Origin of the sequence: Rhizobium deserti, assembly GCF_004358025.1 — a bacterium.
Lineage (GTDB): Bacteria > Pseudomonadota > Alphaproteobacteria > Rhizobiales > Rhizobiaceae > Neorhizobium > Neorhizobium deserti.
In genome coordinates this window covers 337,815-395,485 of the sequence record NZ_SMTL01000001.1, presented here as the reverse complement: position 1 = coordinate 395,485, position 57,671 = coordinate 337,815, and the positions used below count along the sequence as shown (strand labels likewise).

The 57,671-nt window shown below is 59.6% G+C and carries 46 protein-coding genes (2 of these 46 cut by a window edge); 21 read left to right on the top strand and 25 right to left on the bottom strand.

From position 1 onward, the window contains the following. The 7 genes from E2F50_RS01960 to E2F50_RS01930 form a co-directional block, all read right to left on the bottom strand. A protein-coding gene (locus E2F50_RS01960; RefSeq protein ID WP_133314380.1) for a TRAP transporter large permease crosses the window boundary here: on the bottom strand, nt 1–703 show its 5' portion. The gene continues 578 nt to the left of window position 1, outside the view; only the first 703 of its 1,281 coding nucleotides appear in the window; its start codon is at nt 701–703; its stop codon lies beyond the left edge, outside the window. Next, nucleotides 703–1,224 (bottom strand): TRAP transporter small permease, encoded by a 522-nt coding sequence (locus E2F50_RS01955; RefSeq protein ID WP_133314379.1) that lies wholly within the window; start codon nt 1,222–1,224, stop codon nt 703–705. The genes E2F50_RS01960 and E2F50_RS01955 overlap by 1 nt, the downstream gene beginning before the upstream one ends. An 89-nt stretch (nt 1,225–1,313) precedes the next feature. Then, nucleotides 1,314–2,288: a TRAP transporter substrate-binding protein gene (locus E2F50_RS01950; protein WP_133314378.1), complete on the bottom strand. Its 975-nt coding sequence runs from the start codon at nt 2,286–2,288 to the stop codon at nt 1,314–1,316. A gap of 52 nt (nt 2,289–2,340) precedes the next feature. Continuing rightward, entirely contained in the window at nt 2,341–3,222 is an 882-nt protein-coding gene (locus E2F50_RS01945; RefSeq protein WP_133314377.1) for an amidohydrolase family protein, read from the bottom strand. Beyond that, nucleotides 3,222–4,358, bottom strand: a complete 1,137-nt coding sequence (locus E2F50_RS01940; RefSeq protein WP_133314376.1) for a mandelate racemase/muconate lactonizing enzyme family protein — start codon at nt 4,356–4,358, stop codon at nt 3,222–3,224. The genes E2F50_RS01945 and E2F50_RS01940 overlap by 1 nt, the downstream gene beginning before the upstream one ends. Before the next feature lie 5 nt (nt 4,359–4,363). Continuing rightward, entirely contained in the window at nt 4,364–5,269 is a 906-nt protein-coding gene (gene kdgD / locus E2F50_RS01935; protein ID WP_133314375.1) for a 5-dehydro-4-deoxyglucarate dehydratase, read from the bottom strand. A 78-nt stretch (nt 5,270–5,347) separates the two neighbouring features. Continuing rightward, nucleotides 5,348–6,094 carry a FadR/GntR family transcriptional regulator gene (locus E2F50_RS01930; RefSeq protein ID WP_133314374.1) on the bottom strand — a complete coding sequence of 249 codons (747 nt, stop codon included), beginning with the start codon at nt 6,092–6,094 and terminating at the stop codon, nt 5,348–5,350. A 269-nt stretch (nt 6,095–6,363) separates the two neighbouring features. Here E2F50_RS01930 and E2F50_RS01925 point away from each other — a divergent pair, with 269 nt between their 5' ends. The 3 genes from E2F50_RS01925 (at nt 6,364) to E2F50_RS01915 (ending at nt 9,793) form a co-directional block, all read left to right on the top strand. Further along, nucleotides 6,364–6,969, top strand: coding sequence for a DUF922 domain-containing Zn-dependent protease (locus E2F50_RS01925; protein ID WP_161973950.1), 606 nt, complete (start codon nt 6,364–6,366; stop codon nt 6,967–6,969). 60 nt (nt 6,970–7,029) lie between these two features. Next, nucleotides 7,030–8,178 (top strand): M20 family metallopeptidase, encoded by a 1,149-nt coding sequence (locus E2F50_RS01920; protein ID WP_133314373.1) that lies wholly within the window; start codon nt 7,030–7,032, stop codon nt 8,176–8,178. 64 nt (nt 8,179–8,242) lie between these two features. Further along, nucleotides 8,243–9,793 (top strand): VOC family protein, encoded by a 1,551-nt coding sequence (locus tag E2F50_RS01915; protein ID WP_133314372.1) that lies wholly within the window; start codon nt 8,243–8,245, stop codon nt 9,791–9,793. Between the two features lie 4 nt (nt 9,794–9,797). On the opposite strand, the gene E2F50_RS01910 is transcribed toward E2F50_RS01915, so the two are convergent. Then, nucleotides 9,798–11,408 (bottom strand): ABC transporter substrate-binding protein, encoded by a 1,611-nt coding sequence (locus tag E2F50_RS01910; protein WP_425375344.1) that lies wholly within the window; start codon nt 11,406–11,408, stop codon nt 9,798–9,800. Between the two features lie 882 nt (nt 11,409–12,290). On the opposite strand from E2F50_RS01910, the gene E2F50_RS01905 reads away from it, so the two are divergent. Further along, nucleotides 12,291–13,196 (top strand): ROK family protein, encoded by a 906-nt coding sequence (locus E2F50_RS01905; protein WP_245515261.1) that lies wholly within the window; start codon nt 12,291–12,293, stop codon nt 13,194–13,196. A gap of 2 nt (nt 13,197–13,198) precedes the next feature. After that, entirely contained in the window at nt 13,199–13,933 is a 735-nt protein-coding gene (locus tag E2F50_RS01900) for a copper homeostasis protein CutC (protein WP_133314369.1), read from the top strand. Nucleotides 13,934–13,945: 12 nt separating this feature from the next. Here the strand turns inward: E2F50_RS01900 and E2F50_RS01895 are convergent, their stop codons facing one another. The 4 genes from E2F50_RS01895 to E2F50_RS01880 all read right to left on the bottom strand — a co-directional run bounded on the left by E2F50_RS01895 (nt 13,946) and on the right by E2F50_RS01880 (nt 17,247). Then, the gene (locus tag E2F50_RS01895) at nt 13,946–14,590 is read right to left on the bottom strand and encodes a helix-turn-helix domain-containing protein (protein ID WP_133314368.1); all 645 of its coding nucleotides are present in this window, start codon (nt 14,588–14,590) and stop codon (nt 13,946–13,948) included. Nucleotides 14,591–14,675: 85 nt separating this feature from the next. After that, a complete protein-coding gene (locus E2F50_RS01890) occupies nt 14,676–15,017 on the bottom strand; it encodes a transcriptional regulator (RefSeq protein ID WP_133314367.1) in 342 nt (113 codons plus the stop codon). A gap of 108 nt (nt 15,018–15,125) precedes the next feature. Further along, nucleotides 15,126–15,743, bottom strand: coding sequence for a response regulator FixJ (gene fixJ, locus E2F50_RS01885; protein WP_133314366.1), 618 nt, complete (start codon nt 15,741–15,743; stop codon nt 15,126–15,128). Beyond that, the gene (locus E2F50_RS01880) at nt 15,730–17,247 is read right to left on the bottom strand and encodes a PAS domain-containing sensor histidine kinase (protein ID WP_133314365.1); all 1,518 of its coding nucleotides are present in this window, start codon (nt 17,245–17,247) and stop codon (nt 15,730–15,732) included. Before E2F50_RS01880 ends, fixJ begins: the two co-directional genes overlap by 14 nt. Nucleotides 17,248–17,476: 229 nt before the next feature. On the opposite strand from E2F50_RS01880, the gene E2F50_RS01875 reads away from it, so the two are divergent. Next, nucleotides 17,477–19,669 (top strand): putative bifunctional diguanylate cyclase/phosphodiesterase, encoded by a 2,193-nt coding sequence (locus tag E2F50_RS01875; RefSeq protein WP_133314364.1) that lies wholly within the window; start codon nt 17,477–17,479, stop codon nt 19,667–19,669. Nucleotides 19,670–19,807: 138 nt separating this feature from the next. Beyond that, a complete protein-coding gene (locus E2F50_RS01870) occupies nt 19,808–22,723 on the top strand; it encodes a hybrid sensor histidine kinase/response regulator (protein WP_133314363.1) in 2,916 nt (971 codons plus the stop codon). A 105-nt stretch (nt 22,724–22,828) separates the two neighbouring features. On the opposite strand, the gene E2F50_RS01865 is transcribed toward E2F50_RS01870, so the two are convergent. Next, a complete protein-coding gene (locus E2F50_RS01865) occupies nt 22,829–24,085 on the bottom strand; it encodes an AGE family epimerase/isomerase (RefSeq protein WP_133314362.1) in 1,257 nt (418 codons plus the stop codon). Between the two features lie 160 nt (nt 24,086–24,245). Here E2F50_RS01865 and metH point away from each other — a divergent pair, with 160 nt between their 5' ends. Continuing rightward, nucleotides 24,246–28,016 carry a methionine synthase gene (gene metH / locus E2F50_RS01860; protein ID WP_133314361.1) on the top strand — a complete coding sequence of 1,257 codons (3,771 nt, stop codon included), beginning with the start codon at nt 24,246–24,248 and terminating at the stop codon, nt 28,014–28,016. A gap of 87 nt (nt 28,017–28,103) precedes the next feature. On the opposite strand, the gene E2F50_RS01855 is transcribed toward metH, so the two are convergent. The 6 genes from E2F50_RS01855 to E2F50_RS01830 all read right to left on the bottom strand — a co-directional run bounded on the left by E2F50_RS01855 (nt 28,104) and on the right by E2F50_RS01830 (nt 34,525). Then, a complete protein-coding gene (locus E2F50_RS01855) occupies nt 28,104–29,441 on the bottom strand; it encodes an MFS transporter (RefSeq protein WP_133314360.1) in 1,338 nt (445 codons plus the stop codon). A 145-nt stretch (nt 29,442–29,586) separates the two neighbouring features. Further along, nucleotides 29,587–30,648 carry an ABC transporter ATP-binding protein gene (locus E2F50_RS01850; protein ID WP_133314359.1) on the bottom strand — a complete coding sequence of 354 codons (1,062 nt, stop codon included), beginning with the start codon at nt 30,646–30,648 and terminating at the stop codon, nt 29,587–29,589. A gap of 11 nt (nt 30,649–30,659) precedes the next feature. Beyond that, nucleotides 30,660–31,448, bottom strand: a complete 789-nt coding sequence (locus E2F50_RS01845) for an ABC transporter permease (RefSeq protein WP_133314358.1) — start codon at nt 31,446–31,448, stop codon at nt 30,660–30,662. A gap of 10 nt (nt 31,449–31,458) precedes the next feature. After that, on the bottom strand, nt 31,459–32,334 hold the full coding sequence (locus E2F50_RS01840; protein ID WP_133314357.1) for an ABC transporter permease: 876 nt from the start codon (nt 32,332–32,334) through the stop codon (nt 31,459–31,461). Between the two features lie 69 nt (nt 32,335–32,403). Then, nucleotides 32,404–33,507, bottom strand: coding sequence for an ABC transporter substrate-binding protein (locus tag E2F50_RS01835; protein WP_133314356.1), 1,104 nt, complete (start codon nt 33,505–33,507; stop codon nt 32,404–32,406). 136 nt (nt 33,508–33,643) lie between these two features. Next, nucleotides 33,644–34,525 carry a MurR/RpiR family transcriptional regulator gene (locus E2F50_RS01830; RefSeq protein WP_133314355.1) on the bottom strand — a complete coding sequence of 294 codons (882 nt, stop codon included), beginning with the start codon at nt 34,523–34,525 and terminating at the stop codon, nt 33,644–33,646. A 165-nt stretch (nt 34,526–34,690) separates the two neighbouring features. On the opposite strand from E2F50_RS01830, the gene E2F50_RS01825 reads away from it, so the two are divergent. From E2F50_RS01825 to E2F50_RS01800, 6 genes are all read left to right on the top strand, one after another. After that, entirely contained in the window at nt 34,691–35,467 is a 777-nt protein-coding gene (locus tag E2F50_RS01825; RefSeq protein WP_133314354.1) for an N-formylglutamate amidohydrolase, read from the top strand. Nucleotides 35,468–35,602: 135 nt separating this feature from the next. Then, nucleotides 35,603–37,102 (top strand): amino acid permease, encoded by a 1,500-nt coding sequence (locus E2F50_RS01820; protein ID WP_133314353.1) that lies wholly within the window; start codon nt 35,603–35,605, stop codon nt 37,100–37,102. Nucleotides 37,103–37,170: 68 nt separating this feature from the next. Further along, nucleotides 37,171–38,541 carry a glutamine synthetase family protein gene (locus tag E2F50_RS01815; protein WP_133314352.1) on the top strand — a complete coding sequence of 457 codons (1,371 nt, stop codon included), beginning with the start codon at nt 37,171–37,173 and terminating at the stop codon, nt 38,539–38,541. Nucleotides 38,542–38,578: 37 nt separating this feature from the next. Further along, on the top strand, nt 38,579–39,964 hold the full coding sequence (locus E2F50_RS01810; protein WP_133314351.1) for an aldehyde dehydrogenase family protein: 1,386 nt from the start codon (nt 38,579–38,581) through the stop codon (nt 39,962–39,964). Continuing rightward, nucleotides 39,961–41,106 carry an iron-containing alcohol dehydrogenase gene (locus E2F50_RS01805; protein WP_133314350.1) on the top strand — a complete coding sequence of 382 codons (1,146 nt, stop codon included), beginning with the start codon at nt 39,961–39,963 and terminating at the stop codon, nt 41,104–41,106. Before E2F50_RS01810 ends, E2F50_RS01805 begins: the two co-directional genes overlap by 4 nt. Before the next feature lie 204 nt (nt 41,107–41,310). Beyond that, complete coding sequence (locus E2F50_RS01800) at nt 41,311–42,027, top strand: ParA family protein (RefSeq protein ID WP_133314349.1); 717 nt, start codon at nt 41,311–41,313, stop codon at nt 42,025–42,027. A 61-nt stretch (nt 42,028–42,088) separates the two neighbouring features. On the opposite strand, the gene E2F50_RS01795 is transcribed toward E2F50_RS01800, so the two are convergent. Next, the gene (locus tag E2F50_RS01795) at nt 42,089–43,534 is read right to left on the bottom strand and encodes a L,D-transpeptidase (protein ID WP_133314348.1); all 1,446 of its coding nucleotides are present in this window, start codon (nt 43,532–43,534) and stop codon (nt 42,089–42,091) included. A 192-nt stretch (nt 43,535–43,726) separates the two neighbouring features. Here E2F50_RS01795 and E2F50_RS01790 point away from each other — a divergent pair, with 192 nt between their 5' ends. The 3 genes from E2F50_RS01790 to E2F50_RS01780 all read left to right on the top strand — a co-directional run bounded on the left by E2F50_RS01790 (nt 43,727) and on the right by E2F50_RS01780 (nt 45,383). Then, nucleotides 43,727–44,566, top strand: coding sequence for a DUF4432 family protein (locus E2F50_RS01790; protein WP_133314347.1), 840 nt, complete (start codon nt 43,727–43,729; stop codon nt 44,564–44,566). 77 nt (nt 44,567–44,643) lie between these two features. Then, complete coding sequence (locus E2F50_RS01785) at nt 44,644–44,982, top strand: protein tyrosine phosphatase family protein (protein WP_133314346.1); 339 nt, start codon at nt 44,644–44,646, stop codon at nt 44,980–44,982. 56 nt (nt 44,983–45,038) lie between these two features. After that, nucleotides 45,039–45,383 carry a RidA family protein gene (locus tag E2F50_RS01780; protein ID WP_133314345.1) on the top strand — a complete coding sequence of 115 codons (345 nt, stop codon included), beginning with the start codon at nt 45,039–45,041 and terminating at the stop codon, nt 45,381–45,383. A 48-nt stretch (nt 45,384–45,431) separates the two neighbouring features. Here E2F50_RS01780 and E2F50_RS23505 read toward each other — a convergent pair whose 3' ends face one another. The 5 genes from E2F50_RS23505 to E2F50_RS01760 are packed head-to-tail and all read right to left on the bottom strand — an operon-like array spanning nt 45,432 to nt 50,410. Then, nucleotides 45,432–45,554, bottom strand: coding sequence for a hypothetical protein (locus E2F50_RS23505; protein ID WP_281029170.1), 123 nt, complete (start codon nt 45,552–45,554; stop codon nt 45,432–45,434). Nucleotides 45,555–45,600: 46 nt separating this feature from the next. Beyond that, the gene (locus E2F50_RS01775; RefSeq protein WP_133314344.1) at nt 45,601–47,250 is read right to left on the bottom strand and encodes a thiamine pyrophosphate-binding protein; all 1,650 of its coding nucleotides are present in this window, start codon (nt 47,248–47,250) and stop codon (nt 45,601–45,603) included. After that, nucleotides 47,247–48,443, bottom strand: coding sequence for a succinate--glutarate CoA-transferase (caiB, locus tag E2F50_RS01770; protein ID WP_133314343.1), 1,197 nt, complete (start codon nt 48,441–48,443; stop codon nt 47,247–47,249). The genes E2F50_RS01775 and caiB overlap by 4 nt, the downstream gene beginning before the upstream one ends. Before the next feature lie 2 nt (nt 48,444–48,445). After that, nucleotides 48,446–49,411, bottom strand: coding sequence for a DMT family transporter (locus tag E2F50_RS01765; protein ID WP_133314342.1), 966 nt, complete (start codon nt 49,409–49,411; stop codon nt 48,446–48,448). A 54-nt stretch (nt 49,412–49,465) separates the two neighbouring features. Then, entirely contained in the window at nt 49,466–50,410 is a 945-nt protein-coding gene (locus E2F50_RS01760; protein ID WP_133314341.1) for an alpha/beta fold hydrolase, read from the bottom strand. Nucleotides 50,411–50,544: 134 nt separating this feature from the next. Here E2F50_RS01760 and E2F50_RS01755 point away from each other — a divergent pair, with 134 nt between their 5' ends. The 4 genes from E2F50_RS01755 to E2F50_RS01740 all read left to right on the top strand — a co-directional run. Continuing rightward, entirely contained in the window at nt 50,545–52,341 is a 1,797-nt protein-coding gene (locus tag E2F50_RS01755) for a hypothetical protein (RefSeq protein WP_133314340.1), read from the top strand. 119 nt (nt 52,342–52,460) lie between these two features. Then, nucleotides 52,461–54,110 carry an energy-dependent translational throttle protein EttA gene (gene ettA, locus E2F50_RS01750; RefSeq protein WP_133314339.1) on the top strand — a complete coding sequence of 550 codons (1,650 nt, stop codon included), beginning with the start codon at nt 52,461–52,463 and terminating at the stop codon, nt 54,108–54,110. A gap of 223 nt (nt 54,111–54,333) precedes the next feature. After that, entirely contained in the window at nt 54,334–56,706 is a 2,373-nt protein-coding gene (locus tag E2F50_RS01745; protein ID WP_133314338.1) for a methyl-accepting chemotaxis protein, read from the top strand. A gap of 123 nt (nt 56,707–56,829) precedes the next feature. Beyond that, nucleotides 56,830–57,671 carry the 5' portion of an ArsR/SmtB family transcription factor gene (locus tag E2F50_RS01740; protein ID WP_133314337.1) on the top strand. Its footprint extends 154 nt past the window's final position, so the window shows 842 of its 996 coding nt (coding positions 1–842); its start codon is at nt 56,830–56,832; the stop codon falls past the right edge of the window.

Below are 57,671 nucleotides of genomic sequence, written 5' to 3'. Positions count from 1 at the left end.
TGCCGGAGCGAACACCACCGAATATGATGCCGATCAGCAGGATGCCGGGCAGCGAGGCGAGAAAGTAATATCCGACGCGGGCCAGGCCCGGAAAGGCATCCGCCGGATAGCCGCGTTTCACGGCGACCCACCAGGCGGTGAACATCAGCGCGCCGGCCAGCAGCAGGCCGGGAATGATGCCGGCCGTGAAAAGGTCGGCGACGGAAACATTGCCGCCGGCTGCGATCGAGTAAAGGATCATGTTGTGCGAGGGAGGGATCATCAGGGCGATGATCGCCGCGTTGGCGGTGACGTTGACGGCATAATCCCTATCATAGCCGCGCGCCGCCATTTGCGGGATCATCAATCCACCAACGGCCGATGCGTCTGCGACGGCCGAGCCAGAAATTCCACCGAACAGGGTTGAGGCGACGACGTTGACCTGGCCAAGGCCACCGCGCATATGACCAACAAGGCCGGCTGCGAAGCGGATAAGCCGGGTGGCGATGCCGCCGCGCACCATCAAGTCGCCGGCGAAGATGAAGAAGGGGATCGCCATCATGGCGAAGACGTTCATGCCGGAGTTCAACTGCTGGAAGACGACGATCGGCGGAAGGCCGATATAGAGTACGGTTGCAAAGGACGATATGCCGAGGCAGAAGGCGATCGGCATGCCGATGATCATCAGCGTCGTGAATGAACCGAAAAGAATAGCGTAAGCCATTACGCAGCCTCCTGCACGAGCACGTCAGCAGCCACTTCAACGCCAATTATGACGTCAACAAAGCGCTCCAAGGCAAAAATCGAAATCATGGCGCCGCCAAAGATCATCGGGAAGAAGTCAGTGCCGCCCGGCCAACCAAGAACCGGTATTGTCGCCGACCAGGTGCCCATTGCGAGCAGCGTCGAATAATAGGCCATGCCGATGCCGAAGAGGATGATCAGGCCGAGACTGATGAGATCCATTGCCTTCTGAACGGCCGGCGGCATGACATAGCGGACGATGTCGAGTCCTAGATGCACGCTTTCGCGCACGCCGACAGCTGCGCCAAGCATAATGAACCAGGACATGAGATAAAGCGACAAAGGCTCTGACCAACTTGGCGAGTCGTTCAATACATAGCGGCCGAAGACCTGCCAGCCGACAATCAGCGTCATGGCGATGATGCCGATCCCCGCGATGTAAAGCATGAGGCGGCTGAGTCCGCCCAGAAAAGGCCTGATGGCCAGCATAAAATTTCTCAAGAATCTGTCCTCCGAGATCCGTAACGGGTCTCCCGCACCGGAAATGAAAACCGGCCCCCGATTGGGAGGGGCCGGATACTATGCCGGATCTACTTAGCGGCTTGGATCTGCTCCAGCAGAGCCTTCTGTTTCGGGTCGGTGACGAACTTGTCGTAGACCGGCTTCATCGCTGCGGCGAATTCATCTTTATTAACTTCGATGACTTTGGCACCGCTTGCGCGAACCTTCTCTTCGGAGCTTTTCTCACGAGCGGTCCACAGTTCGCGCATCTTCTTGACGGACTCCTTGGCTGTTTCGCGAACTGCCTTTTGGTCTTCCGGCGTCAGCTTGTCCCAGGAGATCTTGGACATGACCAGGATTTCTGGGTTCAGAGAGTGCTGAGTCAGGGTGTAGTTCTTCGCCACCTCATAGTGGCGAGCCGACTCGTATGATGGCCAGTTGTTTTCGGCACCGTCGACGACGCCGGTCTCAAGCGAAGAATAGACTTCGCCCATCGGCATGGGCGTCGGATTGGCGCCGAAGGCCTGCATCATGGCGATCCACAGGTCGGACTGCTGAACGCGGATTTTCATGCCCTTGAGGTCGGTGAGCTTGGTGATCGGCTTCTTGGTCGTATAGAAGGAGCGTGCACCGGAATCGTAATAGGCGAGGCCAACAAGGCCATGCGGCTCGAAGGCTTTGAGGATCTCGTCGCCGATCGGCCCGTCAACGACATTATGCATATGCTCCGTCGAGCGGAACAGGAAGGGAAGGCCGAGCACCGTCGTCTGAGGCACGAGATTGTTAAACGGTGCTGCGTTGACGCGGTTCATGTCGATGACGCCGAAGCGGGTCTGCTCGATCGTATCTTTTTCCTGGCCGAGCATGGAATTGTTCATGACCTGGATCTTGATCCGGCCATTGGTCCGCTGGGACAGCAATTCGCTCATGTATTTGACCGCTTCCACCGTCGGATAACCGTCCGGATGAATGTCCGCGGAGCGCAGGGTGATTTCCTGCGCATGTAGGGCTGTCGCGCTCAGTGCGAGGCCGAATGCGAGGCCGAGCATTTTGGTGATTTTCATGTTTTCCTCCTCATTGTATCCGCCGGAGCCTCCACGCCCCGGACAGACGGATTTAGTTGCTACCCGCCTTCCAGGCGGGTAGTCGATAAAGTTCTTCAGGATTTTTCACCAGAGCCAGATGGCGAGCCTGATCGTCCGGGAGCCATCCCAGCACCGTGTCGGTCAAGGCTGCGTCATCGGGATAATCGGCTTGCTCACGGGCAAGATTGTGCGGCCAGTTCGTGCCCCAGACGATACGTTCAGGCGCATAAACGGCAATGTCGCGGGCAACGGCTGCGACATCGGCATAATCCGGTCCGCCGGCTTTCGACGACTCGTAGACGCCGGCAAACTTGAACCAGCATTTTCCGCTGTCGATCAGCCGCTTGACGGCGTCGATTTGCGGACTGTCCGGCGTCACGCCGGCAAAGAATTTGCCGTGATGGTCGAAGACCCAGCGGGACTTCAGGTTCTTCAGGCGCTCTTCGTGGTCTAGTATGTTGCTGCCGTCGAACTGTACGGCCAGCATCCAGCCGAGCGAAGCTGCCTTGACATCCACCGCTTCAAGCTCGCTCAAGCCAACGGCGCCGCCAGGCAGATCCATGATGCGTGTGCCGACATTGCCGGCTGCAGCCAACTGTTCAAGTTCCGCATCCGTCGTCGCGCTGTCGATGACGCAGACGCCGCGGGCAAGGTCGCCCATTTCGGCCAGGCAGGCATTGAGATTGGAATTGTCGCGCTGGTGCGCATTGCCCTGGGTGATGATCACCCGGTCAATGCCGATCCACTTCATGAACTGCCGGTATTGGGCCGGATCAGGCAGGGAACCGACCGGCAGTCCGGGGCCGCCGGGCAGGGAAGGATAGCCTGGTAGATACATGTGCATCTGAGCATCGACCGCGCCCTCGGGCAGCTTGGTCTTCGGAGCGGTGCCGGAAAGGGTACGGGTCAGCATCAGATGTCTCCCATGCGGAATTCTTTGAGCGCGTCGCGGTTGATGTCGATTCCAAGGCCCGGGCCGTTGGGGATCTGTACCACGCCGCGCTCGTGTTCGATCGGCGTTTTGATCACCGCCTGACGGAAGGGGTTATGGGTGCGGTCGAATTCCAGAATGGGTTCGATCGGGTTGACCCGGACCGGGCTCGGGATCATCGCTGCCATGAATTGCAAGGCGGCTGCGATATGAACGGCGGTACCCCAGACATGCGGGACAACGCGCACACCGTGCAAGGCCGCCAGATCGGCGACCCGCTTGGCTTCGGTAAAACCGCCGACACCGGCAAGGTCGGGCTGGATGATATCTACGGCGCGGGTTTCAATCGGCTCGCGCATGCCCCAGCGGCTGTGCCAAGTTTCGCCACCGGCAACCGGGATGGGCTGGCGCGCCCGGACTTCGCGATAAGCTGACAGCTGTTCCGGAACGACCGGCTCTTCAAACCAGTCGATGTCGAAATCTGCGGCGGCCTTGCCGAGCTTGATCGCTTCCACGGCATCATAGCCGTGATTGGCATCGATCATCAGGCGCATGTCCGCACCCGCAGCTTCGCGCACGGCTTTTATGACTCGAAGGTCTTCCTCGATGCCGAAGCCGATCTTGATCTTGGTGGCGTGAAAGCCCTCGATGCGATAGCGGGCGATATCCGTAGCGTTGTCTTCAACCCGGTCGACGCCGTCGCGCTTGAAGCTGCCGGTGGCATAGGCTTTGACGCTTTCGCGAAAACGGCCTCCGAGCAGGATGGAGACGGGAACGCCGAAATGCTTGCCCTTGATGTCCCAGAGCGCGATGTCGATGCCGGAAAGGGCAGTCACCGCCAGACCGCGCTGGCCCTGGTCGCGCAGGGCATTATAGAGGCGCGCCCAGATCTTTTCGGTTTCAAGCGGATTTTCGCCGATCAGCCAGTTGGCATAGGTCGCGACAATGGCAGCGTTCGGGCGGGCCGGGCCAAGGCACTCGCCCCAGCCGATGGTTCCGTCCTCGCACTCGATCTCGACGAGCACATGCGCGCGCCGATCAAAGCGCATGGAAGCGCTTTCGAAGGCAACGTCGAGCCTGTGCTCCAGGAGATGGGTGCGGACGGAAGCAATCTTCATCGTGGTTACCGCTTATGGGAGCCAATCAGTTTCAGGAGCATTTCTTCTTCCTCCGCCGTCAGGTCGTCGAGCGGCGGGCGAACCTTGCCGGCATCGAAGCCCTGCAGGCGTACCCCAGCCTTGATGGCGGAAACGGCGTAGCCCTTGCGGCGGTTTCGGATCGCCATGAAGGGATAGAAGAAGTCCCGCAGGATCTCCTCGCAGCGGGCGCGGTTGCCGGCGCGGAGTGCTTTGTAGAATTCGACTGCCAGGCCAGGAACGAAATTGAACACCGCCGAGGAATAGGTGGTAAAGCCGGCACCGAGATAAGCTTCGGCAAACAGTTCGGCCGTCGGCATGCCGCCGAGATACATCAGGCGGTCGCCTATGCTGGCAGTTACCTGTCTGACAAGTCCAATTTCACCCGTACCGTCCTTGAAGCCGATCAGGTTCGGGCATTCGTCGCATAGCCGCTTGAGCGTATCGACAGAAAGAACTGAATTGTCACGGTTGTAGACCATGACACCAATGCCGACCGACTGGCAGATCTTCTTGACGTGCTGATATAGACCTTCCTGGGGCGCGTCGATCAGGTAATGCGGCAGCAGCAGGATGCCATCGGCGCCAGCCTTTTCGACCGATTTCGCGAGCTCGACGCCGACATGCGTGCCAAAGCCGCAACCGGATACGATTGCCGTCTTGCCGGAAGCTTCCTTTGCAGCCGAAACGATGCCGGGGATTTCATCGGGAGACAGCGAGAAGAATTCGCCTGTGCCGCCTGCAGCAAAGAGTACCGGAGCCTCGAAGCCCGACAGCCACTCGATGTGGCGGCGATAGCTTTCCGCCTGGAACTGGCCCTCGGCGTCAAAGTGGGTCACGGGAAAGGACAGCAGGCCCGCGCCAAGCGCAGACTTGATCTCTTCTGGCGTCATAATCGAAATTCCTCTCTAGATGTCTCCTCCAGACAAAATTGTCGTACAGGTGTGCTGCATATGAGTCAATAACTCATATTACAGATTTCTGATGTCGCGCAAAAGGCTGCGGTAGCGCAGCTGTGCGCCGCGCAAGTGGCGCCGCATGGCCTGCCGCGCGCCATCCTCGTCACCTTCGGAAATGGCAACGACAATGGCATTGTGCTCCTCGTCCAGCAGCTTGATATAAGCGGCTTGATCCGGTTCGGAATCATCGGGGCGCAAGGCGGCGCGAGGGATGAGGCTCTTGCCGATCATTGTCAAAAATTCTCTAAACCGAGGGTTATTCGTAGCCTCGGCGATGGACAAATGAAGCGCGAAGTCAGCCTCGCTGGTCGGTTGCGCCGCCTCGATTCCGGCCCGTACGGCATAATGTCGATCGAAAATCGCCTCTTCCTGCGCGGGCGAGCGGCGTAAGGCAGCTAGGCCTGCAGCTTCCACTTCCACGGCGGCTCTCAGCTCAAGAAGCTCAATCATCGAAGAAACCCGAGCTAGGTCGATGTTGTTCATCGACAGCATGACGGGCTTAGAGGCGCTCGCAGTGTCGAGCACGAAAACGCCGGCTCCCTGGCGCGCTTCCACCAGCCGGTCGGCGCGCAGGGCGGCGATGGCTTCACGAACCACGGTTCGGCTGACGCCATGGGCGGCGGTCAATTGTGCCTCGCTTGGTAGACGAGACCCCGGAGGATGGTCGCCTTTGGCGATGGCTTGCCTCAGCGTTTCGCTCAGCTGCGAGACCAGCGTGCCTGCCGGCTTGGTCGTTTCGAGCCTGCCCTCGGCGCTCATCTGCTTCTCCCTGTCAGGACCGTTTCAAGCCGATTCATCCTGCGGTAACCTGTTCAGCCATGGCCATATTGACCAAGCCTATAGCGCCAACATGTATGATAACTGCTCGCTGCTGTCACCAACAAGTTTCTCCTAGCGCATTTGCCGAACAGACGTTGCCCGAGCTTCAGGGCAGCATGAATAAGCGGCTGGCGGCGCATCACATTGGTTGAAAGCTGGTGAGCTTGTCACTAGTGTCCCGCGGCGTGCGTGGAAAATCAGGATTGCCGGTGACGAGAAAACTGAAATTCGCTCTTTTGCTGGCTCTGCTGACATGGCTATCTGCTCCCGTGCAGGCACAGCAGTGGAAGGCTCATGAGGAAACCAAGACCTATCCGATTGCAGGCAGTTCGGGGATAGAGCTTTATTCTTCGATCGGTGAAAGAGGGCCAAAGGCGGGACAGCATGTGCGTGCCATTGCTCATACGGATTTCCGGCTGACCTGGTCGCGCAAATATGATCCACAGCCCGATGGTTCATGCAAACTCGTCTCCGCTCGTCCAAAGCTGACAATCACCTACTTGCTTCCAAAGCCTGCCTCGCCTTTGCCACCCGAGCTCCAGAAGAAGTGGGCGACCTTTGTTGATGGGGTGCGGCGCCACGAACTGGTTCATGGAGAGCAGATCAAAGCCATGGTCGCGGAGATCGAGAGGGTGAGCGTCGGACTGACGGCTGCCTCGGATCCGAAGTGCACGAAGATCCGCGCCGATCTGACTTTGAAGCTCGGGGAAATATCGCGGGCGCGTCAGCGTGCCAGCCAGGACTTCGACAAGGTCGAACTGGGGGAGGGTGGCAATGTCCACCAGTTGATACTCAACCTGGTGAACGAACGTTGATCCGGGTTTCCAAGCCGCTCTCGACGCTGTTTTCCTTATCCAATTGAAGCCACGTATATAATGAGCCTATCTGTTTCCGCTGCCGATATCGACGATCAAGCGCTGCTTCAAGAACTGTGCCGATGGGTGGAAATAGAAACGCCTTCGCGCGATGTTGAGGCCGTCAACCGTCTTGCGGATCGGGTGGAGGAGATTGCCAAACAAGCCGGGTTCGACATCGAACGGCTGCCGGGCACGCTGGGTTTCGGCGATATTCTCGCAGTCCGTTCGCCAAGGCCAGCGGGCAGCAACGAGAAGAGTGTGCTGATCCTCGCTCATCTGGACACTGTGCATGCAGTCGGCGTGATCGGCGAGCAGCTTCGGCTCCGCCAGGAGGGTGACCGCTTCTATGGCCCAGGGATTTACGACATGAAATCGGGCGCGCTGATGGCGCTGGAGGCGATGAAGCTGGCGGTGGCACGAGGAACACGGATGCCGGTCGATCTAGTCTTCGTTCCAGACGAGGAAATGGGCAGCCTGTCCTCGCGGGCCTTCATGGAGGAACTCGCCAAGAATGCCGGCTACGCCTTAGTCGTTGAGCCGGCGCGGGATGGGGGCAAGGTTGTGACGTCCCGAAAGGGCGTCGCCATGTATGACATCGTCGTTCATGGCCGTGCCGCTCATGCGGGGGCACGGCCACAAGACGGACGGAGCGCCATCCGCGCTGCGGCCCGACTGGTGCTTGAACTCGAGGCGCTGAACGATGCGGATCGCGGCATCACGGTGACAGTCGGAACAATACAGGGCGGAACGGGACGCAATACGGTGCCTGCAGAATGTCGTATGCAGGTGGATGTCCGGGTGCCGGATGCAGCCACGGCCGAAGAGATAACGGCAAAGATCGAAGCAATGCGGCCGGTTGACCCCGATATCAGCTTTGACATCAGCGGCAAGATGAACAGGCCGCCTTTCGCTCAGTCTGAAGAAGGCATGCGACTTTTCGAGGTGGCAGCGGGCATTGCTGCCGATCTGGGCATCGCCCTTGAGGGCATGAGCACAGGGGGTGGGTCGGACGGCAATTTCACGGCAGCCCTTGGCGTGCCGACCCTAGACGGGCTTGGGGCCGATGGCGCCGGCCCGCATACGTTTCAGGAGCATATCTATGTCAGCAGTCTGGCGCCGCGCACTGCGCTTCTGGCAAACCTGATGATCTCGCTCGAGGCGCGATAGCGTCGATCTTGAGGCATTGTCGTCGGCTTGGCGTAAGCGCCAGCCTCAATCAAAAGTGAGTATCATGACGTCTGGCCTGCATCACATCACCGCAATTACCCGCAAGATCCAGGCCAATGTCGACTTTTATGTCGGTTTTCTTGGCTTGCGCCTTGTCAAGAGGACGGCAGGCTTCGAGGACGCCCGGCAGCTCCACCTCTTCTATGGCGACGGAGCGGCGACACCGGGGTCATTGATCACCTTTCTTGCCTGGGAAGACGGCTCGCTTGGGCGGGTCGGACATGGCGCGCCAAGCGAGATCGGCTTTGCCATCGCGCCAGAGGCAATCGGCTTCTGGCTGACACGCGCCCTGCAGTTCAACGTGAAGACAAGCGGCCCGGCTCAGGAATTCGGTGAGCCCGTGCTCCGGCTGACGGATCCCGACGGCATCATCGTCAAACTGGTCGGTGTCGAGGATAAAGGACCTTTTGTCTGGTGGAGCGGTGGCGGCATTGGCGAGGGCGACGCGATCCGCAGGCTGCATGGCGCCACCGTCCTTTCGGAAAAGGCGCATGAGACGGCGGACTTTCTTATCCGCCACTTGGGCCTTTCTTTCGGTCCTCAGGCCGGCAATATCCAGCGTCTTCTATCCGAAGCCGGCGATGTCATCGATGTCCGAGACGCGACCGGTTTCTGGACCGCAGCGCCAGGTACCGGGACTATCGACCACATCGCATTCCGGGCGACCGACCAAGCTCAGGTCGATAGCGTCCATGCGAACCTGCAGGCAGATGTCGCCGGCGAAATGAATGTGCATGACAGGCATTACTTCTACTCTCTTTATGTCCGCGAACCCGGAGGCTCGCTGATCGAGCTCGCTTCCGACGGGCCTGGATTTGCACTCGACGAGCCGCTTGAAAAACTGGGCAGTCAGCTTTTCATTCCGCAACATTTCAAAGCGGATCATGAGGATCTGAAGGTGATGCTGCCGCAGTTCGGGCTCCCTGGTGAAGAGCGAACCACCTATCGCGATCTCGACTTCGTGCACCGTATCCATGTGGCGGACGAGCCGGACGGATCGACGCTGGTCCTGCTGCATGGCTCGGGCGGCAGCGAGGCGGACCTTTTGCCGCTTGCGCGCAAGGTTGCGCCGAATGCCATGCTTATCGGCGTGCGGGGGCGCTCTACCGAGGAGGGGGTGGCCCGCTTCTTCCGCCGGTTCAGCATGATGAATTTTGATCAGCAGGATATCGCGGCAGAAGCACGTGCCTTTGCCGCCTTCGCCGCTGACTTGGTGTCGGCCTATGGAGTCGATCCGGAGCGGACGATATTTCTCGGCAATTCCAATGGCGCCAACATGCTCGGTGCCGTCATGCAACTGCATCCCGGCGTCATCCAAAAGGCGGTCTTGTTGCGGCCGATGAATGTGCTCGAAGATCATCCGCAACCGGATCTCTCTGGCACGAAGATCCTGTCCGTCAGCGGCAGCGACGACCTTTATGCATCCTATGCAACAGAATTGGAGCACCGGCTTCTCTCCTCTGGAGCAGAGGTGACGGTAAGGAAGATCGAAGCCGGGCATGCGCTGGTGCCAGCGGACCAGGAGATCATCATCGACTGGCTGATGGGCTCGTGAGACGCTAGGACGATCGTAATTCCGTATCCGCCCAATTCGACACGGCCCAGCGGGGATTGTTGGACACATTCAGCACGGTCTCGCGTGCCACGGTAATGAAACCCCATTCCGCCACGTTGATCATCGGCAGGTCAGTCGCGACGATCTTCTGGAACTGCTTGTAAAGCTGCGTGCGTGCCGTGGCGTCCACGGTCTCGGCAGCTTTGGCAATAATGCCGTCCAGCTCATCGTTCTTATAGCTGCCCTGGTTGGAAAAGGGGACGCCAGCCGGGATGCCCGACTGGACGAGGATGGTCGTCGAAATAGCTGGGTCGCTGCGAAAGACTGGGGGGCCGACGGCAAGATCGAAATCATGATCGGTGTAGACGGCCTTTTGATGAGCAGCGACATCGGCATTGACCAGTTGGACGTCAATTCCGACCGCCGCAAGTGCCCGTCTCAGGTAATAGCCGAACTGCTTTGTCTCGTTGAAATACGGTGCCGGGCGGAGCTTCAGCGAAAACCGGGTGCCGTCGGCACCTAGGGGATAGCCGGCTTCGTCCAGCAAGGCGTTAGCTCTGGCCGTGTTGAATGCGTAAGTCGGCACATCTGCTTCGTAGAATTCAGCAGCATGTCTGGGGACAGGACCGGTGGATGCGGCGGCGTAGCCTAGAAAGATCGTGTCGACCACGAACTGCTTGTTGATCGCATGCGCAATTGCCCGGCGTACCCGCACATCCGCCAGTTCCTTTCGGCGGTGGTTGATCTCGACTACAAGCTGGTAAGTGAGCCCCTCATAGCCTCTGGAGATAACCTTGATACCGGGCAGCTTCGACATCCGGTCAAGCTCGCCGAGAGGGATGGCCGAGAAGGCCGCGAGTTGAATTTCTTCGGCTTCAAGCGCAGCACCGGCCGCCGCACGATCGGCGAGAATGCGGAATATTATTTCATCGAGCTTCGGCCTGTCCTTCTCCCAGTATACGGAGTTCTTTGTCAGCCTGTAATATTCACCCGGTTTGTATTCGGCAAACTTGAATGGTCCTGTGCCAATGGGATGCAGATTGGCGGGATTGCTCGCAACATCCGTGCCGTCATAAACGTGCTTGGGAACGACGCTGCTGACGACGGGGAGCGCATTGCGGATCAACTGCAGTGGCGTCGGCTTCGAAAACCGGAAGATGGCCGTGGTGGGATCCGGCGTATCGACCGCTTCAAGATTGGCGAACACAAGACGTCCGAGATTCTGCAGCGGCTTCCAGATCTTGAGAGCAGAGAAGGCGACATCCTGCGAGGTGAACGGCTCTCCGTCGTGCCATTTCACTCCGTCACGCAGCTTGAACGTGATCGAGCGGCCATCATCCGATCCTTCCCAGTTCAGGGCCAGACGCGGCACGAGGCCGTTCTGCCCCTCGAAGGATGCTTCGGCAAGCGGTTCGATGACTTTGCTGGCGATAAAGAAGACGCCGTTCGAGGCAACCATGGCAGGATTGAGGTTCTTCGGTTCCGAATCCGCCGCCACAATCAACCGACCACCGAAGGCGGCATTCTGTGCACGAGCCAACCTCACGAAAGAACCCGAGGCGGCCAGAGCACCAGCCGTCTGCAAAAGGATCCGGCGCGATAGGCGTTGGGTCACGGTGATTCTCCTGCATGGGCGTTCGGCGCGATATTGTCAGCGAAATTGCCGATCGCACAGACAGGAATTTCTTCCATATGCTTAATTATCAGACTGTTGTCTGGAAGTGGTGAGAGAATAAACAGATATGTTGTGCCGACTGGCCGCGCCACCCGTTGTGCAAGAAGATGAGCGGGCAACTATTGCAGCTGTTCGCATCTGCTTGCTGCCGAACCTCCCGCCATGGGGAGTTTTTGGCCTGCTCTTCACTCCCTACACCGACATATCGCCGGTGGCGGGAAAAGAAAGAAGAGATTCCACGGCAGCCGAACCGGGCGATGGTATTGGCATGCTGCAGAACCAAAAGGAGACACGTGCGGCTGAAGCTTGCCGGCTGGGCGAGTGGGCAATATGAGCCGAAATGGCATGACTGCCGTCGCTTGCCTTCCGCTGCGGCATAACAGCTTGTGGATCTTATCGCATGAAACGTTGAGCGCGCTTGAATTTGGCTCGTTTGCAAAACGAGACGATGAACAGTGTTCGAGCCAACCTTTCCATTGCGGCTTATGCGAAGCGACCGGAGCATGATCAAAATCGAGCGCTTTCGAACTGCTAATTGCGCCGCCGGGAGCTTTTGCTATCAAGCAAGAGCGAGCGGGTGGCTCGCTGTTGAAGATTGCGGCGCATCAATGAACGCAGCAGACTTGCCGGGGGTTCGACTTCTGGATTCGCTATTCGAGGACTTGCTATCATGATCAAGCTACCTGGCTACAACATTTTCGGAAATGGCCTCAGCAGCCGGTTGGCCCGGCGCTGATGAGCACCATGGGGACGATGCCGGTCGCCAATGCTGGAAGTGTGACCGCGTCACCTGTGTTTTGCGTGGACATAGGGGGCTCCTTCATGAAGTTCGCCGTGTCACCGCAACCGGGTGCCTTGGTGCCGCTGGAAAGGGTTACAACCCCGGCCACGAGCTGGACGGATCTGGCGTCGTCGCTGTCCGCCCTGATCGACCGTCATGCCGGGGCGGCTGACGCTGCGGCGCCGCTTGGCTTGTCCATTGCCGGTCTGGTCGACCCGCGTGACGGCGTGGCGACCTCTGCCAACATCCCTTGCATCACCGGAAAGCCAATTGGAACGGAACTTTCAGCGCTGCTTGGACGACCGGTCGTGGCAGCGAACGATGCGGATTGCCTTACCCTTGCCGAGGCGAACGAAGGAGCGGGCAGGGGACATTCCGTAGTTTTCTGCGCGATCATGGGCACCGGTATCGGGGGCGGACTGGCAATCGACGGGCGGCTTGTGCGCGGTGTCGGCGGTGTCACCGGCGAATGGGGTCACGGCCCTGTTCTCAACACGACCGTCGACGTTAATGGGGAGAGGTTTCACATACCCCGCTTTTCCTGCGGCTGCGGACGGTCCGGCTGCGTCGATACGATCGGTGGCGCACGGGGTATCGAGAGGCTTCATCGCTTCCTCCACGGAAATGATGAGACAAGTCATCGCATTCTCCAAGATTGGCAGGAGGGTGAGGCGCAGGCGTCTCGGACGGTTGCCGTTTATCTGGAGCTCATTGCCGATCCACTTGCCTTGGTGGCAAATGTCACAGGCGCTTCCGTGATACCGGTTGGAGGTGGGCTTGCATCAGCAACGCCTCTGATCGCAGCCCTGGATCAGGCGGTTCGCGCTCGCGTTCTGCATCGTTTAGATCAGCCGCTGGTGACCCCGGCGCTGCGACAAGAGGATGGGGGACTGGTCGGCGCTGCCGTTCTCGGGCACGACGTGGCTGCCCGAATGAAGGAAGCTTGAGCATGTCGGTTCGGCTTGAAGTCTGCGTCGATTCGCCGGAAGGCCTGGCCGCCGCCATTGCCGGCGGCGCGGACAGGATCGAACTTTGTGCCGCACTCGATCTCGGTGGCCTCACGCCGCCAGCCGGGTTGATGGCACTGGCAGCCAAGGCGCCCATCCCGGTTTACGCGATGATCCGTCCGCGGGCCGGAAACTTCGTTTACGACGGCGACAACGAGGCTGCCATGCTGGCGGATGTGGATGCCGCTCGCACAGCCGGGTTGGCAGGTGTTGTGATCGGCGCGAGCTGTGCCGACGGAACCCTTGACCTGCCGCTCCTGACCCGGCTGAGCGAACGGGCTAAAGACATGGGCGTTACCCTGCATCGGGCGTTCGATCTCGTGCCCGACCCGATCCAAGCGCTGGAGCAGGCGATCGAACTGGGGGTCGAGCGCGTGTTGACGTCAGGGCTTCAAGTCAAAGCGCTGGATGGGCTGGGGACCCTGAAAGTGCTGGCGGATCTCGCTGCCGATCGCCTGTCGATCATGCCGGGCAGCGGCATCAACATATTTAATGTGGAACGGATTGTCAGTGAAACGGGCGTCCATGAGGTTCACAGTTCCTGCCGTGTGCCGCTGGAGGCTGTAGACCAAAAGGCCGTCAATTTTGGCTTCCAGCCATCGGCGAGCTATCAGACGAACAGCGTGACCGTTCTTCAGATGCGCAATCTCCTTGACATGATCGGCAACAAGGGCTGACCAATCAAATCGTCAGGCGCATAGCCCCTGGAGCGCTCGGAGGTTGTTGATCTCGACGCAGCGAATGCTGCGCAGCTTGATCAGGCCGGCACTGCGAAGCTTGGCAAAGACTCGCGATACGGTTTCGATCGTCAAGCCGAGATAATCAGCAATGTCCAGCCGGGTCATAGGCAGGTCGATGTGTTCAAGATCGCCCTGGCGGCTCGCCATGTCGATGATGAAGCCGGCGATACGCTCGACCGCCGTCTGGCGACCGATGACCAGAATGTGCTCCTGGGCGCGGATCATTCCACGAAGCGCGAGGCTCAACAGGTCCGGCGACACCGCGCCGGAAGCCGGATGCACCACGGCCTTCAAGCCCGTTGCAACAATGGCCTCGGCAAAGAAGCTGTGGATAGGCTCGGCGGCAAAGCCGAAAGTTTCTCCAGCCAGATAGAAGGCTATGACCTGCCGTCTGCCGTCCGACAGAAGGCGATGCAGCCGCACCGCGCCGAATTCCACCTGGTAAAGCGCATCGGCAGCCTGTCCGGGAACATAGATTTCCGAACCCGCGCCGAAGGTGACGACAGGCAAAGGCCTCGCATAGCTCAAGCCCAGTGACCTTGCAGCACTGCCTGATGTCAACAAAGCGTGGTCGGCGTAAGCGAGTGCAACCATGTTCTTTCTCATCCCCTACCTGTCGAGCAACAATGCCGCAGGGGGACGCGAACGAAAATTCGGTTGTGTCACTAGGGGGAAATACTTAGGCTGCGCAGGTAAGGCTTCTCACCATCTGAACCAGATCCGAACCGTCGAACGGCTTTACCAGCAATTTGGCCCGCCCGGCTGGTGGTACCGGCGACAGGCCGTCCACGAGCAGGATCATGACATTGTTGTCATCATTGAAGCTGCGCATCGCCTCGCTGTCGTTGTGGATCACTTGATCGTCAACGATCTTGCAAAGGCAGCACCCGGTGGATGGCCGGCACTCCACCCAGGTCTCATGCGCCTCGACCTGATAACCCTCGACCTCCAAGGCAAAGGTCAGGGAGTGCCTGAGCCCCGCATCGGCGGCAATAACCACGATCTTCGAGAGTGACAGCACGAAAAGCATCCGGGATAAGGCAATTGAAGACCTACCGCTACGTCACTACCACCTCTTTGGTCGGAAGACTTTGCGCTAGATCAAAAACCGCCGCCGAATGTTGAAGAATTACTTTGGCCCGAAGCCGGCTGCGATCGCCATGCGGACCAGTTGAGGCAAACTCTTTGCCTTCATCTTGGACATGACATTGGCCCTGTGGACTTCAACCGTTCGCGGGCTGATGTCCAGCTCATAGGCGATGACCTTGTTCGGAAGCCCACCGACGACCGCTGACAAGACCTGCCGCTCCCGGTCGCTCAGCATCTTCAGGCAAGCGTTTACGTCCGCGAGATCGGCATCCGTCGATGCTTCCGTGAGGAGGGCGGACGCCCTGCCGATCGCCTCGATCAGGACGACGTCCTCGAAAGGCTTTTCGATGAAATCCACGGCGCCGGCCTTCATGGCGTCCACCGCCATGGGAACATCGCCGTGACCGGTAATGACAATGGCAGGCACCTTTACCGGCAGGCTCGCCAAGCTGCGGATGAGCTCGACGCCGCTCATGTCGGGCATGCGCAGGTCGGTGATGAGGACACCGTTGCGGATGCTCGGGGCAAATTGCAGGAAGCTCGTTGCGCTGTCGTGCATGCGTACCGCAAAGCCGTTCATGGTGAGCATGAAAGCCAACGACTTGCGCACCGGTTCCTCGTCGTCGACGACATGGACGGTATAGTCAGCCGTTTCCATTTTTTTCCTCCTCATAGACGGGCAGGGTGAAACGGAAGGTCGCTCCGCCGGCTGCATTGGGTACCGCGGTCAGTTCCCCTCCGTGAGCTTCTACGATCCGCTTGCAGATCGAGAGACCCACGCCCATGCCCCCGGACTTAGTTGTTACGAAAGGCTTGAATAATTGGCCGGCGATTTCAGCGGCAATGCCGGGGCCGGTGTCTTCAATCGATACAGCGATGACGTTGTTACGCTCTGCCACGGTGCGAATGATCAGTTCGCAGTGTGTGCTGTCACGCATCGCCTCGATCGCATTGCGCATGAGATTGGTCAGTACCTGCTGGATCTGGATGCGGTCGACCATGACCGTTTCAGGCCCGGCGCCAAATTCCAGGAGGGTCCGAACGCCTTTCTCACGCGATCCGATGAGCGCCAGGGCGGCGGCTTCTTCCACGAGGCGGCGGATGTTCTGCGGTGCTTTTTCCGTCTCGCCCTTGGTGACGAATTCGCGCAGATGCTTGATGATCTGGCCTGCCCGAAGCGATTGCTGTGCCGTCTCTCCCAAGGCGTCGCGCATGCGCACGGCGATGTCGTCGTCCATATCCCTCAACAAGCGCGCGCAGCCATGCGCATAATTGGCAATCGCAGAAAGCGGCTGGTTGAGTTCATGGGCCAGAGTAGATGCCATTTCTCCCATCTCGTTCAGCCGCGCGAGCCTTGCCATCTCGCCTTGGATTTCCTGCAGTCTGGCGGCGGACTCCTCCCGCTCCGTCAGGTCGCGGATGAAACCAGTGAAGACGGTCCGGCCTTCCGATCGTGTTTCGCCAACAGCCAGTTTCATCGGAAAGGTCGAGCCATCCTTTCGGCGGCCGACAACGACCCGGTCACGGCCGATAATTCGTTTCTCGCCCGTCCGGAGGTATCGCTCGAGATATCCGTCGTGTTCGTGGTGGTACGGCTCGGGCATCAGCATGCGCAGGTTCCGGCCGATCGCTTCGTCTTCGCCATAGCCGAATTGGCGCACCGCCGCGGCGTTGAATGACAGGATCGTGCCATCCTTAGTGCTGACGATCGTCGCATCCAGAACGGTATCCATGATCGATTTGAGATGCGCCTCGCGCGAATCGGCTTTGGCCTGCGTCCGCTCAATTGTGCGTCTGGCTATGTGAAGCATCTCGCCCACGAGGCCGATCGCCATGCCGACGACCGCGACGACGATCATTTCCGATAGCTGCGCCCCGCGCGCTGTCGTGGTTTCTTTGAGCACATAGACAGCCAGAACGGACAGGGCGACGGCAAACGCGGACGCCCTGAACCCGCCAATGATCGAAACGACCAAAATGGGTGGAATGAAGAAGACGAAGGTCGCCTTGTCATCCAGCGGCACGAAAAGCGCCAGACGCAGCAGGAAACCTGCAGCGACGCCAACCAGCGCGATCGTATATACCTCTGATGTGGTGAAGCGGCGGCTCAGGAAGCCCTGAACGAGCCGTTCTTTGCGATCAGCAAACTTGGCTAGAACCATCAGTGTACCGCACAAACACCTTCATCTTGTTGATCGGCAGATTTCCGGCTCGTGAGTTGGAACTCGGTTGAATCATTATGTAGCACAAGCTGAAATGTCTCGTCCAACCTCTATCGGCTCACCGTACCCCCTTTGCGAGCGTGACGGATTGCATTCATCTTCAGTGTTATGACTTTTCTAATTTATTTCTCCCTAAACTCCGCCGCTCATGCGATGGTCCGGAGCCGATATGTCCGAAGCCGACAAGATGAGTTTGGAGGAACAGGGACGGCTCAACGCCCTGGAGCGTTACCAGATTGCGGAAACGCCACCTGAGAGCCGCTTTGACCGCATCTGCCGCTTCGCGGCCGATCTGTTCGGAACGCGGATGGCGTTCATAACGTTGATCGACGCCGACAAGCAGTGGTTCAAGGCATGTTCTGGCGCGCAGCTGGAGCAGACCGAACGGTCGGCATCCTTTTGCGATCATACGATCAGAAGTGAGGCTGTGCTGGTTGTCGCAGACGCGCGGCAGGATCAGCGATTTCGTCAGCTTCCGATAGTGACCGGAGAACCCTTCATTCGTTTCTATGCCGGAGCTCCGCTGATAACCTCGGACGGTCACGGCATTGGAGCGCTTTGCATCGCCGATCCGGCGATCCGGACGGTTTTTTCGGAGCGCGAGAAGAAGACGCTTTCGGGGCTGGCGGCTCTTGTCATGGAGCATCTGGAATTGCGACGTGAGGGCATACCCCTGGCGACGGCGACAAATTTTGCCAATGCGACGGACCTTTCGATCGTCACCATCAATTCCTCCGGCCGCATCGAATTCGTCAACAGTTCAGCGCTCGCCATGTTCGGATACGGTTTGGATGAAATGGTTGGCAATTCCCTCGATATCATTGTTCCGGAGCGCTTTCGGGCTGCCCATAATGCCGGTCTTGCGCGAGTCGCGGCCGGAGGGCCATCCACTCTCAAGGGCAAGACAGTGGAAATTTCCGCCATCCGGAAAGATGGCAGCGAGTTCCCCATCGAGATGGCGCTGTCGAACTGGGCGGATCAAGGCGGCATTGCCATGGGCGCAATCATCAAGGACATCTCGGATCGTCGCGAGCGCGACAGCCGGCTGCTTCGCCTGGCAAGCCAGGACACACTCACCGGTCTGTGCAACCGGCATCGCTTTGAAGCTCTCCTGGAGGAATCCCTGAAGCAAAGCGGCGGGGCGGCGGTGGTCCTTTTCGATCTCGACGGCTTCAAGGACGTCAATGACCGCTTTGGTCACGCCGCAGGAGATGCGCTGCTTCAGGCCATCGGCGTGCGTATACCGGCCCTGTTCGAAAAGCAGGTAACGGTGTCACGTTTCGGTGGCGACGAGTTTGCCGTCCTGATCCCGGCGGTCAGCGATCCACTCGTGGCTCAGAAAGCGGCAGCAACCATATTGGAGGCTTTCAAGTCTCCGTTCCAAGTGGCGTCAAACACATTCCGGATCGGTGCGAGCGTTGGCTTTTCGCTTGCGCCTTCCCATGGAAGCGATGCCGACGAACTGATTGCCAGCGCTGATTTTGCGCTCTACCGAGCCAAGCAGACAGGTGGCCGCGTTTATCGCATGTTCGAGCCTGCCATGCGCAACGAGACTCTGGCACGCCGCAGCCTCCAGGACCAGCTGTTCCGCGCGATCATTGATGGAGAACTGGTCCTCCATTACCAGCCGCAGGTAATGATCGGCACGGGTGAACTATTCGGCGTTGAAGCGCTGATCAGATGGCAGCACCCGGAGCGCGGCCTGCTTGCTCCGGCAGCCTTCCTTCCGGCACTGGAGCAGAGCTCCCGCGCTCTTGACGTGGGCTTCTGGGTTCTGGACGAGGCATGCAGGCAGCTTGCTGCATGGATTGCTCAAGGCCATCCGCCTATCAAGATGGGTGTCAACCTTTTCGCAGCACAGGTAAGGGCGGGCGATCTGCCGGGAGTGGTAAATGAACTTCTGCGCCGTTACGGCATCCCTCCGCGCCTTCTCGAGATCGAGATCACCGAAACCATTGCGCTGAACGACGACGATCAGTCGCTTGAAACCATGCAGGCACTTGCCCAGATCGGCGTCGGCATTGCTTTTGATGATTTCGGGACGGGCTACGCCTCCTTGAGTTCCTTGCAGCGCTATCCGTTGACGACGCTAAAGATCGACAGGAGTTTTGTCCGCGACCTTCTGAGTCGCCCGACGGATGCGGCCATCACCAAAGCGATGGTGACCCTTAGCAATGAACTGGGGCTGAGGACGGTTGCCGAGGGCATCGAAACCCTGGAGCAGGAGCAGTTGCTGCGCAAGTTGGGTTGCGTCGCAGGGCAGGGATATCGCTACGGTAGGCCCATGCCGGCTCAAGAAATGACCCAGGTGTTGCGGCGCGCACGGGGCGCAGGATGGAGGGCTGCCGGCAGCAAGACGTGAGAACGCGACCAGCGTCTGAGGTGCTTCTTTGAATTCGTGCAGGCACCGTTGGCAACAACTGGTCCTCCTTGCCTTTGTCATTGTCAAACAAGGCGAAAAGTTTATAAGCTGCAGCGCGTTTGGCATCAGGGACTAGGTATGTTTCGGCTGACGGGTCTTTCCGCCATCGATTTTAATCAATTGTTCAACCTGTCCCCCAATCCCTATGTCATCCTCGACCGGGATTTGCGGCTGATCGGCATGAACGATGCCTATCTGTCTGTCACTGGAAGATCCCGCGGGGAACTCACGGGCATGGGCATGTTCGATGCCTTCCCGAGCGATCCTCAGTCCGCTTCAGGGGAGATCCTGCGCCAATCCTTTGCCAAGGTCTTCACCTCCGGTGCCGTGGATCATATTCCGCTTATTCCTTATCCGATCGTAGATGAAAAAGGCGAGCTCCAGGAGCGGTACTGGAGCGCCACCCACACTCCAATGCTTGATGAAAAAGGCGAGGTTGCTTTCATCCTTCAGCATACGGTCGACGTCTCCGAGCTCCATCATCTGCGCCAGACGGCAGGCGATCGTAACCTGGAGATGGAAACCGGCCTTTTGAGGCGAGTGGATGCTGTCCAAGATGAAAATCGGGCTCTTGAGCAGGAGCGGGAATATCTACGGTCACTTTTCGAGCAGGCGCCGGGCTTCATGGCGGTGTTGCGTGAGCCGGACCATATTTTCGACATCGCCAATGGAGCATTTCGGGCGCTTGTCGGACGCGAGGACCTGATCGGCAAGCCGGTTCAGCAAGCCCTGCCGGATGTCAGCGGCCAGGGCTTTTTTGAACTGCTCGATCAGGTATACCGCACCGGTGTGCCCTACAGCGCCAATGGAGCGGCCGTGCTTCTTCAGAGGCGAAGGGGCGAGGAGCCTGAGCAACGCTTCCTCGACTTCGTATACCAGCCGATCAAGAGCGCAGCCGGAGACGTTACCGGCATATTCGTGCAGGGGCATGACGTAACCGACCTTCGGCGGGCCCAGGATGCGGCGCGCGAGAACGAAGAGCGCTTCCGAACGCTGGCGCAATCGCTTCCCAACCAGGTCTGGACGGCGACACCGGATGGCCGCATGCAGTGGTGCAACGACCGGATCTTCGAGTACAGCGGGACAGACAGCTTTTACTTCGACAAGGCGCGAGGGTCGGGCCTGCTGCACCCTGAAGACAATGAAAATGTCAGGACGCGCTGGACCGGGGCGGTTGAGAGCGGAGAAACCTTCGAAACCGAATTGCGGCTGAGACGTCACGATGGTGTCTACCGCTGGTTTCTCAGTCGGGCCATTCCTGTTTCCGGCGCCGACGGCATCATTCAGTTCTGGGTTGCCACCAATACGGATATCGAGGATCAGAAGAATACTGAGAACCGGCTGGAGACGCTTGCGGCAGCGCTTGGCAATCGGGTCGAGGAACGAACGGTCGAACTGCAGAGAACGCAGGAAGTCTTGCGGCAAAGCCAGAAGATGGAAGCCATCGGCAATCTGGCTGGCGGCATCGCCCATGACTTCAACAATTTGCTGCAGGTGATCACCGGCAACCTTCAACTGCTCGGACGCGAGGTGGCCGGCAACGAGACTGCCGAGAAACGCGTCAATAGTGCCTTGGCAGGTGCCACCCGTGGAGCAAGGCTGGCATCGCAACTGTTAGCCTTCGGGCGGCGTCAGCCTCTGGCTCCGAAGGTCGTCAATCTGGGGCGCCTCGTTCGCGAGATGGATCACCTTCTGCGTCGGAGCATAGGCGAAGCGATCGAGATCGACACCATCGTGGCGGGAGGGCTTTGGAATACGCTCGTAGACCCGACCAATGTGGAAAACGCCCTGCTCAACCTCGCCATCAACTCGCGGGACGCCATGGGCGGCCAAGGAAAGCTGACCGTCGAGCTGGGCAATGCTTATCTGGATGAGGAATATGCCCGGCATGCTTTCGATGTGAAAGCAGGTCAATATGTCATGCTGGCTGTGAGCGATACTGGCAGCGGCATGACGCAAGCCGTTCTCGACAAGGTGTTCGATCCCTTCTTCACCACGAAGCCCGAAGGCAAGGGAACCGGTCTTGGCCTGTCCATGGTGTATGGATTCGTCAAGCAGTCGGAAGGACATATCCGGATCTACAGCGAGCCCGGCAGCGGGACCACTGTGCGGATCTATCTTCCTCGTTCCATGGAAGACGAAGACGTTGTCGTGGCCGAAACCTCGAGCGCGCCGGCCTCCGGCGGTAGCGAGACTATTCTCGTGGTCGAGGACGACGAGGCCGTCAGGGATACGACCGTCAGCCTGCTGATGGAGCTTGGCTATCGGGTGCTGAAGGCGCGCGACGCCGATAGTGGCCTTGCCATCGTCGACAGCGGCGTACCGATCGATCTGGTGTTCACCGATGTTGTTATGCCCGGAAAGCTGAAGAGCCGCGACCTCGCCATCAAGGCGAAGGAGCGGCTGCCGCATGTGGGTGTTCTGTTCACGTCAGGTTATACGGAGAACGCTATTGTTCACGGGGGCCGGCTTGATGCGGGCGTCAACCTGCTGAGCAAACCCTATACGCGCGATGCGCTTGCAAGAAAGATCCGTCAGGTGCTGGAGCAAACCCGTCTGGAAGCATCCAATTCAACAAAGCCGCAGTCTGCACCGTCCACGGTAACAGAGACAATGGCGGGAAATGCGTTGCCGCTCACCATCCTGCTGGTCGAAGATGAGGCGCTTATCCGTATCTCAACTGCCGATTTCCTGCAGGACAGCGGTATGCGAGTACTGGAAGCAGGAACGGCCAACGAGGCGATCGCCGTCGCAAAGGATCATGCAATCGATATCCTGGTCACCGACGTGCATCTGCCGGACATGAGTGGCGTGCAATTGACGCTGGCTCTGAGGGAAACGCTGCCGCATCTGCCGGTCATCTTCGCCACAGGGGACAGAAATGTCGCCGGCTCCGAAGCGCTGGCCCAGACGGCCCTGATCACCAAGCCCTATGACTACGATTTGCTGGTGACGCGCATTCGCTCCATGGTGACGCCGCGACCGGCAAGCTGAGCTATACCCGTCTTGCCTGCAGTGACCAGCGAGCATGACGATCCGGCCGGTAGCGGAGGCGGCAGATCGTCCGCCTCCGGGTAAAACAGCAGAATGCTGCTGCGATCAAAGTTTGCCTCCGGTTTCCGAAACTACTTTCGTGAGGCTGCCGGTGGCCGGAAAAAGAGGAATAAGGCAGGCCTGCAGGGCGTGGTAGATGTCGCCCTTGCCCGGGAAAAGCGTATGGGCCGGGACGAGATCCTCCGTCAATTCCTCGTGCCAGCCGCCGTTCCTGTGGTCGATGAAGCGGTTGGCGATCGTACCCCAGATCAGCCGGTAGCTGTCCTCGTAGAACGGATCCACCGGCAGATGCTCGTTGAGGAAATACGCAGCGCCGGCAGCTTCGCACATTGGCCACCAAAGCTTATTGGTCTTGGCCGGCTGGTCCTGCCAGTCGAGCGTATAGAAGAAACCACCCTTCTGCTTGTCCCAACCCAGTGACATGGCCTGGACGAAGAGGGATTTCGCAGCATCCGGCATCCAGCTCCGCTGCTTGTCGTCGAGCGACCAGAGCTGCAGCACGAGACGCGACCATTCCAGCGCATGGCCAGGTGTCGTGCCGGCAGGCCGGAACATCTCGTCCGGATGGTAGTAATCCTTGTTGATCCGCCACTGGGCATCAAAATGTTCGGCAACGCGGAAGCCGGTACTGCCGGCAGATTGATGGATCACCAGCTCGGCAATGCTCAGAGCCTTGTCGAGGTAGGACCTCTCGCCGGTGACCTCATAGGCAGCCATCAGTGCTTCAGTCAGATGCATGTTGGAGTTCTGGCCGCGATAGCTTCCTCCGTCGATCGGCGACCAGTCGCGGTTGAACTCTTCGGCAATTGCACCGTGTTCCGGCTCCCAAAATCTGGCTTCCAGCACCTTGGTGATGTCGGCGAGCATCTCGTCTGCAAGTGGGTGTCCAACTGTCTTGGCCGAGGCGGCGGCTAGCAAGACAAAGGCATGGCCATAGCCCTGCTTGGCCGGATCAACCGGACCGTCGTCATTGACCTGCCAGAAGTAGCCGCCATGTTCGGCGTCGCGGTGTGTTTCCCAGAGGTAGCGCATGCCGTGGTCGATCATGTCGCCGGAGCCCGGGCGCCCAAGCAGGTAGCCGATCGAGAAACAGTGTACCATACGGGCAGCAGCGTGAACGCCGCGCGTTGGGTTGCCGCCGCCGATTGGAGCGCCCTGATCGTCGAGATCAAAGAAGCCACCGGCCGGGTTAGCCGCACGGTACTGGAAGAAGTCAAAAAGACTGGTGGCTTGATCCGCAAGCCATTTCCGATGATAGGGGAGGCTCGCCCATTTGGCCGACCTTTGATCTTGATCACTCATATGAACCTCTGAATTGTTCGGCGGAAAATCCGGCTTGATGTCTATAGCGCCGGACGTGCCTCCTGTCATCGGGATCGCGCCTCCGGAAGTGCCGGTTTATGTTGACATAAAGATATGCTTATGCGTTTATCGATCGCAATGCATGAGGAAGGATCGCCCGATGTTTGATGATTTGTTCGGCTCAGATATTGAGCGCCGTGACGGCGTTGAAATCCTGGCGGCGCTCCAGGCGGCGGCACGCGAGAAAATCCTCGTTATCGACGGTGCCATGGGTACCCAGATACAAGGGCTTGGTTTTGACGAAGAGCAGTTCAGGGGACAGCGCTTCATCGGCTGCGCCTGCCATCAGCAGGGCAACAACGACCTGCTGATCCTCTCGCAACCACAGGCGATCGAAGACATCCATTATCGATATGCCAAGGCTGGCGCCGATATCATAGAGACCAATACATTTTCCTCGACCCGGATCGCTCAGGCCGATTACCAGATGGAAAATGCCGTCTACGACCTGAACCGTGATGGGGCGCGTCTGGCGCGGCGGGCTGCTGTGCGGGCACAGAAGGAAGATGGACGCCGCCGCTTCGTGGCCGGGGCCATCGGACCAACCAACCGCACCGCCTCGATCTCCCCCGATGTGAATAATCCTGGCTACCGCGCGGTAACGTTCGATGACCTCCGTATCGCTTATGGCGAACAGCTGGACGGTCTGATCGATGGCGGTGCCGACATCATTCTCATCGAAACGATCTTCGACACGTTAAACGCCAAGGCGGCCATTTTCGCCTGCGCGGAACGGTTTGCAGAAAAGGGAATCCACCTGCCGGTGATGATCTCGGGCACGATCACCGACCTTTCCGGCCGAACGCTTTCAGGTCAGACCCCCTCGGCCTTCTGGTACTCGGTTCGTCATGCCAAGCCCTTCACGATCGGCCTTAACTGCGCGCTGGGCGCCGATGCAATGCGGCCGCATCTGCAGGAACTTTCCGCTGTCGCCGATACCTTCATCTCGGCCTATCCGAATGCCGGCTTGCCGAATGAGTTCGGGCGCTATGACGAGACGCCGGACGACATGGCACGCCAGATCGAAGGCTTCGCGCAAGACGGTCTCGTCAACGTTGTCGGCGGCTGCTGCGGCTCGACGCCCGAGCACATTCAGGCCATCGCCGAGGCCGTCGCTCCTCACAAGCCACGCGCGGTGCCGGAACACCGGCCGTTCATGTCGCTGGCAGGGCTGGAGCCCTTCGTCTTTGCCAAGGAAGTGCCGTTCGTCAATGTCGGCGAGCGAACCAATGTGACCGGCTCGGCGAAGTTTCGCAAACTGATCACGGCGGGCGATTTTACCGCAGCACTGGCCGTGGCGCGTGAACAGGTCGAGAACGGCGCCTCTGTCATCGACATCAACATGGACGAAGGCTTGATCGATTCGCAAAAGGCGATGGTCGAGTTCGTCAACCTCATCGCCGCAGAGCCGGATATTGCCCGCGTGCCGATCATGCTCGACTCGTCGAAGTTCGAGATCATGGAAGCCGGCTTGAAGTGCGTGCAGGGGAAACCGGTCGTCAATTCCATCTCCATGAAGGAGGGCGAGGAAAAATTCATCGCCCAGGCAAAGCTGCTGCGCAACTACGGCGCCGCCGTTGTGATCATGGCTTTCGACGAACAAGGCCAGGCCGACAGCTACGAGCGCAAGGTGGCGATCTGCGAGCGTGCCTATAAGCTTCTGACCGAAGAAGCCGATTTCCCGCCCGAAGACATCATCTTCGACCCCAATGTCTTCGCGGTGGCGACGGGCATTGATGAACACAGCACCTATGGTGTCGCCTTCATCGAGGCGACCCGCACCATCCGGGAGCGCATGCCGCTGGTGCATGTGTCGGGCGGCGTTTCCAACCTTTCCTTCTCGTTCCGCGGCAATGAACCGGTTCGCGAGGCCATGCATGCGGTCTTCCTTTACCACGCCATCCAGGCGGGTATGGACATGGGCATCGTCAATGCCGGTCAGCTGGCGATCTACGAGAACATCGATCCGGAGCTGCGTGACGCCTGCGAAGACGTCGTCCTCAACCGCCGCGACGACGCCACTGAAAGGTTGCTCGAGATCGCCGAGCGCTACCGCGGCAGCGGCGCCAGGGAAGCCAAGGAGAAGGACCTCGCGTGGCGGGAATGGCCGGTGGAGAAGCGCTTGTCGCACGCTCTGGTCAACGGCATTACCGACTTCATCGAGGCCGACACGGAAGAGGCCCGCCTGCAGGCGGAGCGGCCGCTGCATGTCATCGAAGGCCCGCTCATGGCCGGCATGAACATCGTCGGGGACCTGTTCGGCTCGGGCAAGATGTTCCTGCCGCAGGTGGTGAAGTCGGCCCGCGTCATGAAGCAGGCCGTGGCGGTGCTGCTGCCTTACATGGAAGAAGAGAAGCGGCTCAATGGCGGTGACCAGCGCAAGACGGCCGGCAGGGTGCTGATGGCGACCGTCAAGGGCGACGTCCACGATATCGGCAAGAACATTGTCGGCGTCGTGCTGGCCTGCAACAATTACGAGATCATCGACCTCGGCGTCATGGTGCCGGCTACGAAGATCCTCGAAACGGCGGTCAAGGAGCAGGTGGACATTATCGGCCTTTCCGGTCTGATCACGCCATCGCTCGACGAAATGGTTCACGTGGCCTCCGAGATGGAGCGCCAGGGCTTCGACATCCCGCTGTTAATTGGTGGTGCAACCACAAGCCGGGTCCATACGGCGGTCAAGATCCATCCGCGTTATGACCGCGGCCAGGCCGTCTACGTGACCGATGCCAGCCGCGCCGTCGGCGTCGTTTCGTCGCTTTTGTCTCCCGAGGCGAAATCGGGCTATGTGGAAACGGTGCGCGCGGAATACGCGAAAGTCGCGGCCGCGCATGCACGCTCTGAGGCCGACAAGATCCGGCTGCCGATTGCCCGTGCCCGCGCCAATGCGGAAAAACTCGATTGGTCCGGCTACAAGCCGGTGAAGCCACAGTTCATCGGTACGAGAGTGTTCGAGAACTATGACCTGGCCGAGCTTTCGAGATACATCGACTGGACGCCGTTCTTCCAGACCTGGGAGCTGAAGGGGCGCTTTCCCGGCATTCTTCAGGACGAGAAACAGGGCGAGGCGGCCCGTCAGCTTTATGCAGACGCACAAGCCATGCTTGAGAAGGTGATTGCCGAAAACTGGTTCCGGCCGCGCGCTGTCATCGGCTTCTGGCCGGCCAATGCGGCCGGCGACGACATCCGCCTGTTCACGGACGATAGCCGCGCCCAGGAGCTTGCAACCTTCTACACATTGCGCCAGCAGTTGTCGAAGCGGGATGGTCGCCCCAATGTGGCCCTGTCCGACTTCGTGGCTCCGGCCTCGAGCGGGCTTGAGGACTATGTCGGCGGCTTCGTGGTGACTGCAGGCATCGAGGAAGTGGCGATTGCCGAGCGCTTCGAGCGCGCCAACGACGATTATTCCTCGATCATGGTCAAGGCGCTGGCAGACCGGTTTGCCGAGGCTTTTGCCGAGGCCATGCATGAGCGCGTCCGCAAAGAATTCTGGGGCTATGCATCGGATGAGAGCTTCTCGCCGGATGAGCTCATCACGGAGACCTATGCGGGTATTCGTCCGGCGCCGGGCTATCCGGCTCAGCCCGATCACACGGAAAAGGCAACGCTCTTCCGTTTGCTCGATGCGACGGCAGCGACCGGGGTCGAACTGACCGAGAGCTATGCGATGTGGCCGGGCTCATCGGTGTCCGGCCTTTATATCGGTCACCCTGCTTCCTATTATTTCGGCGTTGCCAAGGTCGAGCGCGACCAGGTCGAGGATTATGCCGGCCGCAAGGGCATGCCGGTCGAGGAGGTGGAGCGCTGGCTTGGGCCGGTTCTCAATTACGTGCCTGCCAAAGGCGAGGTGGTCGAGGACGCGGCCTGACGCCTGAAGTTCATGCACTGAATCAAGAAGCCGGAAGTTGAGTCAACTTCCGGCTTCTTCTGTTTGAAATCGCTACTGAACTTGGAACTACGGCTTGGCCAGCCGCGCCGTCAGTTCCTCGATCCCGGCGTCCGACTCGATCCGGTCGCCGCGGATGCTCAGATAGATGCCGAGACCCGTCGTCAAAGCGGCGATGAACAGCAGATACCAGGCATGCGCCATGGGATTGACGGCCAAGAGTGAGGTGACGGCAATCGGGGTCAAGCCGCCGAAGATGGCGTAGGAGATGTTGTAGGAGAAGGAGAGGCCGGAAAAACGCACGCGGGCCGGGAAGGCACGTACCATGACGTAAGGCACGGCGCCGACCATGCCGACTGCCAGGCCCATGATCGCGTAGAGCACGAAGACCACGGTCAACGAGACGGCGGCATAGCTGTAGAAGGCCCAGGTGGCGGCACCGAAGAAGACGCCGGCGACGGTGAAGAAGCGGCCCGATCCGACCTTGTCGACGATCGCGCCGGCGGCAGCGGTTCCAAAGATCAGGAACAGCGTGCCGAAGCTGGTTGCCGCCAGAGATTGCTGCGGCGTATAGCCGTAGAGCTTCTGCAGGAAGGTTGCGGTCATCAGCGTCGTCACCACGATGCCGGCCGACAGGACCCAGGTCAGCAGAACTGAGATGATGACGCCGTGCGGGTAATCCCGCAGAACCGCCTTGAGCGGCAGTTCCGGCACGAGAGCGCGGCTCTGCTTCATTTCGGTGAAAATCGGCGTCTCCTGCAGCCAGCGGCGCAGCCAGACTGCAAGGAGGCCGAACAATCCGCCGAGGAGGAAGGGCAGGCGCCAGGCCCAGGCAGCAATGGTTTCGGGCAGGAAGACGGAGTTTATGATCGTCGCGATAAACGAGCCGAGCAGGATGCCGAGCGTCAGGCCCGAGCACAGGAAGCCGCAGGCAAAGCCGACGCGGCGGAAGGGCACGTGTTCGGCCACGAAAGTCCAGGCGCCCGGCACTTCGCCACCGATCGCAGCACCTTGAAGAAGCCGCATGACGACAAGCAGGATCGGTGCGAAGACGCCAATCGTGGCATAGGTCGGCATGGCAGCCATGCCGAGGGTGGAGAGGGCCATCAGCAGGATCGAGAAGGAGAAGACGCGCTTGCGGCCGAAGAGATCGCCGTAATGCGCCAGCACGATCCCACCGAGCGGGCGGACCAGATAACCGGCAGCAAAGATGCCGAAGGTCTGGATGAGGACGAGCCAATCCGGCATGTCCGGCGGGAAAAACAGCTTGCCGATGACGGAAGCGAAAAACACGAAGATGATGAAGTCGTAGAACTCCAGAGCTCCACCGAGTGCGGCCAAGCCGAGCGTGCGGAAATCCTGTGACGTGAGGCGGCGCGGTGCCGCAGGCGTAGTGGTGGGCGACATAAGGTTCAACCGGTTCGGCGCGCTTCCCGTTGCAGGAAGCCAACATGTCCGCAATGCGTTATCGCCACGCGGTTTTCAAGCTTTTCCATCGTCTTTGAAACAGTCGTCCACGCCGCAGGTCGGTTGCGCACCAGAGTTGATGGCGTTATTCGCGCACGAGAAGCAGATCATGCGCCATGAAGCGCAGACTTACCAACTCGCCCGGCTGAGGCAGAGCTGCATCGGGCGAGTTGAACATATCGAAGGAGATCTGGCTGCCTCCGACATCCAGCTTGGTGCGGATCACCGAGCCGAGGAAATGCGAGGACACGACTTTGCCGCTGAGCATCGTGTCGCACTTGGCCGTCTCGGACATAGATCCCGCTTCGGGTCGCAGGGCGATGGAAACCGTGTCGCCATTCTTCAACGCTGCAATCGGCTCGCGTAGGGTGACAAGATTGTCACCAATCCTGATTGTGTTGGCGGCCGGGTCAGAAACGATCGCCTCAATGATATTCAGCGTGCCGACAAAGGACGCGACGAAGCGTGTGGCCGGTCGATTGTAAATGTCCGACGGCGTGCCAATCTGGTCAGCCCGGCCGGCATTCATCACCACGATGCGATCAGAGATCGACAGCGCCTCCTCCTGGTCATGGGTGACGAAGACGGTTGTGATGCCGAGCTGGCGCTGGATCTGGCGGATCTCCTCGCGCAGCGACACGCGGATCTTGGCATCCAGTGCCGAAAGCGGTTCATCAAGCAGGAGGACCTGCGGCTTCGGTGCAAGTGCGCGGGCAAGCGCCACACGCTGCTGCTGACCGCCCGACATCTGGTAGGGGTAACGGTCAGCCAGATGCTCCAAATGGATGAGCTTCAGCATGTCCTTGACACGGCTTTCGATGTCCGGCTTCGCCATGCCGGCAACCTTCAGGCCAAAGGCGACATTGTCGAAGACATTCATGTTCGGAAATAGCGCATAGGCCTGGAAGACCATGCCGATATTGCGCTGGCTGGTCTTCAGACTGTTCTGGTTCTTGCCGTTGATCGTTACCGTGCCATCGCTTGGGCTCTCGAACCCTGCAATCATCCGCAGAACGGTCGTCTTGCCGCAGCCTGACGGGCCGAGAAAGGAAACAAACTCGCCCTTGTCGATCGACATGTTGAAGTCTTTGACGACCTGGGTCTGCCCGAAGCTCTTCTTGATATTCTGGAGGACGAGGAAGGACATCGAGGAATTCCTTAAGGCCGGGAGGGTGCCAATTTGCCGAAACGGGAGACGATCTGCAGCAGACCCATCGACAGCCAGGTGATCGCAAAGGCGATTACGGCAAGTGCCGCCGGCTCATAGGCCCTGTTGGCGCCGATCAGCTGCAGATAAGGACCGAAGGCCGGACGGTTGAGAAGGGCGGCCATGGTGAATTCGCCCATGACGATCGCAAAGGTGATGAAGGCGCCGGACAAGACGCCGGACATGACATTCGGAAAGATGCAGCGGAAGAGGATGGTCGGCCATTTGGCGCCAAGGATTTCCGCCGCTTCGGTCAACGTCCTGACGTCGATCGTGCGCATGGCCGTGTCCACCGAGCGATACATGTAGGGCAGCGACAGGGTGATATAGGAGAAAACCAGCAGGATATTGGTGCCCTGTGTCGAGCCGGTGAACGGGATCCAGGACGAAGAGTTGTAGAGGCGCAGATAGCCGAACACGATGACGATGGCCGGTATGACCAGCGGCATCAGGGTAATGAATTCCACGACCGGGCGCATTTGCGGGAGGCGCAGCCGCACCCAATATGCCGTCGGCACGATCAGCAGCATGCCGAGGATGATGGTGAACAGCGCCATCAGCATCGAAAAGCCGAAGGTGGACCGGAACTGCATGTCGGCAAAGACCGACTGATAGGCGTCGAAGGAATATTCGCCGCGTCGCATCCGCATCGAGAACTCGAAGGTTCCGATCAGCGGCACGAAGAAATAGATGACGCCCACGGCGATGGCGGTCCAGGCGAGTATCTTGCTCGGCTTCATGACTGCCACCTCACTTTTGCCAGCGTTCGGCGCGCATGCGCAGCAGGATGTAGAGGATGTTGGATATGCCGGTGATGACGATCATGCCGAGCGCCAAGGCGTAGCCGAGATTGGCATTGTGCAGGACGTCGCCGCGGATCTGGGCGTAAAGCAGGATTGGCACGATGTTGAGTGAGGACCCGGTCAGCGCATAGGCGGTGGCGATGGCGCCAAAGGCATTAGCAAAAAGCAGCAGCGTCGTCCCCATCAGGCTCGGCCAGAGGATGGGAAGTGCGACCATGCGCCAGTATTGCCAGGTCGAGGCGCCCAGAATTTCGGAGGCTTCGCGCCACTCCTTCTTCATGCCGTCCAGCGCCGGCGTCAGGATCAGCACCATCAGCGGGATCTGGAAGAACATGTAGGTGATGGTCAGGCCGAAGAAGGACAGGATGTTGAAGCCGGTCGAATAAAGATTGAAGCCGAACCAGTCTCGCAGCAGCACGGTGACCAGCCCGGTGCGGCCGAGCGTGGCGAGAAACGAGAAGGCCAGCGGAACGCCGGCGAAATTCGAGGCAACGCCGGAAAACGTCAGGAGGCCCGATCGGATCCAGGATGGAACGCCGCCGAGGACGATGGCCCAGGCGAGAAAGAAGCCGATCAATGCGCCGCCGAGTGACGAGGCGACCGACACCTTGATGCTGATCCAGTAGGCGCTCATGATCGTCGGGGTGAACAGATCGGCGATATTCTTGAAGGTAAACTGACCATCAGGCGTGAAGAATGCCCCTGACACAAGGTAGAGGGTCGGGATGATCAGGAACATCAGCGCGAAGATCATGAACGGCGCGATGCCGAGCCAATCGACAACGGTGCGGCGGTCGATGAAGGACGTGGAGGCGGTGCTCATGAGGGCGGGCTTCTGCCGGAGGAGGAAAAGCCTCCCCACCTTCAAGAGGCGGGGAGGCTGGTCGCTGGATTACTTGACGTTGGCGCCGACGATGCTGTCCCACTTGCCGGTGATGGCAGCCTTACCCTTGTCCTGCTCTTCGAGCGTCGGGAAGACAGCCTTGGCGTAGCCTTCGGCCGGTGGCAGCTTGTCGAGCAGTTCCTTCGGAACCTTGCCCTTGGAAGCAAGGTCGTTGAAGCGGATCGGGTGGCAAAAGCCCTTCAGCCAGCCGAGCTGACCTTCGTCGGAATACAGGTATTCCATCCAAAGCTTGGCAGCATTCGGATGCGGAGCGAAAGCGGAGATCGCCTGTACATAAACGCCGGCAACGACGCCCGTCTGCGGTACGACGACTTCAACCGGCGGGTTGCCCTTCAGCGTGTCACGCCAGGACAGGCCGTTATAATCCCAGGCGACGACGATCGGGGTAGAGCCCTGCGCGAGCGAAGCCGACTTGCCGATCACCGGAACGAAATTGCCGGCCTTGTTGACTTCGGCAAAGTAGGAAAGACCGGCTTCACCGATCTTGGCCGGGTCTGTCTGGCCAGCCGAGACGCCGGCTGCATAAACAGCCTGAACGGCCTGGTTGGACGCGCGCGGATCGCCGGCCAGTGCAACGGCATTGGCAAATTCGGACTTCTTCAGGTCCGCCCAGTCCTTCGGCACATTCTTCACGATGTCGGTGTTCACAACAAAGGAAAGAACGCCGTAATAGTCGCCATACCAGTGACCTTCAGGATCCTTGGCGGAATCGGGGATGCTGTCCCATGTGGAGACCTTGTAGGGCATCAGCAGGCCTTCGGCCTTGGCTGAAGGGCCGAAGGACAGGCCGACGTCGATCACGTCGGGAGCCTGCGGACCCTTGTTGCCTTTGTTGGCCTTGATGGCTTCGATTTCGTCGCCCGAACCGGCGTCCGGGTTCAGTTCGTTGACCTCGATGCCGTATTTGGCCTTGAAGCCGGCAATCACGTCACCGTAGCCGCACCAGTCGTGAGGCAGGGCGATCGTGGTCAGCGTGCCTTCCTTCTTGGCGGCAGCAATCAGATCGGCGCTCGGTTCGGCAGCAGCGAGGCTGGCGGAAGTGACGACGAGAGCTGTCGTCAGGGAAAGAAGACGTTGGGTCTTGGTGAGCACGGTATCCTCCTGGGGCTTGGTCGTGGTGGGCGGGACTCGTAGTGACAGTTTATGTATCGTATATGACAGTGGCGGGCGCGTGAGCACGTGCCGAGAAATTGCTTGTTCTTCTGGGTATTCTGCGACATCCGCCGGATCAGTCCAAAGAACCGCCCCGGGTCGGCCGTCGAAAAAGTCTACTGCGCTCAAACAAGCCTTCCAAGGAATTCATCCGCTCGCGCGTTTCCGTCCAGGCGGCACTTTGTACGGCCTCGATTAGCACTTCAACGACGAACAGGGTCACGACCGACGAGTCCCAGGCGGATGGTGCCTCGGTGCGGACCTTGAAGACGTGCCGGGCATGTTTGGCAACCGGCGATGTCCAGAGATCTGTGAGCAATACAATGACGACGCCGGCAGCCGCGGCTGCTTCAGCGAGTGTCGCCATCTCCTGCTCGTAGCGGCGGATGTCGAACATCACCAGCACGTCGCCAGAACTCATGTTCAACACATGCTGCGGCCAGGAGCTGGAATTGTTGGAGATCAATGTCGCCTTGGGGCGGATAACCTGCATGTGGGTGAAGAAATATTCGGCCAAGGCGCCGGTAATGCGTCCGCCGACGAAATATATGCTGCGATCCCTGTCGCGCAGCAGTGTCGCAGCCCCTTCGAAAGTGGGCGTGTCCAGCTCGCTCAAGGTATCCCGCAGATTGGTGATAATGGCATCGGCAAAGCGGTTGAGAATGTGGGCGCCAGGCGCGTTCGAAGCCCATCGGTCATGTTTCGCGATCGGGCTGGAAATGGTCGCTTCCAGCTCCTGGTGCAGATGCAACTGAAATTCCGGATAGCCCTTGTATCCGAGCTTCTGGACCATGCGAGCCACTGTCGGCGTGGATACGCCAGCATTTTCCGCAACCGTGGTGATGCTCCCGAGGCCTGACACCGGATAATTGTCCAAGAGGCTATCTGCCAGCTTTTTTTCCGAGCGCGTCAGGGTGTCGTAACGAACTCGAATGACATCCGATACGGTGCGTGCCACGGAACCTGTTCCCTCCGGTCTCCGCCGGTTGATACGAAGATTAACATTTGTTTCCCGTAAAGAGTCAACCAGACGTTTGAAGAGATATTTTCAGTTTTGCGTTGACGGCAGAGGAAAGATGAAGAATTCTCTTCTCGATTTTTAAACGGTTTCCGGGGCGCCTGCATGCTGGTTCAGTCGGACTTTTTCACGGAGGCGGAGGGTGAACCCGTTGCCGTGGAAAATCCGCACGGATTGAGCGACGTTCTGCTGATCTGCGAACACGCATCTTCCCGTTTGCCGCAGCGCTACAGTGATCTGGGCCTTTCGCAAGACGCTCGCTCTTCGCATATCGCCTGGGATCCGGGCGCGCTTGCGGTTGCGCAGTTGATGTCGGAAAGCCTCGATGCTGTGCTCATCTATCAGCGTTTTTCGCGCCTGATCTATGATTGCAACCGGCCACCGGATTCACCTGCGGCGATGCGGGATGTCAGCGAAATCTTCCGCATCCCAGGCAATGAGAATCTCTCTGACGCGGAAAGATCACGCCGCACGACCGCGCTCTACATGCCTTTTCATGGCCGGATCCGCGAGGAGATTGCGAGCCGGCGGGACAGCGGGCGCCAGACCGTGTTGGTCACGGTGCACAGCTTCACCCCCGTCTATTTCGGCAAGGAAAGGCGGACCGAGATCGGCATCCTCCATGATGCCGACAGCAGACTTGCCGACAGGATGTTGGATGTCGCCTCCGGCACAGCGGCCTTTCGGGTTGAGCGGAACGAGCCTTACGGACCAGCCGACGGCGTTACCCACACACTGGAAGTCCACGCTCTGCCGGCTGGGCTCTTGAACGTGATGATCGAGATCAGAAACAATCTCGTCGAAGACGAAACCGGCCAGCGGGTCGTGGCCGGTTTTCTGACAGGACTCTTAAGGGAAAGCCTCGCGAAGATCCTAGGATAAGACCTGAGGGAGCGTTGGGAACAGCGGATATTGCAGAAGCGCCGACACCGATAAAAGCGGGCGGCGCATACTAAACTGGGGGTATGGCAGGCCATGTCGGCTCGCCGGCCGTTTCTTTCATCAGGAGAAAAGGGCATGGAAAATTCATCATCGGGCGTCAGCTATAAAAAGCCGGACGCTTCCTATTTCGACAAGCGCGTCCTGTCGCGCTATGCAGGCGTCTGGTCGCTTTGGGCTCTTGGCGTCGGAGCGGTTATCTCAGGACATTTTTCAGGTTGGAACTTCGGATTCGCGACCGGCGGCTGGGGCGGAATGCTGGTCGCCGGCATCATCATTGCCATCATGTATCTCGGGCTCACATTTTCTATTGCCGAAATGAGCCCGGCTTTACCGCATACCGGTGCGGCCTATTCCTTCGCTCGCACCGCCATGGGACCTTGGGGCGGATTTATCACCGGCCTTTGCGAAAACGTGGAATACGTTCTGACGCCCGCCGTCATCGTCACGTTCATCACCGCCTACGTGAACTCGATACTCGGGTTGGATCCAGCCTATTCGCCGCTGCTGTGGATCGTGTTCTACATTATCTTCCTTGCGCTGAATGTCTTCGGCCTCGAACTGTCGTTCAAAGTCACCCTGGTGATTACGGTCGTCTCCCTGGCGGTGCTGGTCTTCTTTTGGGTCAGCGCCATTCCGAACATGGACTTCTCGCGTTGGGCGCTGAACATTGGCGTAGGTCCGGATGGCGCTGCCGTCGAACTGCCGGAAGGCAACGGCTCCTGGTTCCCGTTTGGCATTTCCGGCGTGCTCGCGACCTTGCCTTTCGCGGTCTGGTTGTTCCTGGCCATCGAACAACTGCCGCTCGCCGCAGAAGAGTCGGTTGATCCGAAGCGGGATATGCCGAAGGGGATTATCCTCGGCATGATCACGCTGATGCTCTCAGCCTTCATGATCGTATTGCTCAACCCGTCGCTGCCGGGCGTCGGAGCTTTCCACTTGAGCTCTGCGCTGGAGCCCCTGCTGGATGGTTTCAAGGCAGTCTATGGTGACAGCGGCGTCGTGGTCCTCGGCTTGGTGGCGCTGACGGGCCTTATCGCCAGCTTCCACACCATTCTCTATGCGCAGGGCCGGCAAATCTATTCGCTGTCCCGGGCCGGTTATTTCCCAACAGCGCTCTCCATCACCCATCCGGTCTACAAGACGCCTTATGTGGCCATGATCACCGGAGCCCTTGTCGGCCTTGCCGTCATGCTGGTGATCTGGTTCTCGCTCGGCGCTGAAGCCGGCGGCGGCGTTATCGGAAGCGTTCTGCTCAATATGGCAGTCTTCGGAGCGATGTTCTCCTACATCATGCAGGCGATCTCGTTCATCATCCTGCGCAAAAAGCTGCCTGATATCGAGCGGCCGTTCCGCTCGCCGCTCGGCATACCCGGCGCCGTCCTGACGGTTATTATCGCAGTAGTGACGCTGCTCTACCAGATTCAGGATCCAAACTTCACCAAAGGCGTGCTTTGGGTCGTTCTCTGGTTCGCCATCGCGATCGCCTATTTCGCGTTTGTTGGCCGCCACCGCCTGATCCTTTCTCCGGAAGAGGAATTCGCGATGGAGCACAAGCGGGCGGCGTCGCTGGACTGACGATCATTGAGCGCGGCCTGCTTTACAGCAGGCCGCGCTCTCCATATCAACAAGAAGCGGATTCGATCATGGCGCCTCATTATTCATTCGACGAACTCAAGAAGGATGTTTCCGCCGGACGCATCGACACGGTCATTGCCGCTTTGGTGGACATGCAGGGCCGGCTGATGGGCAAGCGGTTCCAGGCAGAATATTTCGTCGAGAGCGCCTTTGAGGAAACCCATAGCTGCAACTACCTGCTTGCAACCGATATCGAGATGGAGACGGTATCGGGCTACAAGTCGTCGAGCTGGGAGCAGGGCTACGGCGATTACACGATGAAGCCGGATCTCACGACGCTGCGCAAGCTGCCCTGGCTTGAGGGCACTGCGCTGGTGCTTTGCGATGTCTACGACCACCATACCCATGCGGAAGTGCCGCACTCGCCGCGCGCCATCCTGAAGAAGCAGGTCAAGCGGCTGGAAGACATGGGCATGAAGGCCTTCATGGCCACAGAACTCGAATTCTTCTTGTTTGACCAGACCTATGACAGCGCCCGCGAAAACGGCTTCCGCAACCTCAAGCTCGCCAGCGCCTATAACGAGGACTACCACATCTTCCAGACCACCAAGGAGGAGGAGGTGATGCGGGCCCTCCGCACCGGGCTGCAGGGCGCCGGCATTCCGGTCGAAAATTCCAAGGGCGAGGCTTCGGCTGGGCAGGAAGAGATTAATGTCCGTTATGCGGAAGCCTTGACCATGGCCGACCGGCACGTGATCATCAAGAATGCCGCCAAGGAAATCGCCTGGGGCAAGGGCAAGGCAATTACCTTCCTCGCCAAATGGAACGACCGTTCGGCCGGTAGCTCCTCGCATATCCATCAGTCGCTTTGGAGCGCCGACGGCAAGACGCCTCTGTTTTTCGACAAGGGCGGCGAGCACGGCATGTCCCAAACGATGAAGCACTACATGGCCGGTCTTCTGGCCCATGCGAGCGAGATTACCTATTTCCTTGCGCCTTATATCAACTCCTACAAGCGCTTCGTCGCCGGAACCTTCGCGCCGACCAAGAGCGTCTGGTCGAAGGACAACCGGACTGCTGGCTTCCGGCTCTGCGGCGAGGGCACCAAGGGTATTCGGGTCGAATGCCGGGTCGGTGGCTCCGACCTCAATCCTTATCTTGCCATGGCCGCACTGCTCGCCGCCGGTATCGATGGCATCGAGAAGAAGATGGAGCTCGAGCCCGCTTTCGTCGGTGACGCCTATATGAAGGCAGGAATCAGCGAAGTGCCGAAGACGCTGCGCGACGCGACCCTCTTGTTGGACGGCTCACAGCTGTTGCGCGCTGCCTTTGGCGAGGATGTGATCGATCATTATGTCCGGGCCGCCCAGTGGGAGCAGGAAGAATACGACCGGCGCGTGACCGATTGGGAAGTGGCACGCGGTTTCGAGAGAGTGTAGACCTTCCTCCATTGCATCAGTAGCAGGAATACCGATCATGACCATGATCCAATGCATCTCGCCGGTTGACGGTTCGGTTTACGCTGAGCGCCCGGCCATGTCGGCGGCGCAGGCCCAAGAAGCCATCGGCCGCGCCCGCCAGGCGCAGAAAGCCTGGGCGCGGCGTCCGCTCGAGGAGCGCGTCCAGCTTGTCCTCAGAGGGGTTGCGCGGCTTAACGAAATGGTTGACGAGGTGGTGCCGGAGCTCGCCTGGATGATGGGCCGGCCGGTGCGCTACGGCGGCGAATTCCGCGGCTTCAACGAGCGTTCGAATTATGTTGCGTCGGTCGCCGCCGAAGCTCTGGCGCCGCTCCACATCGAAGACAGCGCCAGCTTCGAGCGCCGTATCGAGCGCGAACCGCATGGCGTCGTATTTGTCGTCGCGCCCTGGAATTATCCTTACATGACGGCGATCAACACGATCGCGCCGGCATTGATGGCCGGCAATACAGTGGTGCTGAAACATGCCGCCCAGACCTTGCTGGTAGGCGAGCGGATGGCGCGCGCGTTTGTGGAGGCCGGTGTCCCGCAGGATGTGTTCCAGAACGTCTTCCTCGACCACGCGACCACGGCCGTGCTGATCGCCGAAGGGCTCTTCAACTTCATCAACTTTACCGGATCCGTCGAGGGCGGCCGCGCGATCGAACGCGCGGCAGCCGGTACCTTTACCGGCATCGGCCTTGAGCTTGGCGGCAAGGATCCGGGCTATGTCATGGAAGACGCCGATCTGGATGCAGCGGTCGATACGCTGATGGACGGCGCCACGTTCAATTCCGGCCAGTGCTGCTGCGGCATTGAGCGCATCTACGTGCACGAATCGCTTTACGACGCCTTCGTCGAAAAGTCGGTCGCTTGGGTGTCGAACTACAAGCTCGGCAATCCGCTCGACCCGGAAACCACGCTGGGTCCGATGGCGCACAAGCGCTTTGCCGATACGGTGCGCGAGCAGATCAACCAAGCGGTTGCGCAGGGTGCCAGACCCTTGGTCGATCCAAAGCTGTTCCCGGCGGACGATGGTGGCGCTTACCTTGCGCCGCAGGTACTGGTCGATGTCGATCACTCCATGGAGATCATGCGGCAGGAAACCTTCGGTCCGGCTGTCGGCATCATGAAGGTCCGCAGCGACGACGAAGCGATCAGCCTGATGAACGACAGCAAATACGGCCTGACTGCCTCGCTGTGGACGCAGGATCCGGAGCGGGCAGGGCGGATCGGTCGGGACATCGAGACGGGCACGGTCTTCATGAACCGCGCCGATTATCTCGATCCGGCACTCGTCTGGACCGGCGTCAAGCAGACCGGGCGCGGCGGATCGCTATCTTTGCTCGGATTCCACAACCTGACGCGTCCGAAGTCTTACCATCTGAAGAAAGTCACGAAATGAATATCGTCGCGAACTGGAGCTACCCGACCGCCGTCAAGCTGGGCCGGGGCCGGATCAAGGAATTGGCGGACGCCTGCAAGACGCTGGGCCTGAAGAAGCCGTTGCTGGTCACCGACCGGGGACTTGCATCGATGGCGATCACTGCTCATGCGCTGGACGTGCTGGACGAGGCGGGTCTCGGCCGAGCCATTTTCGCCGAGGTGGATCCCAATCCCAACGAGAATAATCTCGACGCCGGCGTGAAAGCCTATCTCGACGGTGGTCATGACGGCGTCGTTGCCTTCGGCGGGGGATCTGGCCTGGATCTCGGCAAACTGATCGCCTTCATGGCCGGCCAGACGCGGCCGGTCTGGGATTTCGAGGATATCGGCGACTGGTGGACCCGCGCCGACGCGTCCAAGATCGCGCCGATCGTGGCAGTGCCGACGACGGCCGGCACTGGTTCGGAAGTCGGCCGGGCAGGGGTGCTCACCAATTCCGTCACCCATGTGAAGAAGATCATCTTCCACCCGAAGCTCTTGCCGGGCGTCGTGATCTGCGATCCGGAACTGACCATGGGCATGCCGAAGGCAATCACTGCCGGTACCGGCATGGACGCGTTCGCCCATTGCCTGGAAGCCTACTCTTCGCCGTTTTATCATCCCATGTCTGGGGGTATTGCACTGGAGGGGATGAGGCTCGTCAAGGAGTTCCTGCCGCGTGCCTACAAGGACGGCGCAGATCTTGAAGCGCGCACGAACATGATGGCCGCCGCGGCCATGGGGGCTGTCGCATTCCAGAAGGGCCTGGGTGCGATCCACTCCTTGTCCCACCCGATCGGCGCCGTCTACAACACCCATCACGGCATGACGAATGCCGTCGTCATGCCGCCGGTGCTGCGCTTCAATCGTCCGGCGATCGAGGACAAGATTGGCCGCGCCGCCGCCTATCTCGGCATTTCCGGCGGCTTCGACGGCTTTTACGACTACGTCCTGTCGCTACGCTCCGAGCTCGGTGTTCCCGATAATCTAAGTGCAATGGGCATAAAGCCGGACCGAATCGATGAGCTGACGGCCATGGCGATGGAGGATCCAAGCTGCGGCGGCAACCCCGTGACAATGACGATGGAGAACACCAAGGCGCTTTTCCTAGATTGTTTCTGAGTATAAGACGCTAAAACTAGGGCAACCCGGAATGCCAACCACCGGGTTTTCCTCGCTTTTCCGCTCACAGTTATTAATACTGATTGATATTAGCGGTCCCTAAATTCAGAATTCGTTAACCATGTTTGGAAAGGATGCAGGCAAGACACCATGCTTCCGGTGTCCTCGCGAGCAATGCAGCTCAAGTGACATTCGAGGACGATAATGCCTGTAATATCCTTTGCTAACGCCAAGGGCGGAGCCGGAAAGACAACGGCAGCTCTACTGCTTGCGACCGAACTTGCCCATCAAGGTTATCGGGTCACTGTGATCGACGCCGATCCCCAGCGCTGGATCAGCCAATGGCGGGAGGCATCCGGTCCTGTTCGCAATATCGAAGTCGTGTCCGAAGTTTCGATTGCATCGCTGCAGTGTCACCTGCGCGAGATGAAGGCTCAGACGGATTATTTCATCATCGATCTCGCCGGTGCGCGCGATGCGCTGGTAACGACTGCGATCGGCCTTTCCGATCACGTGATGATCCCGGTCCAGGGCTCGGCCATGGATGCCAAGGGTGCGGCACAGATCCTCGATCTCCTGTCCTTCCTCAAGGAAAAGGCCAACCTGAGCATTGCTCATTCGGTCGTGCTCACCCGCGTCACCTCCATGGTCACGACCAAGGCGCTCGTGGCGATCAAGGGACTGCTGGCGGCACGGGGCGTCAATGTCCTGACAACACCGATCTGCGAACGCATCGCGTTCAAGGAACTGTTCGAGACCGGTGGCACGCTTCATACGCTCGACCCGCAGAAGGTGAGCAATGTGGACAAGGCCAAGGAAAATGCTGGCTCCTTCGCCCTTGAGGTTATGCGCCTCATGCCGATGAAGGTGATCCGCTCTGGCGCTCCGCGCATTTTCGGCTTTGGTAGGAATGCTGCCTGACATATCTAGACGCAAAAAAGGCGCCGCGAGGCGCCTCTTTTTGCTGCTAGCTTGTCCGGTTCTAGTCCAGAAATTCAACAGTGGTGCCAGGCTTCACCATCTTGGCAAGCTCGGTGGCATCCCAGTTGGTCAGGCGAACGCAGCCATGGCTGTTGGTCTTGCCGATCTTCGACGGCTCTGGCGTGCCGTGAATACCGTACGTGGGCTTGGAAAGCGCGATCCATACGGTGCCGACCGGGCCATTCGGCCCTGGCGGAATCTGCAGGATCTGGGTGTTATTGCCCTGGGTGAAGTTGATTTTCGGGTTGTAGGTATAGCCCGGGTCGAGCGCGATCCGGTCAACGGTATGGTTGCCGCTCGGCGATGGCGTGTCGCTCGAGCCGATCGTGGCCGGATAGGCGGATACGAGCCGCCCATCGGCACCATAGGCGAAAACCTGCTTCTTGTACTTGTCGGCAACGATGCGGGTGACCTGGCCAACCTTCGGCTGACCCGGATTGATCACCTTGATGGTCGTCCCGGGAATGCTGAAATCGGCATTGGGATTCAGCGCCTTGAGATAGCCCTCATCCATGTGGAACTGCTCGGCGAGCTTTTCGGTCACCGTCGTATAGGACATGGCCGGAAGCTGCGCCTTATGCGCATAATCTTCCGGAATAGAGGCCACATAGGGACCGGCCGCATCCGCTGCGCTGATGGTATAGTCGACAATGGGCAGACCGCCGGAATACGTGAGGCGTTGCATGATGTCTTCGGAATTGTTGGGGTCGAGAGTCTCCCCCGTCATCTCCTGCCAGGCGGCAATCGCCTTGTTGACGTTGTCGCCGAGGTGCCCGTCGATGACGCCTGGAGAAATACCCTCACGATCTAGGAAAACCTGCAGCGCGGCGATCTCGGCCTGCGGCTTCTTGGTTACCGTGATGATCGGCTTCTGAGGTTGCAAATCCTGCACTGGCGCCTGATCGGGTTCGATGGAGGCTTCCTGCGGATAGCCCGCATCCACCCCGGGAAGCGCCTGGTCGTCGAGCGGCAGGCGGCTGACCGAACCCTCGCCGGGAATACCACCGGTGACGGCGCCAGGCTCGCCCGGCCGGTACTGCCGGTAGTCGCGGTAGCCGCCCGCAGCCTCTTCGGAACCGTCCTCGTCAAAGCCGCCGTCCAGAGAATTCCCGTAGCCCGGCTCATAACCGGCCGAACCTCCCGAGTTGCGATAGCCGCGCGGAGCCGGAGGATATTCCTCGCTGCGTGCGCGGCGGGATGTTTCCTGGCGGACCTCGGTCGCAACAATGTTACCGCGCCGGTCTAGATAGACCCGCCGGCCCATTCCGTCGCGGCTGATGATGACATCACCCTGGTCAGGCGTGTAATCGAGGATGGCGCCATCGGGGGCCACAAGCACCACATTGGCTTGGGACTGGTAATAGCGGGTCTGCGCCTCCGCCGGGGGGGCGCCCTGGGCCGCTGTCAAAACCAGAAGGCTGATACTTGCGAGAAAAAGGCGCTTCACGATGTCACCGAATTTATGATTGCGTTCCCACGTAATTGGGAATCACCGTTTTTGGTTCCCACCCATGGGCTTGTAGCCACAGACAAGGTAAATTTGACGGTAGTGTGGAAAAGGTGAATTCGTCGTGAATGGAACGTTAAATTCTGCTTAGGAATAGAAGGACGCTCGGATCAAAGCGTGAAGAGGACCATCATGAAGGCATTTTCAACAGGTCTCGGCCCAAAACTCTTCCTCGACGAAGGCTCAGTCTTTGACATCCAAGGATGTTTTATTGGCGATACTGACTTATCGCCTGGCCGATCGATCCCCGACGATGGCGATTCCCGTATCGATCACTCGCTGGAAGGTTTTCTTTTCACCTGCGGGCCCGACCATATTCGCCACCCCGAGCCGATTGCCGGGGCAGCCGAGGGCAAGACATACCCGCTACATGGTTCGTTCTCTGCCCATCCGGCCAAGATCATGTTCTGGGATGCCCAAGGCGGCGATGCGGAATGTCGGGCACAGGTGGACGTGACCATGGCGACAGGCGAGCCCGCGCAGCTTGATCGGCACTGGCGCATCGACGGCATGACAGGGGAGGTATGCCTTCTCGACAAAGTGACCAACACCGGCACAAAAGCATTCGCGCCGGTCCATATGTATCATATGAACATTGGGGCATGGCTGTTCGATGAGCATGTACGGCTCTCAGGCCAGATGCTGGAGGACGGCGTCTTGCCGTGGAGTTTCGGACCGGATCCCGGCAGCGTCTTCTGCGTGCCCGCGCGCCAGGATGGTGAACAATGGGCAGAGCTTTGTCTGGGGCCGATCGCAGCGATTGGCGGACTGACGCTCAAGGTCAAGTTCAAGACCGATACCTTGCCGCACCTGCAGGTCTGGCGGAACCAAAAGGCGCCGGCACATGTGCTCGGCATCGAGCCGGTTTCGCACCGTCTGGCCAGTCGTGAAGAACTTGCCCGGCAGGGGGAACTAGTCATGCTGAAGCCGGGCGAGAGCATTGAATATGCTTTGAAGTTTCACTTTGCTTAAGGCTTGTCGACTGCGCGATTGACGCCCGTGGGGCTGCGTCGTAATGCTGTCGCCTCAAGCAGCACGGAGGTTAAGCCATGGATATCCGCCCGATCAACGACGAGTATTCCGTCACTGGCCAGATCACCACAGGAGATATCGACGAGATCAAGGCCATGGGTTTCAAGTCCATCGTCTGCCATCGTCCCGATGACGAGGAGGCTGGTCAGCCCCACTATGCAGAGATTGCCGCACGGGCCGGTGAACTCGGCCTCGAGATCCGTCATATTCCGGTCGGCCGCATGGGCGTCGATGCCGAAGGCGTCAATTCCATGGTCGACGCGCTCGACGAGCTTCCTCGACCGATGCTCGGCTTCTGCCGCTCCGGCGCCCGCTCGACTGCCATCTACGAGAAGAGCCAGCACATTCGCGGCTGATCCCCTTTCATCGCGAGCTTCGCGCATCCTATCTGCAATCACATCAGGAGCATTCAATGACTATCAAGCGCATCGAGCCGGGCGCCCGCATGAGCGGCGCTGTCGTGCACGGCAATACGGTTTATCTGGCTGGCCAGGTCGGTGACGGCGAAAGCGTTACCGATCAGTGCAAGTCGGCGCTTGCCGAGGTAGACAGCTTGCTGGCGGCCGCCGGAACCGACAAATCCAAGGTCCTGCAGACCATCATCTATTTGTCGGACATCGCTTATTTCGCAGAGATGAACGCAGTCTGGGAAGCGTGGATCGATCCGGCCAATCCGCCGGCACGTGCGACCAGCGAAGCGAAGCTCGCTGCGCCCAAATACAAGGTCGAGTTCATCGTCACTGCCGCTCTCGACTGACGCCCGGAGGATCGGCTCCGGCCGATCCCCTTTACTTGAATGAATGGCTTAAGCTTCGCCTGGTGTCAGGCCGAAGAAGTAGAAAGCGGCCAGCGCGATCGCGATGAGAAAGATGACGGCGACGAAGGTCGTCATTCCGCCGAGTGCTTTGCGTTTCGTATCATCTGCCATGGCCCGTTAACGGCCAAAATGCTGTTTCCGTTCCTCAAGCTTACGTTTAAGTCCTATCTCGGATCTGCGTCAGCGTCCTCGCCGGCGTGATGGCTTCCGGATTGAGCCGGACCTCGATAATGGAAGGTTTGCCGCTGTCGCGTGCGCGCTGATAAGCTGGTCCGAAATCTTCCGTCTTTTCCACCAGTTCGCCATGGCCGCCAAAGGCCTGCGCATAGGCAACGAAATCCGGGTTAACCAGATCGGTGGCGCTAACGCGTCCTGGATATTCCCGTTCCTGATGCATCCGGATCGTCCCGTAAATGCCGTTGTTGACGAGCACGGTGATGATCGGCAATTCATATCGGACGGCTGTGATGAACTCTTGGCCATGCATCATGAAGCAGCCGTCGCCGGCAAAGCAGACCACTTCCCGTTCAGGAAACAATTGTTTCGCCGCAACCGCTGCCGGCAGTCCATAGCCCATCGAACCGGAGGTCGGTGCCGACTGGGTGTTGTATTTGCGAAAACGGTGAAAACGGTGAAGCCAGGTGGCGTAATTGCCGGCGCCATTGGTGAAGATCGTGTCGTCCGGCACATTCTCTTCGATCCACTGCATGATCGGCCCCATATGGACGGCGCCGGGACCAGTCTGCGGCGGCGTCGACCATTTGAGATAGGAATCATGCATAGCCGATTTTCGCTCTGCCCACAGCGGTAGGGCCGGCGGTTGGAGATCGCCAAGCGCGGCCACGAACTCCGCCGGTGCAGCGCAGATGGCAAGATCGGGCCGGTAGAGGTGCCCAAGCTCTTCCGGATCAGGGAAGACATGAACAAGCTTCTGCTTCGGGTAGGGGATGTCGATCAGCGTGTAGCTGGATGAGGGCATTTCCGACATGCGGCTGCCGATCAGAACCAGGAGGTCGGAATCCTTGATCTGCTTGGCGAGCGCCGGATTGATGCCGATGCCGACATCGCCCGCATAGGACGGGTGAAGGTGGTTGAACAGCATCTGGCGACGGAAGGAGCAGCCGACCGGAAGCTTGAAGCGGCTGGCAAAGTTCTGGAAATCAGCGACGGCCTGTTCGCTCCAGCGGGTGCCGCCGATGATGAACATTGGCCGCTGCGCCTCCTTCAGCATCGTCTCGAAGCGGGCCATCTGGGTTCTCCCGGGATGGCTTTCGACCAGTGTGTAGGGGCGGGCTTGCGGTGCCTCGACCTCGTCCACCAGCATGTCTTCCGGCAGGGTCAAAACAACCGGACCGGGCCGACCGGACGTTGCCACGGCAAACGCGCGGGTGACGAATTCGGGTATCCGGCGCGCGTCGTCGATCTCGCCGACCCATTTGGCGAACTCGGTAAAGGCACGTCGGTACTCCACCTCCTGGAAAGCTTCCCGCTCGCGCATGTCACGGGCAACCTGGCCGATGAAAAGAATCATCGGGATGGAATCCTGGCGCGCAACGTGGAGACCGGCAGAGGCATTGGTGGCGCCGGGGCCACGAGTAACCATGCATATGCCCGGTTCTCCGGTCAGCCGTCCCCAGCTGTCGGCCATCATCGCCGCGCCGCCTTCCTGGCGGCAGACGAGTACCTCTATGCCGCTGTCATAAAGAGCGTCGAGCACTGCGAGATAGCTTTCGCCTGGAACGCAAGAGATGCGCTTGACACCATTGGCCTTCAGCGCCTCGACGATCAGTTGTCCGCCGGTCTTCATGCTTTGCTTTCCTCCATCTGGTTCAGTTCGGCCAGGATCTCTTCGGTATGCTCACCAAGACTGGGACTTGGTCGGGAATAGGCGAGTGGAGTTTCCGAGAGCACGATCGGGCTCCTTACCCCTGGAATAATGGTCCCGTCGGCGGCTTCGAGGTCGATCCTCAAGCCGCGCGCCCTGACCTGGGAGTCATCGAACATTTCTGCCACCGAATTGATAGGTCCTGCCGGCACGGCGTTGTCGCCGCAGGCCGATAGAAGAGCCGTCTTTGTCCACTTGGCTGTTTCCGATATCAGCAGGCTGCGGACCTCGGCACGGTGCGCCACGCGGGCCTTGTTGGTGGCGTAGCGCTCGTCGCTCGCGACGGCCTCGATGCCGAGGACGCGGCAGAGCCGGCGGAACTGGCCGTCATTGCCGATGGCCAGGATGATATGGCCATCGCTGACCGGGATCACCTCATAGGGCGAGATATTCGGATGTGCATTGCCCAGCCGTTGCGGCGCTACCTGGGAGACCAGATAGTTCATGTTCTGGTTCGCCAAAACTGCCGACATCACGTCGAGAAGCGCCATGTCGATATGCTGGCCTTCGCCCGTCTTCATTGCATGAATGAGTGCGCCCTGGATGGCGGTGACGGCGTAGATGCCGGTGAAAATGTCGGCGATCGCGACACCCGCTTTCATCGGCTGGCCGTGCGGCTCGCCGGTGACCGACATGAAGCCGGACATGCCCTGGACGATGTAGTCGTAGCCCGCGAGGCTGGCATAAGGCCCGTCCTGGCCGAAACCGGTGATCGAGCAGTAGATGAGCTTCGGGTTGATCTTCCTCAGGCTCTCATAGTGAAGCCCGTATTTTGTCAGGCCGCCGAGCTTGAAATTCTCGATCAGAATATCGGCGCTTGCCGCCAGACGCTGCACCACGTCCTGCCCTTCTGCCGTCTTCAGATCCACTGCAATCGACCGCTTGCCGCGGTTGGTCGAGTGATAATAGGCGGCTGACAGATTTTCGCCGTCCGCCCCCTGCACGAAGGGCGGCCCCCAGGCCCGGGTATCGTCGCCACCATCGGGATTTTCCACCTTGATGACATCGGCCCCCATATCGGCCAGCATCTGCCCGGCCCAGGGACCAGCGAGAACGCGGGCGAGTTCGATGACGCGGATGCCGGAAAGCGGCGGCTTCTTCTGGGGCTTGTCCATCTTCAAGGGGTCACTGATGTCTCGGCGCTGCTGGTCACCGGTTTTTGCGAAGCGACGCGGCGTTCGCGCCAGATGATGAAGAGGCCGGAGCCGATGATGATGCTGATACCAAGCCATTTCACCGGATCCGGGAAGTCGCCGAAGACCAGCCAGCCGAACAGCGTCGCCGAAACGATCTCGAAATACTGCAAGGGCGCGACGACCGAGGCTGGCGCGGCGCGATAGGCGTAGACGGCCAGGATCCCGGAAAGAGCGGCAAATACGCCGACCCCGGCAAGCCAGGTGAAGGTCAAGCCGTCCGGCACAGAAGGGAGGAGAAACCCGATGCCGGTCAGATGGCCGACCAAGAGCAGGATGGCGCAGATCGGCATGCCCCAAAGCGCCATCTGGAACTGCATGGACCAGGGATCTTCACGGTGAGCGAGAGCGCGCGTCATCAGTGCGAATATGGCGACGCAGAAGGCAGTGACAATGGGCAGCAGCGCCACCCAGCCAATCTCCTGGAAACTCGGCCGCACGACGATCAGAGCTCCGGCAAAGCCCACCGCGCAGGCGGTATAGCGACGCCAGCCGATGGTCTCCTTGAGGAATATGCTGGAAAGCACGGTCAGGATGATTGGTTCAACGAAAAATATGGCGACCGCGTCGGCGACCTCCATGACCGCGAGTGTGGCGACGAAACACACCATGGAGAGCGTGATCACCGCAGCCCGGATGGCGTGGTAAAAGCTCAGCCGCCATGAAAACTTCAGCCAGGATCTGTTTCGTAACACGATCGGCAGCATGCAGAGCGCCTGGAACATAAACCTAGCAGCGGTGATCAGTGTCGGGGAGGCGGTGTCGGTGGCAAGCTTGGAAAAAATGTCGATCAGCGGAGCCAGCAGCATGGCCACGATCATCAGGCCGAGGCCCGTCATGACGGCCGGCGGTGAAGAGGCTGGGGTTAATCTGGCGGTCGACGAATTCATCATCTTCCTATAGTGGCTGCGCCTGCTGCCGGCACTTGAATAAATGTCATGATCTCATTCCGTTTCGAGGGTCTTGGGAGCGGCCAGAACGGTCTTGGCCCAGGCGGCAAACTCGGCGGTGGCGCGGCCTCTGACCGTGTCGTTGAGGGTTTCGTGCCGGGTTGCGGGCCATATCTTCGTGATGACCGATGACAAGCCATTTCGTTTCAAAAGCTGCGACAGCCACTGGATCTCGCGTCCGCCGTTTGTTGCCGGGTCTTCGGCTCCGCCAACGAGGTGAATTGGCAGATGTTTCGGCAGGCGTTCGATCATCTTCGGCGCCCTGAACGTCAGTTCGAAGAGATCAAGCCAGAGGGAAACGCTGGCGTCGAAGCCGCAAAGGGGATCCTCGATATAGGCGTCGACGGCATCGCGGTCATGGCTGAGCCAGTCCAATTCCGTGCGATGGCCTGCGATAGATCTGCCCCAGGCGCGGAAGGTGAGTTTCGGCAGGAGGCCGCTTGGGACATCTGAACCTTTCAGCGCTCTTTCCGCTCGCAGGATGATTTGCGCGGCTCGGCCCGCGAGACCCGGGTTGAAGTTGGAGTTCCAGATGGCGAGGGCTGCAAATTTCTGGGGACTGCTGATTGCGGCATTGAGCCCGATCAATCCGCCCATGGAATGCCCGAAGAGGATGACCGGCAAATCGGGATGGGTCGCCGCTGCCATATCCCTCACGGCAAGAACGTCATCGACGACGAGGCGAGCACCTTGCCTCTGCGCAAAGCGCCCGAGCGGCGCGTCCGGCACCGTTGTCTGGCCATGTCCGCGGTGGTCAAAGGCGTAGACATGAAAGCCATGGCCACTCATCTCCCTGGCGAAGGCCGCATAACGCCGCGAGTGTTCGGCAAGCCCGTGCGAGATCAGCAGGATGCCTCGCTCAGGTTCTGTCGCCGGTTGGTGGTGATAGGCAATGGATGCGCCAGTCGGGCTTTGCAGTCTTTGCAGTCGATCGAACATCGTCCCTCCGCTCATCTCCCGACAGGCGCATCGATCGCCTTTGCCGATGTTTCGCAGACCGTCCTGCGTAGCGCAATGTTAAAGACTTCGCGCGTATGATAGCCGAGGGCTGCAAACGGCGGGATGGAATTGCGATGAGACGCGGCGGCAGTGTTGCTTCGCAAGGTGTTGCCGAAGCAAAAACGTCGGTGCTCCGCATCTTCCTTGTCATCTACCTCACCGGCCTTCTGCTCTGTGCATTCGATCTTGCCGACGGCAAACTGTTTTTGGGAGACATCGACGACCTGATGCGGGAGATCCAGATCCGCCAGCTGATGTCCCCAGCCGGTGACTGGTGGGGCCTGACTCTGCCAATGATCAGCATGCCGGAAGCCTATGTTTCGCCTTGGTCACGCCTTGTCGATCTTCCCTATCTCTTAATCGCCCGTCTGCTTTCGCCGGTCTTCAGCCCCGACCGGGCGCTATTGACCGCGTTTCTGATCTGGCCGCCTGTCATGCTCGCCGTCTACAGCCTGCTTGGCGCTTCGGTCATTGCCCGAACGACGACGTTCCGGTCGGTGCTCGACGGCCTGCTTCTGATCGCAGCGACGATCCTGATGCTGTTTGCCTTATGGGAATTTGTCCCAGGCCGCATCGATCATCACAACATGCAACTTGTTGCGCTGATGGCTATCACCGCCGGCCTTGCGCGTTGGGACCGGGCAGGCGGCGTGATGATCGGGCTCGGCAGCGTGGTATCGATTGCGATCGCTCTGGAAGGCCTGCCATTTGTCGTCCTGGCGTTTGCAGGCATCGTTATCGCCTTCGTCCTCAAGAACAGTCCGGCGCTGCCGGTCCTACGCGCTGCGTCGGCATCGATGCTGATTTCGACCGGTCCGCTGGCTCTGGCCCTGCTGGGGCGTTCCGGTAGTGCTTCGACGCAGTGCGACGCGTTTTCGGCGCCGTACATCGTGCTGATGATAGGGTGCAGCGCCATCCTGCTGGCGTCGTCGCTGATCTTTCATCGGGCTGCGTCCTGGGAAAGGCTGGCCTCCATTGCCGTGCCTGCCGGCTGCCTGATGGTCATCGCCGGCCTGCTTTTTCCCAGATGCCTCGCTGGCCCCTATTGGATGATCGATCCAGTCTCCAAACATTACTGGTTCGACCGGATCCCCCAGGAGCAGGGGCTCATCTACCTCGTGTCCAATGGAGAACTTTCGCTCGTGCTGCTGGTGGCGCTACTCGGCGTCGTTATCATCGCGGCAATAGTTGCAGTGCTGGCGGCTGGGCGCCGCGGCGATCTTGGGCTCGTGATGGTGACGGCGGTCGCGGCTGCAAGCCTGCTGCTGACGATCGCCCTTATCCGTTATATCCGCTTCCCCTCGGCCTTTGTTCCGCTGCTCTTGCCCTTCGCCTATAAGCACCTGAAGCACCCACCGGGCGTATGGCCGCAGGCCAGGCTGCCTGTTCTCGCCTGCGTCGGCCTGCTCGTCGCGACGGTTGCCGGGTTGAGACTGTTGATGCCCGCAACGGTGAAGATCTACGATGCCGTCGACTACATGGCGTTCGACGAGTGCAGGAGCGGAGATCTTTCCGTGCTTGCGCAGGTTCCTGCCGGGCGAATCGTCGCGCCGCAGGCACTGTCGCTGCAGCTTGCCTTCACCATGCCGCACGGGTTCTCGGTCGCGGCGGTGCCGTTTCATCGGGCGTCTCCGGGAATGCGGCGTGCGTTCGAAGCGCTGGTCTCGACCGATGCGGAGGTCAGACGCAAAGCGCTCGAGCCTTTCGACTACGTGGCTGTCTGCCGGTTTCCGCTGAAGACCGACGTCGGCACGGCGCCACTTTATGACGCGCTTGCTGCCGGACTAGACTGGCCCGGCCTCGTTCGCCTCGATACGGGCCCAACAAATCCGTTCCAGTTGTTTCGGATCGATCACGTAAATCTGCGCTGACTGCCATTTCGGCCAATATGCCACACGGAAAGCGCGCTTTCCAATTCACCTAGATTGCTCCCGGCTCCCAATTCGCCTACATAGCGGCAAACCGAAATTCCCCCGGAGCACCTTTATCCATGGCACGTCAGTTCATCTATCACATGTCGGGGCTGAACAAGTCCTACGGCGCCAAGAAAATCCTCGAAAACGTCAACCTGTCCTTCTACCCGGATGCCAAGATCGGTATCCTCGGCCCGAACGGCGCCGGTAAGTCGACCGTGCTGCGCATCATCGCCGGCCAGGACAAGGAGTTTACCGGCGAAGCCTGGCTCGCCGAAGGCGCCACCGTCGGCTATCTCGAGCAGGAACCGCATCTCGACCCGACGAAGACGGCTTTCGAGAACGTCATGGTCGGCGTTGCCGACAAAACTGCTGTGCTCGAGCGTTACAACGAGCTGATGATGAACTATTCCGACGAGACTGCCGACGAAGGCGCGAAACTCCAGGACATCATCGACAGCCAGAACCTCTGGGACCTGGAACAGCAGGTCGAGATGGCCATGGAGGCGCTGCGCTGCCCGCCGAAGGACAGTGACGTCACCCTGCTCTCGGGTGGTGAGCGTCGCCGTATCGCGCTTTGCCGCCTGCTTCTGTCGAAGCCGGACCTGCTGCTGCTCGACGAACCGACCAACCACCTTGACGCCGAAACCATTGCATGGCTCGAAAAGCACCTGCGCGACTACCCCGGTGCCGTAATGATGATCACCCACGATCGCTACTTCCTCGACAACGTCACCGGCTGGATCCTTGAGCTCGATCGCGGTCGCGGCATTCCCTATGAAGGCAATTACTCGGCCTATCTGCAGGCGAAAGCCAAGCGCATGCAGCAGGAAAACCGTGAAGAAGCCGGCCGCCAGAAAGCGCTTTCGCGCGAGCAGGAATGGATCGCGTCCAGCCCGAAAGCGCGACAGGCCAAGTCCAAGGCGCGTATCAAGGCCTATGAACAGCTGGTGGATGCCGCCGAAGGCATCCGCCCCGGCGATGCGCAGATCATCATTCCGGTTTCCGAACGTCTCGGCAATGTCGTCGTCGAGATGGAAGGCATCACCAAGGGCTTTGAAGGCCGTACCTTGATCAACGAACTGTCGATCAAGCTGCCGCCGGGCGGCATTGTCGGGATCATCGGCCCCAACGGTGCCGGCAAGACGACCCTGTTCAAGATGATCACCGGGCAGGAAACGCCGGATGCGGGCTCGATCCGGATCGGGGAGACCGTTCATCTCGGTTACGTCGACCAGAGCCGCGATGCTTTGGACGGCAACAAGACCGTTTGGGAGGAAATCTCAGGGGGCGCGGAAGTGATCAAGCTCGGCAAGTTCGACATGAATTCCCGCGCTTACTGCGGCGCCTTCAACTTCAAGGGCGGCGATCAGCAGCAGAAGGTCGGCAACCTTTCGGGTGGTCAGCGTAACCGCGTGCATCTGGCGAAGATGCTGAAGGCCGGTGGCAACGTTCTGCTTCTCGACGAACCGACAAACGACCTCGATACGGAAACGCTCGGCGCGCTCGAAACAGCGCTTGAGAACTTCGCCGGCTGCGCCATCATCATCAGCCACGATCGTATGTTCCTCGACCGTTTGGCGACGCATATCCTCGCTTTCGAAGGCGACGGTCATGTGGAATGGTTCGAAGGCAATTTCGAAGATTACGAGCAGGACAAAGTCCGCCGGCTCGGACCGGATGCCCTCAATCCAGGCAGTACCGCCCACAAGCGCCTGACTCGCTAAGCTTAGCGGCAGGACAACAATACGCCCCAGCCGGGGCGTATTGTTGGACGTCTCTTGGCTATTCTACTAACGAGAGCGTAGGGCCCGTCAGTCGGGCGAAAGATGATCCCTGCCGCGGTTCCGTGAGCAGACAGGGCGGCTTTATTGCAGACTATATTGCAATTTACTGAATTTTTAGCTGCCTCACCTATGGTTGTCCGACAGTCATATCCAGGGCGAAGCCATGTTCTCAATACGCAATGTTCTTGTCGGTGCATTTCTCGTGGTAAGTCTGGCGCTTGCCGGGCTGGTGGGACGCTCAACCCTGACAGCGCATTCTCAATACCGGACTTATCAGGAGGTCGCGCAACTTGCAGAGATCGACAAGGCGCTGTTCAACGCGCTCTTGAACTTCCGCAGTGAACGCGGTGACAGCGCGACGGCCCTGACGATGGCGCGTTCCGCTGCTGCCGGCTCGATCGAAAGCGTCAAGGCTTCTCGTGCCAAGGTCGATGCGGCCATGAAGGGCGCCTTGGATGGTGCTGTTGGCCTTCCATCCGAGGCTGTCGGCACAGCCATCTCAGATGCCAAATCCATATACGACAAGGTGCTGGCATTGCGTCAAAGAGTGGATCAGGCTTTTGCCTCGGAGCTGGAAGCTCGCGAGAAGGGTCTGGACAAGGCTGTCTTGGACCTCGGTGCGGAGTTTCTAGCCAAACTGGAAGCCACCTCGGCTGCTGTCGAAGGCGAAATCCGCACGCTTGATCCGACCATGGTCGCGCTTATCCAGATCCGCTCGGCCGCCTGGTCGGCACGCGCCTTGGGTGGTACTGCGACAGTTGCTCTCAATGGCGCTGTTGCTGCAGGTCGCCCGCTCGATGCTGCCGAAAACAATACTGTAGCAAGCGCCGACTCGGGAGCTGCATTCGCCTGGGGCTCGGTAAAAGCACTTGTTAATCATCCGGCTACACCGGCTGACCTGAAGAGCGCTCTGGCCAAAGCTGACCAGAGCTATTTCACCGGCGACTTCGCAACCTGGCGCAAGGATATCGTGACTCGGCTGAAGAGCGGTCAGTCGAGCCCTATCGGCATCGACGAATGGCGCCCCAAGGTGACAGCTGCACTTGGTACCATAGCCGCAGTCGCCTCTACTGCCATGGATCAACTGGCACTGGTTTCTACCGCGTCCGTGGCCTCAGCCTTCAGCGCGCTGATCTTCTACACGGTGATGCTGGTACTGGTCGTAGGTATTGCCATTGTCGGCATGATGATCGTCATCGTCCGGGTCGTGCGGCCGGTATCGCGTCTGACGGAATGCATGCGTGCGCTCGCAGCCGGCGATCTAGACGTCGTCATCGCCGGTTCCAATCGCAGGGACGAGATCGGCGGCATGGCTCAATCCGTCGAAGTGTTTCGGGAAGCCGCGATCCGCAACAAGAAGCTGGAAGAAGAAGCGGAACTGAACCGCCAGGCTGCAGAGCGCGAAAAGGCGGATCTGCAGGCACGTGCAGAGGCGGAAGCCGAAGAGCGGCTCAATCAGGCGACGGGGGAACTTGCCGTCGGTCTCAAGCGGCTGGCGTCTGGTGACATGCTGTGCGAGATCAACCAGCAGTTCGCTCCCCAGTTCGAAGCGCTGCGGCAGGATTTCAACACGTCGGTAGTCCAGCTACGCAATGCCCTGCTCGGCTTCGGGCAGGCGGTTTCGACCGTCGCCGGCGGCTCCAAGGAAATTTCCGATGCATCCGACAATCTGGCCAAGCGCACCGAGCAGCAGGCTGCCTCGCTGGAACAAACGGCCGCTGCTCTGGAAGAGATCACCTCCAATGTGGTGAGCACATCCAAGCGGACCTCCGAAGCGCGCGACGTGGTGCGTGACACAAGCAGCCGAGCGGAACAATCCGGTCAGGTGGTGCGCAACGCCGTTGCCGCAATGGAGCGCATCGAACAATCGTCCAAGCAGATCGGCCAGATCATTGGCGTCATCGACGAGATCGCTTTCCAGACCAATTTGCTGGCCCTCAATGCGGGCGTGGAAGCGGCGCGTGCTGGCGAAGCTGGCAAGGGTTTTGCCGTTGTCGCTCAGGAAGTCCGCGAACTGGCCCAGCGCTCGGCCAATGCCGCCAAGGAGATCAAGGCGTTGATTTCCAACTCAGCCGTGGCGGTCGGAGAGGGCGTCAAGCTCGTCAACGACACGGGCGAGGGGCTGGGGCAGATCGCTCATCTGGTGCTGACGGTCAACAACCACATGGATGCCATTGCCACGGCTGCTCAAGAACAGTCCGTCGGGCTTGCAGAGGTCAATACGGCGGTGAACCACATGGACCAGGCAACCCAGCAGAACGCCGCCATGGTCGAGGAAATGAACGCGGCAGGTGCTGGCCTGGCGCAGGAAAGCGCTAACCTCAATGACCTGCTGGCTCAGTTCCAGCTCGGCGGCGGTTCCGGCCAGCTTCGGCAGGCAGCTGCACGTATGCGCACTGCCGAAGCGACACCCGCACCGGCGCGCCAAGTGTCGGCGGCTCGGCATGAGCATCAGCCGCGCCCAACTGCCCGGCCTCCGGCATCGACAGGCAATGCGGCGCTCGCTCTAAAGGCGGACGAGTGGCAAGAATTCTGAGAAATACCATCGTTAAGGCATGGGCGGCTTCGGCCGCCCTTTTCATTTCCGGCGGGCGCCACTTGCAAGCTCAATACGATTCATATAAAGATATCTTTATATGTTGATCACGCCGGGGCGCGCATGGGACTGCCACTTGATAATCTTGTCGACGTGCTGAAAACCGCGGGGGAACCGACGCGGTTCCGTCTTCTGGCATTGCTGGCTGCAGGGGATCTCACCGTCACTGACCTTACCGAAATTCTCGGCCAGTCCCAGCCTCGTATTTCACGTCATCTGAAGCTCCTTGCAGAAGACGCGCTGATCGAGCGTTACCAGGAAGGCGCCTGGGCTTATTTCAGATTGAAGCAGGATGGCAAGGCGGCGGTGCTGGTGAGAACGCTGCTTTCCGCCGTATCGGAGGAAGATCCTGTTCTGCTGCGAGATGGAGAGCGATTGCGCACGGTCAAGCGCCTTCGCGCTGAGCGAGCCCAGACCTATTTCAGCCACAACGCTTCGCATTGGGATGAACTGCGTCGACTGCATGTAAGCGACAAGGCGGTGGAGGCGGCGCTGCTGCGACTCTTGGGCACGTCCCCGATCGATTCCCTTCTCGACCTCGGCACCGGGACCGGATGGGTTCTGCAACTGCTGTCGCATCTCTACAGGCGTGCGATCGGGATCGATGCAAGCCGCGACATGCTGTCGGTAGCGCGCTCCAATCTCGACAAAGCCGGCATCACCAAGGCCTCGGTGCGGCACGGAGACATCCTGAACCTTCCGGTCGAGGGGCAGGATTTCGACCTGGTGACGGTTCATCAGGTGCTGCATTTTCTCGATCAGCCCGAACTGGCGATCGCCGAAGCTGCACGCATGCTGCGGCCTGGCGGCCGCCTGCTGATCGTCGATTTCGCGCCACATACGCTGGAGCATCTGCGCGAGGAACATGCTCATGTGCGTCTCGGTTTTTCGCACCAGGTAATGAC

Coding starts and splice junctions, on each gene's coding strand:
- E2F50_RS01920 (WP_133314373.1), top strand. CDS start 7,030: ATGAGCCTATCTGTTTCCGCTGCCGATATCGACGATCAAGCGCTGCTT.
- E2F50_RS01745 (WP_133314338.1), top strand. CDS start 54,334: ATGTTCTCAATACGCAATGTTCTTGTCGGTGCATTTCTCGTGGTAAGT.
- E2F50_RS01825 (WP_133314354.1), top strand. CDS start 34,691: ATGCTGGTTCAGTCGGACTTTTTCACGGAGGCGGAGGGTGAACCCGTT.
- E2F50_RS01755 (WP_133314340.1), top strand. CDS start 50,545: ATGAGACGCGGCGGCAGTGTTGCTTCGCAAGGTGTTGCCGAAGCAAAA.
- E2F50_RS01780 (WP_133314345.1), top strand. CDS start 45,039: ATGACTATCAAGCGCATCGAGCCGGGCGCCCGCATGAGCGGCGCTGTC.
- E2F50_RS01875 (WP_133314364.1), top strand. CDS start 17,477: ATGTCCGAAGCCGACAAGATGAGTTTGGAGGAACAGGGACGGCTCAAC.
- fixJ (WP_133314366.1), bottom strand. CDS start 15,743: ATGGAAACGGCTGACTATACCGTCCATGTCGTCGACGACGAGGAACCG.
- E2F50_RS01760 (WP_133314341.1), bottom strand. CDS start 50,410: ATGTTCGATCGACTGCAAAGACTGCAAAGCCCGACTGGCGCATCCATT.
- E2F50_RS01865 (WP_133314362.1), bottom strand. CDS start 24,085: ATGAGTGATCAAGATCAAAGGTCGGCCAAATGGGCGAGCCTCCCCTAT.
- E2F50_RS01930 (WP_133314374.1), bottom strand. CDS start 6,094: ATGAGCGCCGAGGGCAGGCTCGAAACGACCAAGCCGGCAGGCACGCTG.
- E2F50_RS01805 (WP_133314350.1), top strand. CDS start 39,961: ATGAATATCGTCGCGAACTGGAGCTACCCGACCGCCGTCAAGCTGGGC.
- E2F50_RS01820 (WP_133314353.1), top strand. CDS start 35,603: ATGGAAAATTCATCATCGGGCGTCAGCTATAAAAAGCCGGACGCTTCC.
- metH (WP_133314361.1), top strand. CDS start 24,246: ATGTTTGATGATTTGTTCGGCTCAGATATTGAGCGCCGTGACGGCGTT.
- E2F50_RS01880 (WP_133314365.1), bottom strand. CDS start 17,247: ATGGTTCTAGCCAAGTTTGCTGATCGCAAAGAACGGCTCGTTCAGGGC.
- E2F50_RS01945 (WP_133314377.1), bottom strand. CDS start 3,222: ATGCTGACCCGTACCCTTTCCGGCACCGCTCCGAAGACCAAGCTGCCC.
- E2F50_RS01855 (WP_133314360.1), bottom strand. CDS start 29,441: ATGTCGCCCACCACTACGCCTGCGGCACCGCGCCGCCTCACGTCACAG.
- E2F50_RS23505 (WP_281029170.1), bottom strand. CDS start 45,554: ATGGCAGATGATACGAAACGCAAAGCACTCGGCGGAATGACGACCTTC.
- E2F50_RS01800 (WP_133314349.1), top strand. CDS start 41,311: ATGCCTGTAATATCCTTTGCTAACGCCAAGGGCGGAGCCGGAAAGACA.
- ettA (WP_133314339.1), top strand. CDS start 52,461: ATGGCACGTCAGTTCATCTATCACATGTCGGGGCTGAACAAGTCCTAC.
- E2F50_RS01915 (WP_133314372.1), top strand. CDS start 8,243: ATGACGTCTGGCCTGCATCACATCACCGCAATTACCCGCAAGATCCAG.
- E2F50_RS01765 (WP_133314342.1), bottom strand. CDS start 49,411: ATGAATTCGTCGACCGCCAGATTAACCCCAGCCTCTTCACCGCCGGCC.
- E2F50_RS01850 (WP_133314359.1), bottom strand. CDS start 30,648: ATGTCCTTCCTCGTCCTCCAGAATATCAAGAAGAGCTTCGGGCAGACC.
- E2F50_RS01845 (WP_133314358.1), bottom strand. CDS start 31,448: ATGAAGCCGAGCAAGATACTCGCCTGGACCGCCATCGCCGTGGGCGTC.
- E2F50_RS01810 (WP_133314351.1), top strand. CDS start 38,579: ATGACCATGATCCAATGCATCTCGCCGGTTGACGGTTCGGTTTACGCT.
- E2F50_RS01940 (WP_133314376.1), bottom strand. CDS start 4,358: ATGAAGATTGCTTCCGTCCGCACCCATCTCCTGGAGCACAGGCTCGAC.
- E2F50_RS01815 (WP_133314352.1), top strand. CDS start 37,171: ATGGCGCCTCATTATTCATTCGACGAACTCAAGAAGGATGTTTCCGCC.
- E2F50_RS01790 (WP_133314347.1), top strand. CDS start 43,727: ATGAAGGCATTTTCAACAGGTCTCGGCCCAAAACTCTTCCTCGACGAA.
- E2F50_RS01900 (WP_133314369.1), top strand. CDS start 13,199: ATGTCGGTTCGGCTTGAAGTCTGCGTCGATTCGCCGGAAGGCCTGGCC.
- E2F50_RS01905 (WP_245515261.1), top strand. CDS start 12,291: ATGAAGTTCGCCGTGTCACCGCAACCGGGTGCCTTGGTGCCGCTGGAA.
- E2F50_RS01950 (WP_133314378.1), bottom strand. CDS start 2,288: ATGAAAATCACCAAAATGCTCGGCCTCGCATTCGGCCTCGCACTGAGC.
- E2F50_RS01870 (WP_133314363.1), top strand. CDS start 19,808: ATGTTTCGGCTGACGGGTCTTTCCGCCATCGATTTTAATCAATTGTTC.
- kdgD (WP_133314375.1), bottom strand. CDS start 5,269: ATGACGCCAGAAGAGATCAAGTCTGCGCTTGGCGCGGGCCTGCTGTCC.
- E2F50_RS01775 (WP_133314344.1), bottom strand. CDS start 47,250: ATGAAGACCGGCGGACAACTGATCGTCGAGGCGCTGAAGGCCAATGGT.
- caiB (WP_133314343.1), bottom strand. CDS start 48,443: ATGGACAAGCCCCAGAAGAAGCCGCCGCTTTCCGGCATCCGCGTCATC.
- E2F50_RS01895 (WP_133314368.1), bottom strand. CDS start 14,590: ATGGTTGCACTCGCTTACGCCGACCACGCTTTGTTGACATCAGGCAGT.
- E2F50_RS01785 (WP_133314346.1), top strand. CDS start 44,644: ATGGATATCCGCCCGATCAACGACGAGTATTCCGTCACTGGCCAGATC.
- E2F50_RS01840 (WP_133314357.1), bottom strand. CDS start 32,334: ATGAGCACCGCCTCCACGTCCTTCATCGACCGCCGCACCGTTGTCGAT.